The organism is Brevibacillus sp. SKDU10 (assembly GCF_001645205.1).
In the GTDB taxonomy this organism is placed as follows: Bacteria; Bacillota; Bacilli; order Brevibacillales; family Brevibacillaceae; genus Brevibacillus_B; species Brevibacillus_B halotolerans.
In genome coordinates, this window is sequence record NZ_LSSO01000024.1 from 1 (window position 1) to 57,671 (window position 57,671).

The window sequence follows — 57,671 nt, forward strand, 5'->3', positions numbered from 1 at the left end:
TCATTTCTGTCCCCTTCATCACGGCTTGACCATTCTTAGCATCCACCTTTAAAACGGTACCGGAGAAAGGAGCCACCACGCTGGATTGAGAGCTTTGCTTCGTTAGCTCCGCTTTTTTTACCTGTAGCTGGTTAATCTGTGCTTGAACGGAAGCAATATCTGTGCTTTTTGGGCCTTTTTTATTGAGGGCTAATTCGCTCTGGGACATTTTAAGAGATGATTGCGCTTGGGATAACGAGTCCTTAGCCTTGTCCAATTCAGTGGCAGCAAAAGCACCAGCCTCTACCAATTGTTTGGTACGGTTGTATTCCTTCTGGGCAGAGTCAACCTTTTCTTTCTCTTGACGAACGCGTTCTTCCTGTTGGGCAATCGTTTCAGGTTCTTTGCCTGATTTAACACGATTTAGTTGAGCCTGCTGCGAAGCGATTTGCGCATCAATGGATGCAATTTCGCTTGATAGATCGGTTACATCTATACGAGCAATGACTTGATTTGCTGTAACATTGTCACCTTCCTGTACGTTAAATTGCAGCAAGGTCCCATTATTTGGGGAGAAAAGCGTAACCTCTTGCTTCGCCTTAACCATTCCTGATGCCATTACTTTGTTTTCAATGCTTCCTTTTACAACAGGAGTGACGGAAACAGGAAAGCCCGTTGCGTCAACAGCGGTTAAATTCAAATAACCATAGGCGCCGGCGACTAGTACTCCAGCTGCGATAACACCCCACCAACGTTTCTTCATAATAGCCTCCTTACAAATATCTTTATAAAGGATTTACGCATAAATCTTACAATAGCCTATAGATTTTACTCATTTTTTCAAAAATCATCACCTCTCTACATCATTCATTTTTACATCATTTACTTGAACAACTTGTATTCTAAGATAAAGGGAAAATGTTTACTATTTAATTAGGTGACACTAGGATTACAAATTTGTAAGTTGAGGACTGTTTTGTGCTTACATCTTGTTTTTACATACATCTGATTTGTGCCTGTGCAGTTGAAAATGGACTGGTTTTTATATAGTAGGAAGCTCATTTGTTCAAAACATTCGAAATTATAGGTCGTTAGGATGGGATCGATTCGAGGGAATGCTAAAACGAAACAGCTGTCAGAGGGCTTGCTCTTTGCCGCTCTTGTTAGATAGTTATAACGTTCTACTGTCAACACCTGTAATCGAAGGAACATAAAAAAACTTACTTTGACATTATATTGAGGCTTATCCGTTTTACATAACGCAGTACTATTGACCATCCAATACAACGTTGTAGAGCTAGTTTTCCCTATCGCTATGCGCAAGTTGAACGAAAAGTGGAGCAGTTGCCGCGGCATGCTACTCCACTTACGTTCCGCTCTTGATAAGAAACTTGCTTTGAACTTGAAATCTAGCTCCCCTATCAGTAAACAAGTCAGCAAACGTACTACGTGGCGTCAATCATAACGTTCGTTTTTTTACCATTTACTTTTATTCAGCTATCCGTACTTTCGCTGCTTCAATCAAGCAGCAGCATTTTGCATAACCCTGTCTGATAAAGATACAGTCTGCCTGTTAATTACTGATCGTTTCGGCAACCAGCGAGGCGTATGCTTTTGCTCCTTCAGGTTGTAAATGAATGCCATCTTTAGTTAGCCAGCCCGATTGGTTCGCACTATAGGAATACCAATCGATTACCTTAACATTGGAACGCTCCTCACCTGCCCTGCTTAGCTCTTGGTTCACCTTATCCTGCCAATTCCGCGGAACTCGCGTATTAATGAGAATAATCTGTCGTTCTGCACCAAGGGTATCGAGTAGGTTCGTTAGCGTATCCGATGTAAAGGGACCATTCGTACCAAGCTCGATGATGACACACTTCCCAAGCCGTTTTTCAGATTCAAGCTGTTGTACAATAGCTTGTGCATCTTTCATTTGCCGGCTGACCTTCGCATCGATGATAATACCTGGTATACGCTTCTCTAGTTCTGGAGCAACACCGAGCAAGACCGAATCACCAATAGCAGTTACCCCATCGGATAGTGAAGCAGATGTCTGAACATCCTGCGACTGTATCAGCAATTCATGTAGCTCTGGTTCTTCCTTCCGTTCCTCCTTAACCTCGTCCGTAGTATCGCCTTGAGTCATTTCCTGTTTCACTTCTTCAGAAGATGCTCCTGAAGTCTCGCTCTCACGCTGGGCACAAGAGACGCATAAGAGAACAATCATGCCGATTGACAGTAATACAGATAATCTTCGACGTCGAATGAAGGCGTTCTGGCTTACGTTTTTCCGCAGTTCGAGTTTACTTCGTTTCCAGCCTTCGATTAAAGTAGATGACTCTATAAAAGGTGACTCTACGAATTTATAAGACAGCGCTGCCAGCCATATAATCACCACTAGTAAAACAAGCTGAAGGAAAAAGCTGACCTTCGTATTAGGATTTGCAGGAGCTGTTAAAACGATAATCGGATAATGCAATAGATAAATGCCATATGATCGCTGACCGACCCACCTAAGAGGTTTCCATGCAAGCAGTTTGCTCACAGTAGTGAACGGGCTTACAGCAGCGGCAATGACCAATGCCGCCGCGACTGAGAGAACAACCATGCCCCCCCTATACAGCCACTCGTCATATTCTCCGGTAAAGACAATCATATAAGCGACAATAGCTCCGCCGATAGCACCTACAATATCGAGTACAACGGCTCCCTTACGTGACAAGGGTGTGGCAAGAATACGACTTGGCCATGCAAGCGCCAGTGCAGCTCCGATCAAAAATCCGAATGCTCGCGTATCCGTACCATAATACACCCTGCTCGGGTCCGTATTAGGATCGTATAGCAGCACCATCGTACCAAAAGATACTGCTGCACCCACCAACAAATACAGCGCAAGCTTTCCACACGTAGGCTTTGTGAATCTGATGATGCCAAACAGTAACAACGGTAGCAGAAGATAGAATTGCTCCTCGACTGCCAGTGACCAGAGATGTCCGAAAGGAGAAGGTGGACCAAAGCTCTCGAAGTATGACACATCGTGATAAATAAAGTACCAGTTACTCATGTACATGATCGCAGCCCAAATATCTCCCCGAATAGAGACGAATCGACTGCTATCCAATATAACCAGAATTACGGAAACAACAAGTAGCATAAGTAGCAGGGCTGGAAGTAGTCTGCGTGCGCGACGGAACCAGAATCGTTTCAGATCGATCCGCCCTCTGCTCCGATACTCTTCCACCAATAAATCCATGATGAGATACCCGGACAGAACGAAGAACACATTAACTCCCAATAGTCCGCCTAAGACTCCACTCCACTTAAAATGATATGCCACCACAACAAGAACAGCTAGTGCCCTTATCCCGTCTAATCCCGGCATATATCGTCGTCTGCCATCCTCTATATTTACATACGGTTTATTCAATCGATACATCGCTTCCACTAAACTTGACCTCCCTCTAACATTTGTAACACACCATAACTTGGAGTATGCAATTAGTGTAGTACGGGATTATATGATAAGTGAGATGGACTTGTAATCAAGTTGTAAAATGTTGAGATTCAAGGTGCACAAAAAAAGACCAGCCACAACTAGCGGCCAGTCTTAGGATTATTATCGATAAGAGGTCGATCCTGAATAATAATTGAGCATTGCCATGATATCTTTGTTAAAGCCAATCACTTTCATTGTTCTTTGATTGATCATCACGTTATATTTCCACGTTTTGTTCGTCTTGCTCTTATAATAAACTTCCGTCTTGGTGCCAAACCGCACAGCATCCTGGTCCAATGTCAGATCGGACGCCAGCTCAGCACCTCCTTTTTCCTGGATAAACTGATCAGCCAGTTCAAACAGATTACGACCGGGAAATGTGTCACCAAAGAAATTCGCTCCGGTTACTTTCAAGATTTTAAGAACATCTCCGTCTCTGGCATTCAAGATGATATCGTAAATATCTTTGGTACCGGTCGAAACAGTTAGCGTCATATAGTACAGGCCACTGGGAATTTTGTTTAGCTCCTTTTCAACATGTTCACTTACTTCATGATTTCGTCCCATGAATACTTTCTCGACTAGATCCTTCAGCTTGTTCTGATCAATCACCGATAGCTCAAATTGGACATCATCTACAGTGAGCTTCTCATTAAAATATTTGTTAACAGCATTTACGCTAAGCATCCTCATGGCATCTTGCGAAAGTGCCCCTTCATATTTCACCTCGTTGCTCTTGTGCTCATTATTTATTTTTTTAACCATGACAGTGTCCTTCTCGATAGCATTGTAAAATCCAGTGCAACCTGTCGTCAATAATAAAAACGCCACGCTTACAATAGAAAATAGATATTTTTTCATTGTTGCACCCCAACCTTTTGACCCGTCCCCTTAAAAATGACCTGTATTGTCGTACCTTGATTGACTTCGCTAATCACTTTGATACTGGCTTTATGAATGTCTGCAATACTGTGACATATGGAGAGACCTAAGCCCGCTCCATTATTGCTTCTCGTTCTTGCTATATCCGTCATGAAGAACGGTTCAAATATTTTATCCTGATGCTCTTTGGCAATCCCTATGCCCTGATCAATTATTTCGAGGATGCAATGATTATCGCTCCAGTAGGTACGAAGTGTAATGCTCTGCTGTTTGGCGGAAGCTTTAAGCGCATTATCTACAAGATTGAAAATTAAGCTTTTCATTAAATCCTTATCCATAAGCAGAGGCCCTTCTTCGCAATCAATAACGACGGTAATCTCTTTCTCTCCCGCTTTCATTTTCAGCACAGGTTCCATTTCGGCAATGATGGCTTTAAGATCATGTTCCTTCATCTGAAAATGGTGCTCCTCGAGGAAAACCAAATCCATCAGCTTTAACGAAAAGGATTCTAGCCGCTTTCCTTCTGAATAAATGACATCAAGAGCATCTAAAAATATCTCTTCATTGTATTTAGTTGTTCTCAGAAAATTGGCGAATCCGATAATCGAGGTCAACGGTGTTTTTAATTCGTGAGTAAAGTTATTGATAAACCTTTGCTTCTGTTGGTTGTGTAGCTCCAAGTCATTGATTTTATCCTCGACCACCGAAGCCATTTCGTTAAAATTTTTGGCCAGCACGCCGATTTCATCCTTTGTTGTTACCTGAACTCGTTCTGAAAAATCCCCCTGTGCAATAACCTGAGCCGTTCGATTTAGACGGTCGATCGGCTTCGTCAGACCTTTGCTCACAACATACATAATGAGCATATAAAGGATGCAGGCGGCTACATCCACTCTGAGGAAAAAGCTGTACTGATCTACGCGCTCCTGATACACCGGCGTAAGATCCTTCATGTAGGTGAATACGTATCTTTTATGATTAATGTACGTTATATTCGTTGCAAACAATATCGTACGTTCATCAATATCTCGCAAGATATATTTGATTTCATCCGCATCTAGCTTGTCCAGCTCCTTACGCTCAAATGGCATCTTGAAATCGGTATTGCTGAAAATCGCCCGATCGCTATCATTTAAAATCTGCAAATAGATTCGTTGCTCGCTGTTCTTCTCGACAAATTCGTTAGCAATATTGGTTAATACTGTTTTTTCGTAATCGACGGAATCATAGATACGAAGGATTGGAAGGATTGCATTTACGCTAGAATGAATGCTGATGTACTGGCTTAATGCGCTATTGATTTCCTGTTCTAGCATTTTCGTGTGATTCCGCTCGATGACCATTATCGAAAAAATATTAAAGATGAGAACGAATGCAAGAATGGAAAACATGTATATTTTCTGCCAAAACTTCATCCATCAATCCTCCAGCCGGTACCCAATTTTATAAATCGTCTTGATATGGTCCTGTAGCTGGAGCTTTTTGCGTAGCGATTTGATGTGCATATCGACCGTTCTTGTTTCACCGTAGTAATCGCAGCCCCATACTTTGTCAAGGAACTGCTCTCTGGATAGTGCTATGTTCTTGTTTTTCAGCAATACGACCAGCAAATCGTATTCCTTTGGAGTCAGTTCTACCGGTTGGCCCTGGATGGTCACCTCTCGTTTGTCCAGAGCCACTTCAATGTTTTGAAACTTGATTATAGAGTCTTCTTTGCCGTATCTACGTAACACTGTTTCGATTCGAGCCAAGAGTTCAATCGCTTCGAAGGGCTTCACAATGTAATCATCCGCCCCTAGTTTAAGTCCGTTGACTTTATCATACACGGAGTTTTTCGCGCTCAGGAAAATAACTGGTATGTGGTAGGATTTAATTTTTTCCATCAGCGAAAAGCCGTCCAGCTTCGGAATCATAACGTCCAGCAGGATAAGATCAAACTTCTCTCGCTTCACCGCCTCCAGTGCCGAAAGACCGTCATGTACCTCGGTCGTTAAAAAGTTCACGATCGTAAGATTCATTTTAATAATTTTGGCTATATGAATATCGTCCTCGACAATCAATATCTTCTTTTGCATTTTCGTAATCACCTAACATTTCATGAATGGTTTATATTGTTTTGTTACTGATATTACATGAAAAAAGAATATTTTTATAGGGACAATATATGTCTTTATGAAAAATGCAACAAATGAAATAGGAATTTGATTGTTTCTAGAACGGCTCATTCCCCCCTTTTTCATATATCAACAGATGCAAAAGAGCAAACCTAACACTGCTCATGTAATTTATATAAATTCGACAATTTACAACTTCATTACAAGTCCATCTTATTTATCATATATTCGCAGACTACACTGATAGCATCCCCAGACGCGAATAACAATGTGAACATCAACGAAAAATGGATGAAATTATTGGAGGAGCAACATGTCATGGATTTTGGAAAAAAAGCAAAAGAATCATAAAAAGAAAACATGGAGGTTTGTGCTGATCAGCTTCAGAGTTTTGCTTTTGAGCATCATCATTTTTTTCGGCTATCAGCTCATTGGCACCTACAATGTACTTGAGAGTCTGGACAAATCAAAGGATACCATCCTAATCGAGGAGCAGGAGAATGAAGCACTGAAGCCTGCCATATGGGAAGGCACCGAACGCGTCAGCATTCTGCTTATGGGCGGCGACAATCGGGGGTTGAAGAAGAACCAAGCGCGTTCCGATTCCATGCTGGTAGTAACTATTGACCCCACCACAAAAAAAGCACATCTTATGTCTGTGCTTCGGGATACCTATGTCGAAATCGAAGGTCATGGCAAAGGACGAATCAACACCGCACTCGCGCTAGGGGGACCTACCCTTGCCATGAAAACGATAGGCGACTTGCTCGGTCTCGATATTCAATATTATGTATATACCGATTTCGAAGGATTCAAATCACTTATCGATGTAATCGGCGGCATTGATTTTTATGTCGAGAAAAACATGGACTACACCGATAAAACCGACGGTAACCAATACGACATCCACCTGCGAAAGGGACAACAAATGCTGGATGGAGACAAAGCGCTACAATACGTGCGTTTCCGCCATGACGCAATGAGCGATTTCACCCGGACTGAGCGACAACGCAACCTGTTGCTTGTCGTCGCTGAAAAGCTGAAATCAGACTGGAACCTATTGCGGATGAAGCAAATTTTGGAGAGTGTAGCACCTTACATCCAGACGAATCTGAATATCCCGGATATGCTAAAGTTGGCAAAGCTCGGTGTGGAAAGCCACATAGCCGGTTCCGCACAAGTACCGCCGATGGAATTGATTAAGGGGACGTCAGTTAAAGGGGCCTCTGTCCTGAGTGTGCAAGACAATGAGAAGCTTCGTGAATTCGTACAGGAATTAGTGGGTCAGGATAAGTAAAATAGAAAAATGACTTGAGTTCTGCTTTAGGAAACTCGGGTCATTTTTCTTTTGCGTTATTGGCAATCATCTTTTTCTTGTGATAGAGACATAACCAAAACGTAGATTCAAAAGTAAGATATATCGCTAACTATTGTAAAGCAGAACACTACTTGCAAAAGGGAACATACTTTATATTTAGAGCAATATGGTACGCTTCTTAATTTTAAAAAAGGAAGGGAAAAAGGAAATAGCCCCCAAAGGGAGTAAATAAGGATTTGAATATTTTTACTAAAATTCCAATTACTTAAAATGTTTCTTGGGGAGGACGCTCTGAGATATATGATATTTCTCCATAGGTTGCATGATAACCCTGATGTGGATACGCATAGGTCGTATTTTGGCATTGTTGTTGCATTTCCCCTTTGACATGACGTAAATCACAATTTTTAGGAGGGCCGATTACTACCGTGTTTTGAATTGGTGCAAGTGTATCTTTGACTTTAGCTTCGTTTAAACAATAGGTGTAGGAAAGTATGTTTGATGGGGTTAATCTTAATATGTCTGAACCAAAAATTGTTTCGGGAATGGGGGCATCAAAGATAGCTAATAAATGCGTGTTATCTTCAGATGCTATTTCGTAATGCCACCACCCCATAGGTACGTTAGCTACTTGATTAGGAGTGATAGAAAAGTTTAGAAGTTCATTGAAGTAAGTAATCTTACGGTAAGGTATGCTTTCGCCCACTTCAAGGTGAGTGCTTAGCTGCACACGATATTGAAGCTCTAAAGAGATAACATTACAGGATGTTATAAGAAAACGCAGCGTTTCCTTTATCTACTTCGTCTTTTTAAAATAAAGCAAGCTCCTTCTTGAACGATTGGATTCTACGAAAGAAGTCATTAACGATTACGGAATATATCGACATGAGGAAGAAGAGGTATAGCAGGTGATGGAAAATAACGTCAAGCCTGATGCACTAGATAATTGTTGATCAACCTCCTTTAGATGAAATTGTAAACCAAATCATTAGTAGACTGTAATAGCTCAAATGAATCCCAGAAAGGGCTCAAATTGTACGAGTAATGGCTAATAGATACAGAGTTGACGTTGGTCCTTGGATAGAATATTTCGGTATATTAAAAAAATAACAGTACATGGGGGGTAAAAATATTGTATGACGTGCTGGCTTGAGGAACAATTTGTGTAGCCATGCTGAATAGACCAGATTTCGTGAGATGCAGGATATTAGGAAAATACAGCCAGATTTGATGTTTGCTTTTTCTCTTGAATATTCTGTATGCTTTAGATCTAAAAAGTTGTCAATAAAACAGATATTTACACTAAAGGAGACAGACACAACATGAAGATGATAGGAAAAAAAGGGATGTTTTGCGGCGTATTAGCTACAGCACTGCTTGTATCAGGCATGACTTACGCTGCTCCAGCCATCAAAGTGATGGTCGATGGGAAAGAAGTGAAAACTGACGCGCAAGCTCAAATCATTAATGGTCGGGTACTCGTACCTGCACGGGGTTTGGCAGAATCTCTCGGAGGAGAAGTGCAGTGGGATCAAAAAAACAAGATCGTAAAGGTAAAAAGCAAAGCATCTAGCCAAAATGGAGCAATAACTGGCAAAGATGCATATGTGATTGAGGATCAAAAGGCTCTGATCAGTCTCCCTTCTGAATGGAAGGATAAGATCAAAGTAGAAAAAAAAGCAAATGAAGTTGTTTTTCAATATGTACCGAAAAATAAGGCAGTAAAACCTGAATTTTTCTTCAGAGTGCTCATCATTACTAAAACCGTATGGGATAAAGATGAGTATGCAGATACAGGACTCTTTACCATGTTAGGAATGCAGGACGGAAAGGTATATGCATTGCAAACACCGAGTGAAGCACCTTATTTGGAGAAACCAGAAAGCCCGGAATTTAAAGAAAGCGTGGACATGCTAAATCAGCTTAAGCAATCCATTCAGTTTATGTTCATTAAGTAATGAAATAATAAGAAAAAATCCTTGAAGCTTATCTTCAAGGATTTTTTGTCAGGATATAACAGAGATTGAACTAATATCTTTCCAAAATCAAAGCGGTTTTCAATGAGTCTTTTGGCAAAAACCATCCCTTTGCTTCTAGGAAAGCCTTTAGCTTCTTTTGTTCCTCTGACGCTTCTTTGCTTTTGGTAGTTTTAAAGGAAGCTTCTACAATATAATCCAAGTTGCCTCCAGAAGCAGATTTAATCGGCCAAATTTCCACATCAATCTTCAGCCCATTCCATGTTCCTGTGTATCGTTCTGCCAGAACAGGACCGTATATTCTTGCTTGTCCTACTTTTTCACTCCCCCATCCAGGGTACAGCCATTTATCCATCTTTCCAGGTATATTGGCCGTTAGTAGTTTAATGGAGTCTGAAAGAGAAGGCAATTGTGTTCCTTGAAAACCTGATTGTTTTATTTTTTTCTTTCTGGAAATACTTACTGTTTTTTGCTTGTAGCCCCATTCCACCTGCGCTTCATAATTCGTGTCTGTAGCATCAAAGCCTTCCTTATTAGCCTTTGTTAAGGCAGCATCAATGTTATTGTTTTCAATGGGGTATCTTTTTTTATAGGTGATTTCCAAATGCTCCTTACTGTCCGACTTGCGGATGCGACTAATCCAGCCTGCATGATTCAAATCCTGGTCTTCTGTATCCAGAAACTGTACATTCATTTTTATGGCGGAGTCAGGCAGATTGAACGCTTTAAGCACATCAGGCAACAGCTTATACTCAGAAGACAGCACCTTATTCGAATCCAGCAATAGCTTCACTTCATAATCCGGCTCTAAATTACCGGCCGCTTGTACGGATTCGGCAAGACCAAAAAGAGAAGAACAAAGGCCTAGACAGACAGCAAATGCCATAATTGCATGCTTGAGCGCAGGGGTCGTTTTCACTTAAAAACAGCTCCTTTGTATTAAAAGTACAAAAATTAGTTATCTTTCTTATACATCTATTCATACAAGCTGCACATTTTTTAGTCGTTAACAAGCTGTCTTTCTTTCACTCCGGTTACATGATGATTTATAACAGGCTAATTATACCATAATTGTAAATAAAAAGAACAAAAAATCATTTACAAAATTTACACCATTAGAATTCCTATGGCATTACGTACCTCCTGAAGAACCTTTTGAGCAGATAGCCGAGCTTTCTGAGCACCCTGTTGCAGGGTATCGAGTATTTGTTCTTCAGTAAGTTGCTGTTTGCGGGTACGGAATGGCTCCACAATTTGTTCGATTTCTTCAGCTAGTCGCTGTTTACAAGCTACACACCCGATTGATGCCGTTAAGCATTGCTCTCGAAGCTGCTGTTGACCCTGCTCATCCGTAAAATACGTGTGCAGATGATATACATTGCAGCCTTGTACACTTGGATGACCTGATTGCTGCAGATAGATACGAGTTGGATCAGAGTATGCCTTTTTTACTTTCTGAGCGATCTGGCTTTGCTCATCCTGTAAACTAATATACGTATCTACTCCGTCTGATTTACTCATTTTACCCTGACCATGTAGTGCAGGAATACGAACAGCATTCTCTGCCAACGGTTGCGGGTATGCAAAAACCTCACCATACATCTTATTGAAACGCCTAGCAATTTGCCGTGCCATCTCCAAATGCACTAATTGATCTTCACCAACAGGTACCACTTCACCTTTATGCAGCAGGATATCTGCTGTCATCAGCACAGGGTATCCCACTAAACCATAATTCACATTATCAGGATGCTTCTTCGCCTTTTCTTTAAATGTTGGACATCTCATCAGCTCACCTAAAGGCATGACCATTCCTAGATATAAGGATAATTCCGCAACCTCGGCTGACAGAGAAGATTGTGTATAAAACGTACAATGCTCAGAATTCAGGCCTGCAGCCAAATAACTGGCAGCAGCTTCTAGAGCATTTTTAGACATATGCTCGCGGCTAGGATGTGTGGTCAATGTATGCAAATCTGCTATAAAAAAATTAGCATCGTATGTGTTTACAAGCTTCTCAATGCCTTTCATTGCACCATAATAGTTACCCAAATGTAATTCACCAGTAGAACGGATACCTGATACCAGTTTTTGATTTTTCATAGATAATCAGCCTCTTTCGTTTTGAGAGCAGAGATCGTGGGGTATGAAAGGCATTGATCTCCCTCTGTTTATTTATCTCATTCAGTTGATAAAGCCACCACCAACCATCTTCCATCTCATCACGCTCCTTGTCCTGATTACCTCTATTTTGTTTACAAGAAATACAAAAAGGGCTTCCCGTCCTTATCTTTATAAAATAAGGACGAGAAACCCGTGGTGCCACCTTTATTCGCTGTCTGCACAGCGCGCTCAACTGTATCGGAGCAAGTGCTAGCTCTGCATGCCTTTGCTCGAATACCTGTCTCTTCTATCGGTGAGACGCTCCGCCAGAGCCTACCTGTGTGTTACCGTGTTCCGTTCACACTATCGGTCTGGACGCTCAAAAGTCCATTCTGCAAGCTTCCCGCACTGATTTTCACCAACCATCAGCTCTCTTAAGCATTCTTGCCTGCATACTCCTCTTCATCATTGCGCGTGTTATCATTATGATCATGTATAGCATTCCTGTAAACTTATCCATCAGTATACGTAACCTCACACTAGCTGTCAATCTCTACACGTGCCACCCCGTTTAAATTATGGACCATCTCATAAATGTCAGTAATGTAAATATGATCGTACACAACTAGACGTAGATCCATCTGTACCCTGTGCTTATCAACATCCTTTAACCAGACATTCTTAATCTTCATATCTTCTTCTTTGAATTTCTGGATGATCCCTGTCATATGGGAATGCTCATCTAAAAACAGGCGAATTTTCAACTCTTTTCCTTGTAATTTTCGAACCCCAATCATACTTACTAAATAAGGAAGCAACTGTACAGAGAACAAAATCATCGCAGCTCCTAACGCTGCCTCATAATAAAAGCCCGAGCCAACCGCAATTCCAATCCCTGCACTAGACCAAATAATTGCAGCTGTGGTTAGACCAGAAATAACATCATTATTTCGGCGCAAAATGACCCCTGCACCCAAAAAGCCGATTCCACTAACGATCTGTGCAGCCAAACGCATGGGATCTGTTCGATTGTTTATAGACGTTTCCGCATAAAATTGGGCAGATTCAATCGAAACAATCGTCAGTAAGCAGCTACTAACCGATATGATTACGCTAGTTTTTAATCCTAGTGGCTTCTGTTTTAATTCACGCTCAATTCCAATTACGATTCCAAGGAAAGCAGAAAGCATCAACTTTGCTAAAATAATTAATTCCATGTTATTCCACCTCTAACCTGGTTTGTCTGACGACTTTTAATACCTGTAGCTTATTATAAATCCTGATGAGCTATTCTTAAACCAACTGATACGTAGAGGATGATTTACGGAGCAAAGCCTTGTTAGCAAACCGGCTCTGCAAGTGTTGGCATTGGGAAATATCCATTTTCTACCGCATACCTCACCATCGCCTGGAAATATGCTTTCGTCGGTTTGGGGCATGTAATCTGAAGCTTTTGTAATAAGGCTGTTGTTTTAGGGCATGCAAATCGAACATTTGAGTTACGTGCGCCATCTCCCTCCAGTTGAGTAATAGCAAGTTCCATCCCTTCCCGATTTTTTTTCGTTCCATCAAATAGCCACTGCTCATATTCTTGTTGGGATACCAGACTCAATTGATAGCCAAAAGACTGAAAATGCTCCAATAGCTCCACATACGGAATCTGTTCTGGATTAACAATATGGAAAACGGCACCGACTGCTTCCTCTTGTAATGCAAGCCTAGTAATCGCCTTTCCCGCAAAATCAATAGGGGTGAAGTCTACTAGCCAATCAGCATGCGGGGCAACTCCCAGCAAAAACATCGCCCGACACATCCGATACATCGCATTTGTTTCCATGTTTCGTTGAAATGCACCAGATAACGAATGGCTACTCAAATTACCAGCACGATAGATCGTCACTGGTATGCCTTCCTGTTCAAAAGCTCTCATCACCAGCTTCTCTGATTCCCATTTGCTATTGATATAATGATTGTCTAGCACTATGGAATAGTCCACTTGGTCTGCATTGCACAATGCGTGCCATTTCCCTGCATAAGACAATTCTTCAGGAATACCGATCGTGGAAACATAGTGAAAATGAATACCTTGCTTTTCTCTGGCCAGATCAAGTAACGTCTCCGTGCTTTGTACATTTACCCGATAGAAATGCTGAGAGTCACCAAAGTGAGCTACGTCCGCTCCGCAGTGCATGATGGCATCAATATTTTGAACAAGCTCATGCCAATCCTCTTTTCCCAATCCTAAGCGCACTTCCTGCAAATCACCTATCATCACCCTCACACGTGAATGAAGCTGTCTGCTCAGCTGATCTCCAAAGTAAAAGGAATAGTTTTGATATAAACGTTCCGTAGCACTCTGAACATCTTCCCCACGTACCAAGCAATAAATCGTGCCCGATGCTGTTTGTAGCAATTCATTTAACAATTGAGAACCAAGATAACCTGTTGCCCCCGTTAGCAAAAATGTATGCTGATTGCGTCTTAGAACTTTTTTAGTCGTTTGTAAACGCTCTGGATATTCAGTAAGGACTTCCTCTGTTTGTAAATTACTATCAATCAGCCCAGAATCAGTGCGTTCTGTGTTCTGCTCTTCCTGATTCAGCTCTTCAATTCGATGCGCTAATGCTTGGACAGTTGGATGTGTGAAGAAGTCATTAATTTTTAGCAGTGGATATTTTGGCTTTAATTCAACTAATAACTCTATAATTTTAAGAGAATGTCCTCCTATTTCAAAAAAGTTATCATTTGCACCCACGCGCTCTACTCCTAATCCTATTTCCCATACTCGGGCAATCTCCTGCTCAACCTCCGTTTTGGGCTCGATATACATTTGTGTTCCTGTCACCGGTTTTAGCTCAATAGCGGCTAGTTTTTTCCGATCAATTTTACCGGTCGGTGCAATAGGCATAGACGATAGATAACCAAATTGTGCTGGAATCATGTAAGGAGGCAGCTTCTGCGAGCAAAAAGCTTGTAAAAGCGCCGGATCAATCTCCTGCTGTGTATTTGTTGTGTAAAAAGCGACCAATGTATTCTGATTGTCACGATCCTTTTTCACGATAACTGTTACGCTTTGTATCTCAGGATACGTAGCTAATCGCTCCTCAATCTCCCCTATTTCAATTCGATGCCCGCGAATTTTGACTTGAAAATCTTTACGTTCTAAATACTCTACCTCTCCATTTTCCAGCAAGCGTCCCAGGTCACCTGTTTTATAAAAGATTTTTCCTGATCCTGGTGTGAAGGGGTCTGAAATAAAGGCTTCTTTCGTTTTTTCAGGCATGTGCAGATAGCCGTGCGAGATTCCTACGCTGCTAATCAGAATTTCTCCTGGAACATTTATCGGGCACAGTTGATACGATTCGTTAACCAAATATATTTCATAGTTTGCAAGAGGCTTTCCAATCGGGATGCTGGTCGTATCAGCTTTCACTGGTTTGGTCACAGCATGATACGTAGACGTCACGGTGCATTCAGTCGGTCCGTACAAATTGTAAATGATTGTATCACTCGAAAATTTAGCCTGGAAGGAACGGACAACCTCGCCCGCTAGAAGCTCTCCGCCTACTCCTATGCTTTTTACTGTGGCGAAGCAATCTGCTTCTGTGCTTGGCAACGTTTTAACTAATTGGTTAAAGAAAGCAGCAGGTATGCCGGGAATGCACGTAACCCCTACACGCTTGACTGCTCTTGCAAACGAAATCGAATCCATTCTTTCTTCTTTCGTTAAAAAATGTAAGGTAACCCCGTTTAACAAGCCTCCAAATAGCTCATGAACGGACGCATCAAAGCTAAACGTGATGAATTGTGTGAAGATATCCTGCTCTGTTACGTTCATCATTTTTCTAACAGCAAGCCCGTAATTCACTACTCCCTGATGGTGCAAAATAACTCCCTTGGGTGTTCCTGTGGACCCCGAGGTAAAAATGACATAGGCTGGATGCAACGGCGTAATAGCCGGTTTTATCGCTGTATCAGAATATATTTCAATGTCTTCCATCCATAAGACCTGCGCTTTTGGAATAGCTTGTACCACTAAATCTCGATAGGCAAGACTAGAAAGAACTACATGAGAATTCGTTTCCTGAATAATATGGGCATTACGTTCTTGCGGATGATGTGGGTCTAATGGAACATAAGCTGCGCCCGCTTTTAATATCCCAAGTACAGCTATGGTAGCTTCGATACTTCGCTCCATAAATAAAGAAACATATTGCCCTGGCTTAATCCCATGCTGTTGTAGCATTGTAGCTACCCGATTAGACGCCGTATCTACTTGTTTATACGTATACGTAGTCTCATCAGTCTGTAAGGCAAGCCTCTCACTATGCGCTTCTACTACCTGTTGAAAGACATCCAGAATCGTCTTTTCTGCTGGAAATGCTTCTGTCGTCTGATTCATGGATTGATACAGTTTCTGTTCCATTTCAGATAGCATTGGATAAGCAGTAAAGGTTGTTTGCGGATGCAGCACAGCTTGTTCTGCTAAACATTCCATTTGTTCCATAAATCGATCAATTGTCTGCTGATGGAAGCTGTTGGAATCATAATGCATTTCCCAGCTAGCTTTTGTTTTATTTACGATGATCCCAGCATGTAGGGGAGCAGCCGTATGTGCTTCCATATGAATGAGTGAGCCTTGTTGCAGACAAAACGTACTTGGGAATTGATTGAACGAATAAGAAGCATCAGCATCTTCTGTCTTATCCTTCCAAACATGTTCAACCTGATCTAGAACATCATTATAGTTCATTCCTTGTTGAACATTAATAGCTACTGGTACCCATTTCTTCTGAATAAGAGTACCCAATGTAATCTGCTGGGTTCCACTGACACGGTGCAGCCACATGATGTACAAAGCCAATAGATGAATTTCCTGTCCCTTTTCCCATAACTTTGTCATATATGGAGTCAAATCATACGAGCTTCTTGTAGTCACAGTATCTGTGAACTGACTGAAGCGATTATTGTCTAGTGGGAACGTTATAGGTTCGTATCTTGGTGTATTGTGCATGATAAACTCCTGCCTCCTAATAAAATGTATGTTAAAAGTTAAAAAAGAAGAGAGACCAGCATCTGATCTCTCCTCTTTTGTACTCAATATTAGCATTCTGCTGACGACCCAACACTCTCTTAGAGATGAAAACCTACTCGTGTTCTTCTAATTTAAGTTGGGAAAGCGCCCTATCTAACTCCTGCGCTATTTTAGTTAATCCGTCAACAGAAACTAAAATTTCTTGGTAAGAAGCTAACTGATTATCTGACTTGACCTGGATGTTTTCTGCTGATTTTGTGTTTTTACGTGCATTCTCCGATACTTGTTTTACCACAGAGGTAACCTCTTCTGTTTCGGCTGCCATTTGTTGCGTGGAAGCAGATACCTCTTGCATACGGTCGGATACCTCTGTACTCGCCTGAACCATATGGCGGAATATCTCACCTGTTTCTTGCACGACTTTCACACCATCCAACACGTGCTCAGAACCTTGGCGAATAGAGATTACTGCTGTATTTGTACGTTCCTGAATCTCTCCGATTAGCTGGCTGATTTCTTCTGCCGATTGCTTAGATTGTTCAGCTAGTTTTCGTACCTCATCTGCAACAACTGAGAAGCCTCGACCGTGTTCACCTGCTCGTTGGGCTTCAATAGCTGCATTTAAAGCAAGTAAATTCGTCTGGTTTGCAATTTCAGAAATCATTTTGACAATCTCACCAATTTTACCTGACTGGGATTGTAGAACATTAATAATATTTTCAGATTCCTCTACAGAGTGCTGAATGAGCTGCATTTGATCCGCCACTTTGGTGACAGAGTATTGACCGGATTCAGCCTGATCTTTCATGTTCAAAGATGTATGATGAACCTCTGTTGAATTATTGGCGATGCTGTCAACACTAACCACCATCTCATCCAACGATTTCACACATTCTGTTGTAGCTATATTTTGCAGATTGGTGTGCTGGAACATTTCTTGGATGTTATCTGTAATGGTTGTGGCATGCTGATTATTTTCTTCCATAATCGTATGTAATTGCTGTGAGTTCTTCACTAGCTGGTTCGAGGATTCGCGAATTGTCATCATAATCGTACGCATATTTTCCGCCATTTGATTAAATTTGTTATTTACCTGACCCAGCTCGTCCTTACCTTCTCGCAAACGAACATCTAAATTTCCTCTGCTCATTTCATTAATGCCACGCATAAGCTCTTGAATTGGTTTAAAGGTACGATTCACAATCCAATATTGGAAAACTAAATTGATAAGTAGCAAAACGAGCAGCAATATGGAAGAGTTCAGCAATAACGCGTCCTGCCCATTGGTTACCATACTAGCATCAACATCCATACCAAAATAAGCAACAACGTTTCCACTGTCGTCCATGATTGGATGAAGAGCCGAAATCCAAGTACCTAACTCATCATCATAAATAGAAGTCATCGTATCTTGTTTGGAAGTGACAAGATGCTGAACCCCCTTCACAATGACATCTGGCTGAGGGAACATATCTCCCAATTTCATTCCTTCAGATTTCATAAACTCGAGAATTTGAGTTGGCTGAGCAATAATAGAGGTCTGATTTCCCTCTTTCAATTCCACTCCAAAAACATAAGCCTGTTTAATCTGAGGATGCTCTTTACTGATCTGGTCAAGCTCCTCTGTCAGTTTCTTCTGGATGGAAGCATTCAGATCAGGATTTCTAACAGCCTCATCTATGTCTTCAGCAGAAACATGTACAGATTGTGACTGTAACAAGGCTCTCGTATCTTTTTCTAGCATTTCAATAAGGACTTGCCCTTGAATGACGAAACTTGCTAGGATTAATACAGCACCAATCAACATAGTATTAAGAACTGTAAACAATAAATTCCTAGTAGATATTTTCATGTTGGAAAACAACTCTTTCCCCTCTCTTTCTTTTCCCTGCTTCTAGAAATATGTAAAATAGGGCGCTATCCCTAGTATCGGTATGGAATCAAAAAAGCTTTAATTTCTATATGTTAAAAAAATCAAGTCTTTTTTCACTTACATGTACCTTTTTTTTGTCATTGCATAAAAAATTCACAGGCAGAATGTATAGGACTAGCTATGGAGAAAAGAGCATAAAGGCTTATTTCATAACGATTTAGCTTGATGAAAAGCAAGTCAAATAGCACAAAGACAAAGTCAGTGTGCTTGGTTATTGAAGCTTTTCCCAAATGAAAAATTGATGACATTTCATAAAAATGACAAAATTTCACTGCACTTTTTTCGTTACAGGTTACGGTAAGGTGATCCTTTTTTGGATAGTTTTACATAAACCTTTCGTTCCTTTAATGCGTATTTTCATTTGATCAAAATATCATTTCTGCTTTCTCACGTTGTCGACTCCGGTAAGATGGAATTGTACCTGCTGGCTCCGCTGCCTTTATCGCTCTTACAACAGCTTCTGCCAGTACCTCTGCTGCTAATGCACCGATTAAATCCACAGAAGCCTGTACTTCTCCTGTTCCAATCGCAAATAACGTATCCCCGTCATGCATGGTGTGAATGGGATAAATTGTGCGGGCTAGTCCATCATGTGCCATTTGAGCAACCTTATTCGCTTCTGATTTGGTTAAGGCAGCATTACAAGCTACTACGCCAATCGTGGTGTTCGCTCCAGTTGGTATGAAATGAAAGCTAGCTTTTTCCATACAATCATAGATATCTAGTAACTCCTCGTTTTCCCCGCGCACACCTGCAAGTCTTTCTCCAGTTACAGGACACCGTACCTCTCCAACTGCATTCACAGCAACAATTGCTCCAATTACTAGCCCGTTACTCAGCTCACGGGACGCCGTGCCTAGCCCCCCTTTCATCGCGCGTTCAAAACCGGCCATTTTTCCAACAGTAGCTCTACAGCCCGCTCCAATATTTCCCTCAGCAAACTCCTGTTCACTCGCCTGCTTTGCCGCTTCATAGCCCATAGCCATGGTAGGTCGGATCGAAGCATCCCCGATAGCAAGATCAAATAATACTGCTGCTGGTACAATCGGCACTTTTGCAACTTTCACATCAAGTCCAATTCCCTGCTCCTCTAAATAACGCATTACCCCACTAGCTGCATCCAAGCCAAACGCGCTTCCCCCAGACAAGCATATCGCATGGACTTGATCAACTTTATTGATCGGGGAAAGCAAATCAGTCTCACGGGTACCTGGAGCTGAGCCACGAACGTCGACTCCGCATACTGCACCTTCCTCCATTAGAAGTACGGTACAGCCTGTCAGTGCTTCCTCATCTTGTTGATGACCTACCTTGATCCCTTTTATATCGACAATTGAACCTAATGTAGCAGTCATAGCTTACATCTTCTCCCTTTTATATATGAAATACCTCTTAACAGACGCGTAAAAAGCCCGTTTCTTGTAGAGCTTTCGTTTCCCTAATTATATAGACGTTATTTTATTACTTGTAATCTTTCCTTACAAACCGAATAAAACCAGACAATCCTTGTAAAAAATAAGGTAGAAATCTCTAAAGAGGATGCGAGAGTCATCAAGAAATACGTATTAGAGAGGATTGATTACGATTTCTCACTTACAAAACATTCCGCAACCAAAAACCTTTGGTCCCCTTGGAAATTTACCTTTAATCAATCCAGAGATGCCAATTCAATCCATCATGAAGCTAGCCAATGAACTTGGGCCTATCTTCCGACTGGAATACCCTGGAGGCCGCGTTAGCATCTATATTTCCAATCATAAGTTGGTAGCAGAGGCTTGTGATGAAACCCGTTTTGATAAGAATGTATGGCCTCCCTTGCAAAAAGTAAGAACATTTGCAGGCGATGGTCTTTTTACTAGCTCAACCGATGAGCCCAATTGGCAAAAAGCTCATAATATCCTGCTCCCAAGCTTCAGCCAAAGAGCAATGCAAGGTTACCATTCCATGATGGTAGACATTGCTGTACAGCTTATCCAGAAATGGGCCCGCCTTAACCCGGATGAAAGCATTGACGTACCCGAGGATATGACAAGGCTTACTTTGGATACCATTGGGTTGTGCGGCTTTAATTATCGGTTTAATAGCTTTTATCGAGAACAACCGCACCCCTTTATTACCAGCATGGTTCGTGCGCTGGATGAAGCAATGAGCCAGCTACAGCGCCTAGAAATTAAAGATAAATTGATGGTTATTACAAAACGTCAATTTAAACATGATATACAAGCCATGTTTACCCTTGTGGATAAAATAATAGCAGAACGTAAAGAGCACGAGAATCATGATACAAACGATTTACTTTCCCATATGCTAAAGGGGAAAGACCCCCAAACGGGCGAAGGCTTGGATGACGAAAATATTCGCTATCAGATTATTACTTTCTTAATTGCTGGTCATGAAACCACAAGCGGTCTATTATCCTTTGCTTTATACTTTCTATTAAAGAACCCGGATAAGCTTCAAAAGGCATATGAAGAGGTAGACCGTGTCTTAACTGGTTCTACTCCAACTTATTCTGAAGTGCGAAATCTTACGTACATATCGATGATTTTGAATGAGTCTCTTCGCCTGTGGCCAACAGCTCCTGCCTTCTCTCTTTACGCTAAGGAAGACACACTGCTGGATGGAAAATATCCTTTGAAAAAAGGCGAAAGTGTCAATGTACTCATTCCTACTCTTCATCGGGATACAAGCGTCTGGGGAGATGACGTCGAGGAGTTTCGTCCTGAGCGCTTTGAAGACCCAAGTCAAATCCCCTATGATGCGTATAAACCATTTGGAAACGGGCAGCGAGCCTGCATAGGACAGCAATTCGCGCTTCAAGAGGCAACCTTAGTACTTGGTATGATTTTAAAGTGCTTTGACATCATTGACCATAATCATTATCAGCTAAAAATTAAAGAAACACTAACCTTAAAACCTGAAGGCTTTACCATGCGTGTCCGTTTACGCACGAATGAACTCTCCTTTCAAATTACCGGAAAAGAGAAGGAACGCGAAAAAACACAAGTGCAGCCAACAGCCTCTACCATCGTTGACGCACATAATACTCCCTTGCTAGTGCTATATGGTTCCAATCTTGGCACGGCAGAGGGGATTGCAAGAGAACTTGCAGAGGATGCGCGTTTCCAAGGGTTCAAGAGCGAGGTTGCTCCTTTAAATGATTATTTAGGCAAGCTTCCCAAAGAAGGAGCCATATTTATTATCACTTCCTCTTATAACGGAAAACCACCGAGTAATGCCAAAGACTTTGTACAATGGCTGGAAGAAGCAGAGCCTGGAGAATTTACCGGAGTCAACTATGCTGTATTCGGATGTGGCGACCATAATTGGGCCAGCACATACCAGCAGGTTCCTCACCTGATTGATAAGCAGCTCGAAGCAAAAGGCGCGACACGGCTAACGAAGCAGGGAGAGGGTGACGCTAGCGGAGATTTTGAGAAACAACTTGAGGATTGGCGTCATCAATTGTGGCCTGATGTCATGAACGCTTTAGGGCTCAAGATCAACGAAAATCAGGAGCGAGAGCGCAGCACGCTTTCTGTTCAATATGTTAATGGAATTGCGGGAGTTCCTCTCGCTGAGTCCTATGATGCTCTTCGTTCGTACGTTACAGAGAATAGAGAGCTTCAGGGAGAAACTAGCGAACGTAGCACTCGTCATATCGAGATAGCTATTCCAGCAGGAGTCCATTACCACGAGGGGGATCATTTAGGTGTTCTGCCCAAAAACTCTCCTCAGCTAGTGGAACGTATTGTACATCGTTTTGGTTTGAATGGTAACGATTATCTAATTCTTAGTGGCAGTGGACGCAGCGCAGCGCATCTTCCGCTGGATCGTCCGGTAAGTGTATATGATCTGCTAAGTCATAGCGTAGAATTACAGGAAGCAGCAACCCGTGCTCAACTACGCGAACTTGCTGCTTATACAACCTGCCCACCTCATAAACGGGAATTGGAAGCCTTACTTGAAGAGGATACCTACAAAACCATTATAATGAACAAACGCATCTCCATGTTTAATCTTATGGAACAGTATCCCGCCTGTGAATTACCTTTCGAACGATTTTTAGAGCTTCTTCCACCTTTAAAAGCTCGTTACTATTCCATTTCCAGCTCCCCTCATCTCTTGCCAGAGCGAGCTAGCATAACAGTGAGCGTAGTGCGCGGTCCAGCCTGGAGTGGACATGGAGAGTATCGAGGTGTTGCTTCAAATTATCTAGCCGATCTAAAGCCAAATGATCCTGTTGTTATATTTGTGCGCACACCAGAATCTCACTTCACGCTGCCTACAAATACAGAAACACCTCTCATCATGATCGGACCAGGTACCGGGGTTGCACCATTCCGGGGATTTCTTCAAGCACGAAAGCACTATCAGCAACAAGGAAAACGGCTTGGTGAAGCCCATCTATACTTTGGTGCCCGCCATCCGCAACAGGATTACTTGTATCAGGAAGAGTTTGAGCAATATGAAAAAGAAGGTATCGTGACCATTCATACCGCTTTTTCACGTATAGAGGGACAGCCGAAAACCTATGTTCAGCATCTCATGAAACAAAATGAACAAGAGTTGATTCGTCTTCTAGATCAGGGAGCTCGACTTTATGTGTGTGGGGATGGGAGTCGAATGGCTCCTGATGTGGAAGCCACGCTGATTTCGTCCTATCAAACAATTCATTCGGTAAGCGAAGAAGAAGCCCGAGCTTGGCTCGATAAGCTTCAACGGGATGAACAATATGTAAAGGATGTTTGGACAGGTGCGTGATAAGGTGTCATTGGTGCTTGTCTTTGCAAGCCCATCTTAAGATATGATAAAGCCATCTAAAGATCAGATAAAAAAATAGACCATTACATCCATAAAAAGCACTCAGCAAATAATAGCTGGGTGCTTTTCACATGCTTAAATGTTCATTTTGGGACTGGTAGTAACTCAACTGAATAACACCTACTCTTTTCGACCAACCAGAATCAAACTCAAAATGGGATACGATCTATGGCAAGACAGTGACATTAAACCAAATTAATACATAGAGCCTCGGCGAACGTCATCACTACTGTATTTAGGTGAAGCACCCCGTTAATTCGTTTAGTCAGGACAGGGCATAGCGTCATTTACTATAAAGAACATATTACTTCCAAAATGGGGGGTAAAAACATGAAAAGAAAAAGTAGCAAGCCAATCATTCAACAAGTACATTATGACGGGTATGTGAATCCATACCATGATCCGTATTTCCAATTTGACCCATTCGTACCGCGGCGTCCTGACCGACGTGAGAGGTGTATCAGAGAATGGCGAAGATGCGAAAGACGCTGCCACCGCAGAATGGGATACGATAACGTCCGATGCAACAGAAGGTGCCATAGGGAATTTCGAGATTGTTTAGACTTCCATCACAGAAGATAACTTATCCAAGTTTTATTGTCTAACAATATGAAGATGAGGGCGGTCGTCAAGTAATTCCCGCCCTCTTTTCATCGTAAAATAGCGTGTAAGCGTCGTTACCTAACAGGCTATAGCTTCCCTTATCGACTTCGTTTTCCTCAAGATATGCTGGTAACATCACTATGGTCACAGTGGCATAGTCTTGTGGAATGCAGACGATTCTACTCTACCCTTTTCTACTATAGTAGTACGCACATTAAAATGATGGACGTGCACAGAGACGGTAAAGATGGACTAGCCCGCTTTCACCGGTAAACAGTTGTTACGTCTTCGTTAGTTAGAATGTTTATATCTTTTTGCTTCTTTCATACAAAACAGACAAAGAACCCTTTTCATTTTTCTTACATCCATTTTATGGAGAAAAAATGCCTCCAAGTTTGAACATTTAATAAGAGACCACTTGGTGCAACATTTGATAAAATTAAGCAGCAAGCATTAGAAATGGCTGATGCTTTTACGGAAGGGATTGTAAAACAGTTTCCATAGCTGTTTGCAAATTAACAGGTATTCTTCTATCCTGCCCTTTCTTGATATGGCTTAGGAAATGAACAAGAACTCTTTCCAGAAAATGATGAAGTACTAAAATACGCTAGTCCCTGAGGGCTAGCGTATTGATTATCTTTATTCATATCATAACAAAAAGTTTATCGGAATCTCCGTCAAATTTCCGCATAAATTTACGGGAACAGGACGCTTAGCTTAACGTGAAAACAGCGTAGGTATCGACTTTAACTAATCTTCGCCTCAATCCGCAGCTTATCCGCCACCATCGCGATAAACTCGCTGTTCGTAGGTTTTGCCTTGGTATTAGAAACCGTATATCCAAACAAGCTAGAAATGGAATCCAGATTACCTCTTGACCACGCCACTTCAATCGCATGACGGATTGCTCGTTCCACACGGCTGGCTGTTGTATTAAACTTTTTAGCAATATCCGGATATAGTACCTTTGTGATAGAACCCAATAGTTCGACATCGTTATAGACCATCGTAATCGCTTCTCGCAAATATAAATATCCTTTAATATGAGCCGGCACTCCGATCTCATGGATAATGCTGGTTATATTGGCATCTAAATTACGTCCTTTATTTTGTATCATAGAAGAGGTTTTCATTACGGGGATAAAAGAGGTCTTGCTACCGATCATCTGACGAATTCGCTGTGCAAGAATGTCCATGTCAAAAGGCTTTAATATATAGTAAGATGCCCCAAGTTCTACCGCGCGCTTTGTAATCTCTTCTTGGCCAAATGCTGTCAGCATGATGATTTTAGGTTGAGGTGTTAGTCTCATCGCTTGAATTTGCTCTAATACAGCCAAGCCATCCAGATGAGGCATGATAATGTCCAAAATGATAATATCTGGAACACGCTCTTGGACGATCTTTAATACATCATTTCCGTTATAAGCGACCCCACTTACGCTCATATCACTCTGAGTGTTAATATACTCTTCAAGAAGACCTACAAACTCACGATTGTCATCAGCTAATACCACGCTTATCTTACTCAAATTCGTTCCTCCTTACGCATTCGATCACAGAGCATGATCTAACACTTCTTTCCTGTGAAGAAGTACGTTTCTCTTGATTCCTTATGGTAAATTATTCGACAGGTCATTTTTAACTCCTGCCCATGACGAAAGATTGAATGATATCTCTGATGATTCGACAAATAAGAGTAAAAGAATGTAAAAAGGTCTCAAGCAAGCATTTAGCTCGCCTTGAGACCCATAGATTGTTGTTGCTTTATCGTCAAACCCGCATCCTGAAGCATCCATTCAATAAAACAACCATAGCCAGAAGTAGGATCATTGACGAATACATGCGTAACTGCTCCAACCACTTTACCATCTTGAATAATAGGGCTGCCGCTCATACCTTGTACAATTCCACCTGTTTTTTCTAATAATCGCTTGTCATTAACCTTAATGATCATCCCTTTAGTTGCAGGAAAATGCTGTTTTACAACGTTGACAATTTCAATCTCAAACTCTTCTACCTCTTGTCCATTCACGACTGTTAAAATTTTTGCTGGACCTTCTTTTACCTGCTCAGCTAATGCTACCGGCAATGGTTCATTTCGCTTTGCTCTTTTGGGTTTGTCATACATTTTTCCGAAAATGCCAAACGGGGTGTTTTTAGAAATGTTGCCTAACACTTCATTTTCATTGTAAAAGCGGGCGAATTTCTCACCTGGATTCCCACTCTGCCCTTTCTCAATGGAAGTAACACTAGCCTGCACGATTTGTCCATCTCCCACAACGATAGGCTGTCCTGTATCTACATCTGAAATGACGTGACCAAGAGCTCCATATGCCTTTGATTCTGGCTCATAAAAAGTTAACGTACCCACACCTGCTGCGGAATCACGAATATAAAGTCCCATGCGATACTGATTATCTTTTTTGTCTTGTGCCGGTTTAAGTGTCAAAACGATCTTTTCTTTTCCACGTACAACCATGAGTTGAATAGATTGGTTCTTTGCACCAGCTTCATTTACAATCTTTTTGACTTCACTCATGTCATTAATGTACAGATCATTCATTTTGACAATCATATCTCCAACATGAATGCCAGATTTTTCACCAGGTGAAACTTTTTCTTTACCTGTATCAACCAAATGATGGCCAACTACAAGGACGCCAGCAGTCTGTAGCTTAACACCAATTGATTGTCCGCCAGGTATGACTTTCAGATCGGGGAGCACATTAACCTTAACTTCTTTAATGGGAAGCTTGCCAACTCGCCATTGCAGACGAGCCTGCCCTACTTTTTTGGGTGCTACTTGCAATGGTTGGCTAAAATCGACGTGTACTTCACGGGCTTTTATTCCGTTTACTTGCAAAATTTCGGGGTTACTGTTTACTAGTGTTCCCATTACAGGTACGGAAAGCTTTAATTGGCTAAGGGAACCTTCAAACAACCGTAGTTCTTTGGGTAAAGAGGTTACATCATGAAAGGGGGTTGAAGTAACAATAAACGCAGTCAAGAGTAAGAGCAGAGATCCAATCCATTTTCTTTTGTGATTTCGTATCACCCAGCAATCACTCCTAGCTTCCCTACCTACACCTACAGCTACACCTCACTTACTAATATTTAATGTTACCTGCACGCCACCTGTTTATAACACCAAAAAGCTGTCAATTTCAATTGACAGCTTTCCGCTCTTCTCCAAGGAGAATCATTTCCTTAGCATGCTCTTTTGTTTTCTCTGTAACTTCAGCTCCGCCAAGCATACGAGCAAGCTCGTTCACACGCTCTTCCGAAGACATGAGGACAACCGTTGTGCTGGTCTCCTGTTCATCCATCTGCTTTTGAATATAAAAATGGGCATCTGCCATAGAAGCTACTTGTGGTAAATGCGTAATACATAGCACTTGACGATGTTTCGCTACTCGTGCCAATTTTTCCGCAATAGCTTGAGCAGCTCGACCGCTTACACCAGTATCTACTTCGTCGAAGATCAAAGTACCCACCTGCTCGGTAGTAGCTAGTATGCTTTTAATCGCGAGCATGACACGGGATAATTCCCCTCCAGACGCAATCTTAGTTAAGGGACGCAGAGGTTCACCTGGGTTCGGCGCAATCAAAAATTCTATCTCATCAATCCCGCGAGAACTCACCCTAACTCGATTACCCTCAACCTCAATGCCTCGCTCGTCTGGAATATGCTTAATCTCAATTGCAAAACGTGCTCGCTCCATATGCAATTCTTTTAGCTCATGCTCAATTAGATTTGCAAGCTCTATTGCTAACTCACGGCGGAGCGTACTTAATTCCAGAGCCTCAACAGCTACATCAGCTTCGGCTTCACGGAGTGTTTTCTCCATTTGTTGCAGACGATCATCATAATGCTGGATTTCATCTAGTTCATCCTGTATACCTGCTGCATATTCCAAAATCTCATCTACGGACTTACCATACTTGCGTTTTAATCCAGATAATTGGTCTAATCTGCCTTCTACTTCAGCTAGGATAGCAGGATCAAAATCCAAACGATCCTTTAAATGACGCAATTGTTGAACGGTATCCTCTACCTGATAATAGGCACTTTGAATCGTTTCTACGATCGGAACTAGCTGTTCATCATATTGTTGTACCCGCTCCAATTCTCCCATAGCGTGCCCTAGCCAATCTTGTCCCCTCTGATCTCCATAAAGGGACATGTAAGCATCCTGTACACCAGCAAATATTTTTTCAATATTAGCCCACTTTTTACGTTGCTGCATGAGCTTCTCATCTTCACCAGGGATTAATTTTGCCGCTTCAATTTCATTTAACTGATAGCTTAATAAGTCAATGCGTTGCATTAATTCGCGCTCGTTTTTAGCCATTCGTGATAAATCCTGCACGGCTTTGCGATATTTTTGATATAAATGATTAAATTCCTGTTTTGTTCCAGCCAAGCGAGATTCCCCATAAGCATCGAGCCAGCGAATATGCTTATCTGATTGCATAAGCGCCTGATGATCATGCTGACCGTGTACGTTTACCAGCCACGGGCCTAATTCTCGTAACATTGCTAACGTAATTAGCTGGCCATTAACGCGAATGATGCTTTTACCCGTAGAGGAAATATCCCGACGTACAACCAGGATACCATCAGGATCAACCTGAATGCCGAAGTTCTCACAGACGGCGTAAGCAGGGTGCCCTTGCTTGCATTCGAACAGACCTTCTATCTCTGCCCGTTTTTCTCCGTAACGGATAAGCTCTGCTGAACTGCGATCACCGAGCAATTGCCCCAGCGCATCGATAATAATGGATTTACCTGCCCCTGTCTCCCCTGTCAGGATATTAAGCCCGTGCCCAAAAGAGATAGTGGTGTGTTTGATAATCGCAAAATTGCGTATGGTTAGTTCGTGGATCATGCATACCCTTCCTTATAGCATGTCTAAGAAGCGTTGGGACACTTCTTTTGCATTCTCTTTGGTTCGACAAATGATTAAAATCGTATCATCACCGCAAACACAACCCATTATCTCATTCCAATGTAGATTGTCAATCAGAACAGCAACGGAATTGGCATTTCCTGGCATTGTTTTTAGTACGATCAGGCTTTCAGAAAAATCAATGCTCACAAAGGAATCCAATAGCACGCGCTTCATTTTTTGCAATGGATTAAACTTTTGGTCCGTTGGTACAGAATATTTGTAACGGCCGTCACTCATCGGGATTTTTATCAAATGCAGTTCTTTAATATCACGTGAAACAGTAGCCTGTGTTACACTGTACCCGTTTGAACGCAGGTATTCTACGAGCTCATCCTGTGTTTCTATATCATTATTCATGATGATCTCTTTGATTTTGATGTGTCGTTGGCCTTTATTCATACATTTACTCCCATTCACCTTGTAATTTAGTTCGAATTAATTCATAAAAATTGCCCTGTGTCCATTTGATCAGCGGTGTAACATGCTTGGATTGCTCAACAAAAATCTCATCTCCGCCCTCTAAACGAGAACCAAATTGACCATCGATCGAAAGTCCAATCTCATCATGCACAGCATCTACCTCAATTCGAAGGCGTTGATCTGATGCTAGCACGATAGGTCTCGCCGTTAAAGAATGAGAAGCAATTGGTGTAAGCAAAAGCATGGCAACATTTGGAGCTACAATTGGACCACCCGCTGCTAACGAATAGGCCGTAGAGCCAGTCGGGCTGGAGACGATAATCCCATCTCCACTAAAAGTTCCTACATAAAATCCATTTGAATAAACGGAACACTTAATGATCCGACAGAATGATCCTTTGGTGATCCCAATATCATTCATAGCTGTATAAGTGGCAAGTCGTTCACCTTGTCGGTACAACTCAGTGGTGAGCATACTTCGTTCTTCTGTATAGTATTGCCCGGATAATAGCTTCTCTACGGCATCGGTTAGATTATCTGGCTCTGCCTCTGACAAAAAGCCTAATGTACCAAGATTAATACCGAGCACTGGTAAATTATGACCAGCTAGCTGCCGAGCGATACCGAGTAAGGTGCCATCTCCCCCAAGCACGCAAAGAATCTCCACATATTTTGAAAAGTCATAAAGGGGTACAGCCACATCTTCTCGACCAATCACTCCTGCTAAATCTTGTTCCAAATAAACTTTTGCCCCACGCGCTTCCAACAAGTATAATAACTCACGGGCGACCACGCGTGCTTTAGGCTTACCCTTGTTTGCGATAATTCCAATGGACTTCACAGTGTCACCCCAGTATCTTTGATCATCTGCTTCTAGCAGGGATATAACGCGAATCTGATCCCAATGAATTCTTGCTGATCATCTCAGATGAGGGTTACTCGTTTGATTAATTTGAAACGAAGGATTCGCTTTAACATTTGTTCATCTTTATACAATTATACATATTTTTTTGCATAATGGATAGAGGGAGTAAGGCTTCCTTCTCATATCCAACAAGCTTAAGAACGCATAAAACCTGCTTCTTAATATGCAATTATAATCTTTCCACATATTCCTTTGCTTCTTTAAGGGACAGCCCCAGTACTAGTCTTGCTTCTTTGATCGCTTCTATTTGTTTTCCTTCAGAAAGTAATGTAATTAGCTTCGCATTTACCGGATGATTCAAAACGGCATTGTTATTTGGTTTTGTATGCTCAGAATAATCTGTGACTCCAACCTGAGCAGCAATTTGCTGTAGGATGACATCCATTTTTTTACATTGATTTTGCAGCCTATTAACCTTTTCAGCTAGCAGTAATACAATGCAAACTAAGACCATTATTATCGTAAGTTCCATGATCTCCTCTCCTATTTTCTTTTTTAGGGACAACACTTAGCATCCTTATAAACAATGTAACATGGACAAATCAAATTATCTTGTAAGAATCGTCTATCAAAATGATTTTATGGCTTCAGATAAAGAAAAAACCTCAAATTCATTAGAAAATGATTTGAGGTTCTGTTATTCATTTGCTTACATCTTACTCAATTGCTGATGTGCCTCGACGACAACTTCTTCAATACGTGGAAGCCACCACGGCTCATCCTGTTCTACAACACGCTCATCAGCCCGCGGTTTATAAAGATGGAGAAGAAACTCAATATTTCCCTCTCCTCCCGTGATTGGCGAATAGCTGACACCCTTTACTTGAAAGCCTAATGTCGTAGCAAATCCGGCGATCTCTTCTATGACTTGACGATGCACACTGGCATCCCGGACGATTCCATTTTTGCCCACTTTTTCTTTACCTGCTTCAAATTGTGGCTTTACCAATGCTAGTACATGTCCACCTTCTTGTAAAAACGTATACAGTACTGGCAAAATCAGCCTTAATGAAATAAATGATACATCTATCGAAGCCATGTTTGGCATTTCGTGTTCAAAAGTAGCCGGGTCCATATGGCGGAAGTTCGTACGTTCCATGACAACGACTCGTTCATCCTGACGTAATTTCCACGCTAGTTGATTGTAGCCTACATCAATGGCATAAACCTTTCGTGCCCCATTTTGCAGGGCACAGTCCGTAAAGCCTCCCGTGGACGAGCCAATATCCATCATAATCCGATCGGTTAAGTCAATTTGAAACTCTTTAATAGCCTTTTCCAGCTTAAGCCCACCCCGGCTTACATATGGATGAAGATCACCTTTTACTTGAATAGCAACATCCTCTGGAAATTTTGTACCTGGTTTATCGCATCTTTCACCCGCAACAATAACAAGCCCTGCCATAACGGCTCGTTTTGCCTTTTCTCGGGTCTCATAAAGACCTCGATCTGCAAGTAAGACATCTAATCGTTCTTTTTTCATAGTCGTTATTAAGCCCTCTGTTTATTTACTGGTAGCAAGGATCGTACACGTGCAGCGATCGCTTCCGCTGTTAAACTGATTTCTTGTCGTTGCTCCTTAACACTTCCATGCTCAACAAAATAATCGGGAATCCCCATCGGTTCCACTACCATATTATGATAGCCTTGTTCCGCATAAAATTCCATGACTGCACTGCCAAAGCCACCTTGTACACAGCCCTCTTCGACAGTAACAATATCCATATTTTCCTTGGCAAGACGCAAGAGCAATTCCTCGTCTAATGGTTTACAAAAACGTGCATTGACAAACATCGGCATGATGCCATCCATTTGCAAAAGATTAATGGCTTTTTCCGCGACGTCATAAATATGCCCAAATGAAAGAACAGCTACGCCTTTCCCCTCTCTAACTACTTCCATCTGACCGATTGGAAGGGCCTTGAGCTCTTCATCCATTTTGACACCAAGACCATTTCCGCGCGGATAGCGGAAGGAAATAGGACCATCATATTCTGCCGCTGTTTTCATCATATGCTGCATTTCATTCTCATCTTTTGGAGCCATAATGACCATATTGGGAATGGCACGCATAAAAGCAATATCATAAACACCTTGGTGCGTCTCTCCATCAGCTCCTACCAAACCAGCACGGTCTACCGCAAAAACAACTGGTAGCTTCATTCGAGCAACATCATGGATTAACTGGTCATAGGCACGTTGCAAAAAGGTGGAATAAATCGCCAGGAACGGCTTCATTCCTTGTGTCGCCAGCCCAGCGGCGAATGTACAAGCATGTTGTTCAGCAATCCCCACATCAAACATTCGCTCTGGATATACTGAAGCATACTTTAAGAGACCTGAACCATCTGGCATAGCCGGTGTAATCGCTACAATACGATCGTCTTGCTGTGTTAGCTTAATTAACGTATCAGCAAATACACTCTTGTAGGCAGGCGAAGCAGCAACGGCTTTAATCATTTCACCAGATTCAATCTTATAGGTATCTGTTCCGTGCCATTTCATTGCGTTTTGTTCCGCTGGCAGATAGCCTTTTCCTTTTTTGGTGATCACATGCAATAAGACCGGTCCACGTGTATTCGCAGCTGTACGCAGTGAATCAATCACAAGCTCTAGGTTATGTCCATCAATAGGACCAATGTACGTAAAGCCCAGCTCTTCGAATAAAATGCCGGATACAAGCATGTATTTCATGCTATCCTTGACCTTTTCAGCCAGTTGAGCCAATTTGCCCCCTACAGCGGGAATCGCCTTGAGTAGGCTTTCCACCTCATCCTTAGCTCTATTATAAATATGATCTGTACGTAATTTGCCCAGATAGTTATGCATAGCACCTACATTTGGTGCGATGGACATTTCATTATCATTTAAGACCACGATTACATTCTTCTTTTCATGACCAATGTGATTTAAGGCTTCAAAAGCCATACCGCCTGTCAATGCACCGTCTCCAATAACACCTATCACATGGTAATTTTCCTTCTTCAAATCGCGGGCGCTCGCCATGCCCATGGCACCTGACAACGAAGTGCTGCTATGCCCTGTTTCCCAAACATCATGAGCACTCTCCGCCATTTTTGGAAAACCGCACAATCCCTTATATTGACGCAGTGTCGGAAAATCATCTTTTCGTCCAGTTAAAATTTTATGTACATAGGCTTGATGGCCAACATCCCATAAAATTTTATCCTTTGGACTGTTAAAGCAATAGTGTAGTGCGATCGTTAGCTCCACAACTCCTAGGTTAGGAGCTAAATGCCCCCCTGTTTTAGAGAGGTTTTCTATCAGGAACCGACGAATTTCTTCGGACAACTGCTGTAATTGGGAGATTGTCAAATGCTTGAGATCATCTGGGCTCTTCATGTTTTCAAGCAACACTGTAACCCCTCGCTTTCACTAAGTCGCAAACCTTCCATACTAATCATACATAATGCTTCACAAAAAATTACACGTACACGCATTATATCCTTTTCTTATGTAAAAAACCATAAGAGAGTAATGATATCTCTCTTTAGGCAAAAATCCTTCATGCTAGCTTACACGCTCCATCACATACTCCGCTAGTGCAAAGAGAGCAGGATGATTAATCTCTACTGCTACAAGCTCAGCTTGAGCCTCCTTGACAAGCAAAGCTAGACGTCGTTTGGATTCAGCAAGTCCAAGTAACGCAGGATATGTAGCTTTCTCTTTACTCGCATCACTTCCTACAGCTTTACCAAGCAATGCCGCATCTCCCTCAACGTTTAAAATGTCATCTTTAATCTGGAAGGCTAGTCCGATCTTAACAGCATAATTGGTTAGGGCCTGCAATTGCTTTGGTGTTGCTTCTGCCAGATATCCTCCGCCTCGCAAAGCCGCAACCAGCAGATCGCCTGTTTTATGTAAGTGGATATACTCTAATTGCTCAAGGGAAAGCTGTTTGCCTTCTCCCATAATATCAGCCATCTGGCCACCTACCATCCCTCGTTCACCGGCACGCTGCCCAAGCTCAGCTATCAATTGGACAGTTGTTTCAGCTTTAACCTCGGGATGATGTAGATAAGAGCTAGCCACTAGACCAAACGCTCTTGTCAGTAGGGCATCTCCTGCTAAAATAGCAGTGGCTTCACCAAATACCTTATGATTAGTCGGTTTACCCCTACGTAAATCATCATCATCCATGGCAGGGAGATCGTCATGAATCAATGAGTAAGTGTGAATCATTTCTAAGGCTATCGCATATGGAAGGCCACGTTCAATTGGTTGATGAAACGCTTCCAGTACCGCTAGAACAAGAATGGGACGCAACCGCTTCCCACCAGCCATCAATGAGTAGTGCATTGATTCGTACAGTTCGGCAGGAACGCCTTCTGTAGATAGTGCTCTTGGTAATTCAGCTTCCAGTAATGCAATTTTTTCATTTAAATAATCCTTCAGACTAAAACTCATGCTAGTCCTCCTCCACATGGAACGGACGCTCGGATATGCTGCCGTCTTGGTCTAGAAGCTGAATCACCTTGGCTTCAATTGCATCTAGCTTTGTTGCACATTGACGAGATAATTGGATTCCTTCTTGATACAACTCAATCGCTCTCTCTAAAGGAACATCGCCTTCTTCTAGCTGACGCACCACTTCTTCCAGCCGTTGCATTGCTTCTTCAAATAAAAGCTCTGTTTCCTGCGCTGCTTTTTTACGAGCCATGGTTCTCTTCCTTTCGCTCTATGTCTGTTACCGTTGTCATGATCTTCCCATCTTGATATCGTATCATGAGCTGATCTCCCACTTCAATTCCTTCAACAGATTTGATTAATGCATCATCTTTATAGGATAGGCTAAAGCCACGTTGCATAACCCTTAACGGACTCAAGGCATCCAAATGCTGGACCAAAGACAGCCATGCTTGCCTTGATCGTTCCGTTTTTTGTTTCATATACTGTGTTAATTGGCTCTCCATTCGGTTGACTTGGTCTCGTCTTTCTGCCACCTGTCGCTCCAATCGAATTTGTTTTAGCCGTTTTTTCACATGGCTGACTTGCTCACGTTTACGGACTACTTTCATTTTCACCATAGCACTAAGACGTAGTGTTACTTCGTCAATTCGCTGTCGTCGCTCTTCTACTCGGCGCAACGGATTTTTTAGCCCATACGATTGCTGTAATCGTTGTAAATGGGTGCGCTTCTCTTGAAGCTGCGTTTGGAGAGCACGAGCCAGTCGATGATCTAGCTGTTTAATTCTCTCCAGCCACTCCAAATAATGAGGTACGGCTAACTCGGCTGCCGCCGTCGGTGTGGCCGCTCGGATATCAGCAACAAAGTCTGCAATTGTATAATCTGTCTCATGGCCAACTGCTGAGATTACTGGTACTTGAGAAGCTACGATAGCTCTGGCAACGGCCTCGTCATTAAATGCCCAAAGCTCTTCAATTGAACCCCCTCCTCGACCCACGATCATAACATCCACTTGATACTGATTAATGTGTCTGATGGCACGGATGATAGAAGCAGGGGCCTCAACACCTTGTACAATTGCTGGAGCAAGCATAATTTCTGCTTGAGGGTACCTGCGCTTAATTGTAGTAATAATATCTCGTATCGCTGCTCCTGTAGGTGAAGTAACCACTCCGATTGTTTTCGGAAACCTCGGTAAAGCCCGCTTTCTTTCAGAAGCAAACAGACCTTCCTGCTGCAGTTTTTCTTTTAATTGTTCAAAAGCAAGGAACAAAGCTCCTATCCCATCGGGTTGTAATTCTCTTGCATATAATTGATATGCTCCGTCCCTTTCAAATACAGAAATGGAACCACGCACAATTGCTTTGGTTCCATTCTTCGGTATAAATGTAAGGAAACGGTTATAGCTAGCAAACATCACGATTTTAAGCCGTGAATCCTTGTCTTTTAACGTGAAGTACATATGACCGCTGTGATGATGCGTAAAGTTGGATATCTCTCCACGAACCCAAACATCAGCTAGTCTAAGATCTCCCTCCATCATACGCTTCACATAGCGGTTTAACTCCGCGACAGACATGACCCCTGCTGGCTTCATAAACGATCCCTTCCTCTATCTACAATTATACAGTCAGTTTACGCCTTGCTGAGATGACCGTATTCTGCATGAGCATTGTAATTGTCATTGGACCAACGCCACCTGGAACTGGAGTGATATGACTCGCTACTTCCTTCACTTCATCAAACAAAACATCTCCAGTCAGCTTGCCATCTAGGCGATTCATTCCAACATCAATGACAATAGCGCCATCCTTTACATGCTCTTTCTTGATTAAGTGAGCGATTCCTACTGCAACCACCAATATGTCTGCCTGACGAGTATGTTCCTCTAGGTTTTTAGTACGAGAATGACACATAGTAACCGTAGCATTTTCATGTAACAGTAATAATGAAACGGGTTTCCCTACAATATTACTGCGGCCGACTACTACAGCATGCTTACCCTCCATACTAATTCCTGTACTTTTAATCAGCTCAATCACACCATGTGGCGTGCAAGGAAGAAACGTCTCTTTGCCAATACTTAAGTTCCCAACGCTGATCGGATGAAAGCCATCTACATCCTTTTCCGGGGAAATCGTATCAATAATTGCTTCCTCGTTCATATGCTTTGGTAAAGGTAATTGTACCAAAATCCCATGAATGTTCGGATCTTGATTTAATTCCTTTACTAAATCCACTACTTCCTGTTGTGTTACATTACTTTCAAGACGAAATGACTTAGAGTAAATCCCCGTTTCTTCACACGCTTTGATTTTACCGTTCACATACGTTTGAGAAGCAGGATCATCACCAACTAAAACAACAGCCAAACCAGGTTGAATCCCTTTATCAACTAGTTCTGCCACCTCTTGTTTGATTCGTTCACGATATGATTTTGCAAACTCTTTACCATTGATTACTTGGGCTGTCATATTTGTCACTCCTCCATATTCGTTCATCTGTATACAGTAAGTGTAGCGGAAAGAGGATACAGGTGTAAAGACGAATTTTTTTAACAAAAAAACTTTTAATGTTCGCCTTTAGCTTTCATCCACCCTAGCATAGCCACACCATAGGCATTATCACCTGTATAAGCAGGGTCACAGAAAAAGAGTTTGCCCTTAACCGCTGGATGTTCGAGTCGCTTAATCAAGCGTTCACGTATGTATAGGTTGGCAGCCACACCACCTACAATCAGAACTTCTCGACCGTGGCCAGCCTCCATCGCATTGCGCAAGGCTTTTTCTAAACTGTTAGCCACGCACTGCTCCGTTGCACGTGCAATCTGAGCTGGAGTTGCCAGTTTCTCTTTAATTGCTCGTAATAAAGCATTTTCTGGACCAGAGAAGCTAAAGGTAAGTCCTTTTACAGAAGAGGATACCCTGAACTCCTCTAGTGAGGTCTCTTCGCGATCTACTTCTTTTGCCAGTTCCTCCAGATAAGGGCCTGCAGGAAAAGGCAGTTTCAATGCTACTCCAATGCGATCTACCAGTTGTCCCGCATGCAGATCGATCGTTCCTCCAATGATATCTATCTGGTAGCCTGTTTCAATCCGTTGGCACGAAAGAATTTCACTGGTTCCTCCAGATAAATGGACAGCTAAAAATCGATCATTAGCTGGTCGGTCAATAGCAGTAAACTCGCCTGCCGCGATGTGACCTTCCTGATGCGTTGTCAGATAAAGAGGGACACGCAAAAATAAAGAAAGTGATTTACCTAGACCTTCACCCACTTTAAAAACAGGCATGTAGGACCCGTCTTTAGGACGAGGTTTTTCACTCACACATATCCCCTTTACTTGATACTCTTGTAATTTTAGTTGATCACAAAGTTCAGGAAGGTTCATCACATGCTGAAAGACGGCTTCCGATTGTTGCAAACCCCGTTCTCCCTCTTTCACACGCAAGAGTTTTTTGGCTTCTGCGACAATCTCACCGTCTTCTGTAGCAAGGCAAAGCGATGTCCGATAATTGCTGGTGTCAATTCCTACCATCACGTTTTTCATTCGCTTCACCTATCATTTATTCTTGAGTTTCTACTCTTTCATTGCTTTGCAGATAATTAGACAGCACGCCATTCACAAAACGATAAGACTGATTGTCGCTAAACAGCTTCGCTAGCTCAATCGCTTCATTCACTATTACGCGGGCAGGTACTCCCTCTTCAAACATCAATTCAAAAAAGGCAAGGCGTAAAATCGCTCGATCTACATTTGCAATACGATCCAATTGCCACCCACGCAGATATTGTTTTACTGCTTCATCAATGGAATCTAAATTATTTAATGTGCCTTCTACCAGGTACAAAAGGTATTTATTATCTTGTGAGCTGTCTTCCATTACCATCTGTAAAGCATGGTGTAGCTCAACCTCAGCCATGTCGATTTGAAAAAGGATTTGAACCGCTTTTTCGCGTGCAATTCTGCGTTTCATGTACTTAGTCACCTACTATTTAAATTTGCCAGGTAAAATCCGATCGAGAATTTCTCGCAGGTCTTCTTTTCGATCCAGTTTTTGTCCGATAAAGTAGCCTGTCCCAATAAACACGATGAAAACCAGCGTGTTCCAGAAGCCTACTATCAAATAAATGATACCAAAAAGAAAACCAGCCAGAACTCCTAACAGTTTCCCCTTATGTTCCCATAATAACTCCCAAAGCATCCTATTCACCCTCTAATCCAACTTTCTGTTTCGAACGGCGACATTATTTTCCTTTGAGACGACTTCCGTTACCACAACAGTCACCTCTGCGATGTCAACGCCAGCGATGCTTTCCACTTGCTGTTTTACTTCGGTTTGCAACGTTTGCGTCATTTCAGGAATTGGGGATTCACCATCTACAGTGATTTTCAAAATGATCGCATTCCCGTTTTCCATTGAGCGAATTGTGGTGGTAAGATCGCGAACACCACGAACCTTTCGCCCTGCGCGTTCTGCAATCGCTTTGATTGTTGCAAAGCTGATATTTACCATTCCATTCTCATTGCGTTGGTAAATCCCTTTTTCTTCTCGTACCCTTCGCTGTGGAAACGCACTGAAAATAAACCGAACACTAATCACCAAGAAGATGACAGCTACAATTAGATAGGGAATGTTAATCATATCCGCATTATACAATTCACGAAGCACCGCTTCTACATAGTACGGCTGAATTAGACGAGTAATGACACCAATCGCAATAATTGAGCCCGCAGTGAGCGCAATACTGTAAATTGTTAGGATAAACCGGTCAAAAAGATTCATGCGCGCCTCTCCTTTGTAGGAAACATCAACCAGCAAAGAACTCTGATCAGCATGCTCGACCAGTAGGAAAAATGCCCCCTAAGCTGGGGGCACTCCTAATAAGGTTTATCGAACCCGCTGATATTCTTCCGTTTGTGTAGCAGGTGGAGTTGCTGCTGGTTGTACTTTTTCCTCGGATTTTAATTCAACATCGATGATATGTACATTTACTTCCACCACTGATAGCCCAGTCATCGCTTCAATCGCGTTCCGCACGCTATCTTGAATGTTTCGAGCTACCTCAGGAATTCGATGGCCGTATTTTACGATAATGGAAACGTCAACTGCTGCTTCTTTGGAGCCTACTTCTACACGTACTCCTCGGGCTGCGTTTTTTTTCCCTAACTTTTCAACGAAATCTCCAACCAATCCACCGCTCATATGGGCAACTCCCTCAACTTCAGCAGATGCCATACCAGCAATAACTTCCAAGACTTCGGGAGCGATCTGGATTTTTCCAAGCTCTGATTTTGTCTCTTCTGCATCTATGAATTCCACGCTTCGCACCTCCCTTTTCAATTACACCTCATTATAACAGCGGGGTGTGATTTTTTGCAAACATCCTAGAGATCATTCAAATGAAGATCGTATGTCTCTAAAAATTTTGTATCAAATTGTCCACTGATAAAAACTTCATGCTCTAATAATTTTAAGTGGAAAGGAATTGTCGTATGAACGCCTTCGATCATTAATTCCTGCAAAGCGCGCTTCATGCGCTCGATAGCTTCCTCACGCGTTTTTCCCCAAACGATTACCTTTGCAATCATGGAATCATAGTAAGGCGGAATCGTATATCCAGGGTATGCAGCGCTATCAATCCGAACACCAAACCCACCCGGCGCTAGGTAGCCCTCAATTTTACCCGGTGATGGCATAAAGTTCTTTGCCGGATTTTCAGCATTGATACGGCACTCAATGGACCAGCCATTCAAGACAATATCGTCTTGTGTAAAGGACAAATGGTTGCCATATGCAACACTGATTTGCTCTTTAATAAGGTCTATCCCTGTAATCATTTCAGTTACCGGATGCTCTACTTGTATACGAGTATTCATTTCCATGAAGTAGAATTGGCCGTGTTTGTCCAATAGGAATTCTACCGTACCTGCACCATGATAATTTACAGCTTGAGCGGCAGCTACAGCAGCCTCTCCCATCTGTTTGCGCAGCTCTTGACTTAGCGCTGGAGATGGAGCTTCTTCGACTAATTTTTGGTGGCGTCGTTGAATGGAGCAGTCACGTTCTCCAAGGTAAACCACATTACCATGCTTATCGCCCATGATTTGAATCTCTACGTGACGAGGACCTTCAACGAATTTTTCTAAATAAACGCCAGCATTTCCAAATGCGGTTTTTGCTTCATTTTGTGCTTGACGAATTGCTTTCTCTAAATCCTCTTCATCTACAGCTACTCGCATGCCTCGACCGCCGCCGCCTGCCGTAGCCTTGACCATAACAGGATATCCAATCTCTTTTGCCGTATCCAAAGCTTCAGCAATGCTTTCGATCAGCCCGTCCGTACCAGGTACAGTAGGAACCCCTGCACGCTTCATGGTATCTTTAGCTGTGGATTTATCTCCCATACCAGTTATTGCTTCTGGATCTGGTCCGATAAAAGTGATGTTACAAGCCGAGCAAATCTCAGCAAAGTCAGCATTCTCTGCTAAAAATCCATATCCTGGATGAATCGCATCTGCTCCCACTTTGGTCGCAACGCTCATGATACTTGCCATATTTAAATAGCTGTCTTTCGAAGCAGTAGGTCCTATACAGTAAGCCTCATCCGTGAGCTTTACATGCAAGGCTTCTCGATCTGCCTCAGAGTATACAGCAACCGTTTGGATACCTAATTCGCGGCATGCACGGATAACGCGCACGGCAATTTCACCGCGGTTGGCAATGAGAATCTTTTGAAACATCGCGTTTCTCCTCCAATTATTGTGCCTTTACCAAGAATAAAGGTTGACCGTATTCTACTAGTTGTCCATCTTCTGCTAGGACTTTAACGATTTCGCCAGTCACTTCTGCTTCGATTTCATTGAATAATTTCATTGCTTCTACAATACATACAACCTTATTTGGCGTAACTCGATCACCCGGATTTACATAGACTGGTGCTCCTGGTTCTGGAGATGTGTAGAATGTCCCTACCATTGGTGAAACAATTTTATGCAAATTAGCCTCATTTTCTACTGGTGGAGCCGCAACAGCTGGTGCTGCCGTAGCTTGTTGTGGTGCAACAGCAGCTTCCATTTTCGGTGTGTGTTGCTCGGCTGGAGCTGATGTATAAGCAACAGGCTCAGAGCGTACAACAACTTGTTGAGCTGCTTCTACTCCGCCGCTTTTTTTAATAGAGAGCTTAGAGCCATCCGCCTCAAGCTCAAATTCTTTAATGGAGGATTGGTCCAGCAATTTGATAATTTCACGGATCTCATGCAGTTTAAACACTACCTAGCACCCCTTTGTTCATTCAATAATTTAGCTCTTTTGTCGATTAGAATGACGATTATGATTGCATGTTATGAGCTGGTCATAAAATTTATGGTAACTTTTTGTCACGCGAACGTCAAGAAAGGATTTCTTTCTCATTCTTAACTAAATTCGAGAAAGAAATCCTTTTTTCCCCCTTAGGGTTGAAAACTAACTGTAATATTTTTACCTGGAACATTTAAATGTTGTTTGGCAAGAGCAATCAATTTAATTGCTTCCTTCGAATCGACCTTTTCCTTCTGCACAATAATGCTGACGCTGTCCTTTTGGGTATTTACTACGCAATCCTTATAGCCCTTTGTTTTGATTAGCTCTTCTAACGCTAGTGTTTGTTGCTCAAGCGTGGATAACTCCTCTAAACGTGCATTTGCTTCTGCTATCGCTTGGGGAGTCGAATTGGAGTTGGTCATAATAGCTGTTTGCTCATCCTTTTGTAATTGGGTCATCGCTTCTCGTTTCAGCTTATATCCTTGGAAAACATCGGCTGCTTCTGGTGCGGGCAATGTCGTCGTATCGGGTACTGTGGCTGTATCTGGAGTTTTATTGGCGGCTTTTTGATTCGCCTTCTCAGCATCTTTGCCAGAAGACTGTGCTGTAGCTTTATCTACTGCACCTTTGCTTTCAACAGCTTTTGCATCTGGCATTGGCTGGTCTAATTGCTTGGTATCTACTTCAATTCCTGTGATCGATTGATTTTCCTTTTGTGCTTCTTTATGATCAGTGGTTGCCGGCACCTGATCGTTTGGACCTTTAACCATATAATATCCGGACAGCACGACCATTACCGCAAGCATTGTTAACAACCAGACTGTTTGTTTACGTAAAATCATTTGAAATCCCTCCTACTATTTTTTGGGCAAAATAGAAATTTTATAAGCAGGTACTTCTAATGTTTTCTGCACGGCTTCTGTAATCCAAGCTTTCACCTGAATGTTTTCGGCTCCTTTTGCTACAACCAGCACTCCTCTCACTTTAGGTTTTAAGGTTTTCACTACGACAGGCTGTTCTTGTTTGGAACCATTCATGATTACTACCTGTTCGTTGCGGGATTGGTCACTTTGAGCGCGAGTCGCTTTTTCTTTGTCGGTTTCGTTTGTAGTGGCTTGTCGTTGTTCTCGATTTTTCTCTACCACCACTTCTGGAGTCGAATCGAGATTCACCATCACTTCTACAGAGCCCACTCCTGTTACCTTTTCTAAAATATCCTTGAGCTGGGTCTCAAAACGATTCTCGTATTCTCGAATTAAATCGCCACCTGTTGCATGAGAAGAGAAAGCGGGAGCGCTTTTAACCGGATCATCAGGAGGCTGTACAGAACTATAGGTACCTTCTTGCTCTCGTGCTATATCTGGAGTGAACGACAAAAAATCTGTAAAGATCATGAATGCCGCGCCTAAGCAAAGCAGGATAATAAAATAATGTAGCGGCTTCATCTTTTTTGGCTCATCCTTGGATTGAATCAGTTTCTTTAATGAATTCAGCATAATGGGTCCCCCCTTTCAGATACCGCCCAATCAGCGCTTTTCCGCTTCCTGTTTGGGAGCAATTATTTGGACCTGCTTTATTTCCACACCGCATTCCTTGGCTAGATACGCCGCAATCTCTCCATGAAGCGGGTCTTGTTTTGCCACCGAAGCAGAAGCTACTACGGCTTCATCCTTTCTCTCACTTCTCTCTTGTTGATTATTTAGATTTATCTCTACAGATTGGATCGGCTTAATTTTTTCAATAGGTGGATTTATCCCTTCCTTCCGTTCTTGCCGGGCTTTATTTGTAGGAGGTTGATCTGGCCCAATCGTTGCCGTGATTTCTTTTATTGCTTGTTCCCTGGTGCCATGCGATGCAAACCGAATCGCTACATCTGAGAGCGTCACCCCAAAAGTCAGCTTTACCTTTTCAGCAAGCAGATTGCTTAATTGCGAGGAGACATATTGGTTCATTTGATCATCTTTGGCTTGAATTAATTTCTGGGTTAATTGCTCCCACTGTGACTGTTTCTCTTGCTTTTTCTTGTTCTGCTCGTTTTGGTAAATGCCAATTTTTGTGGCTATTTCATCTGGAGTAATTTGAAATATAGAGAAGACTGGCGACATGATCGTTAGCAAAATAATAAGCCCCATCACCATTTTCACGTATTGCTGTATTTTCGTATTGGGCAGAATAAGATCCAGAAAGGCGGCTAACAACACTAGCAGAACAACCTTTCGCAACCAGAGATTCAACCATTCCATTTCATTTCACCTACCGAACCATCAAGGATATGTTTCCAGCTGCAATAATGATGGTAATGGCTAAAAAGAACATCAATCCAACTGTGGCTAGGGCTGCAAAAACATACAGCAGACTTTTACCGATAGTACCTAGTGCTTTGATAATCGGGCTATTTCCCAACGGTTGCAGTATCGCTGAGGAAAAATTATAGATAAGGGCCAATATCAGAATTTTCATAGCTGGAAAAGCACATAAGAGGAGCAGAATGATCACACCAGCCAGTCCCACTGCATTTTTAACAAGAACAGAAGCACTTACGACGGTATCTGCTGCATCCGTGAACATTCGCCCAACCACAGGTACAAAATTACCTGTGATATACTTTGCTGTGCGAATCGTGACCCCATCTGCCATTGCTGTGGTAGCTCCCTGAATGCTCAAGATGGCAAGAAAGATTGTTAAAAAGGAACCCATCACTCCCATAGCTACATTTCGAAGCAAGATCGCGAGCTGTGTTACTTTATATCTTTCTGAAAATAGACTCACAATAGACAGCATGGCTGAGAGAAATAAAAGCGGAAAAATGATCGTGGAAATGAGAAACCCGCTTATATTGATCATGAAGACAATAATAGGATGGAACATAGCTGCTGAGGCCATGTTACCCATGGAAGCAAGCAAGGCAAGTACAAGCGGTATCATGGCAAGCATAAAGTCTGACATCCCTTGAATGGCACCCTTGGCATAGGTAATCGCCACATGAAAGCTATTCATCGCAAGCACCATCAGAACCAGATAAGCAATAGCGTAAGCTACGACGGATACTGTATTTTTTTCAAAAGCATTTTGCATGGATTCTAGTAGCATCGCGAATACCGTAATGATGATGATCGAGCTGAGTAGCTTCCCATTCATCAGAATTTCATGAAAGAAGAATTTTAAAATACCTTTAAGCATCCCTGATGGTGACAAACTGCCATCCTCCATCAGCAATTGCATGAAGCCTTTTTGTTTCAGATCTGGCAGGTACCCCTCATACTGATCCAATGTCTTTTTCCAAAAGGTCTCAATTTGTTGTAGATTTAAATGCTCCGTCTGCTGCTTGACCATTTTTTCCACTGGAGAAAAATTCTCGGGATTTGATGATGCTGCGATGGCACCATTTGCAAAGAATAGCAGAAGAAACAGGAGCAGGAGGGTACATCTGTGTGCCATCGTTCATCCTCACCTCCCTTTAAGCAGGCAGTAAATTGACGACTGTTTCAATAATGATTTGAATAATGGGAACAGCCATGACAAGAATAAGCACTTTGCCAGCTAATTCAATTTTGGAGGCGATTGCCCCTTGTCCAGCATCTCTTGTCACCTGCGCTCCAAATTCGGCAATGTAAGCAATCCCGATAATCTTTAGAATCGTGCTAAGAAACACAAGGTTGAGGTCTGCATGGACAGCTAACTTTTCCAAAACACGAATAACATCAGATATCTTGCCAATTAAAAAGGTAAAAATGATGACACCGCTTACGATAGCCAGCAAAAAGGCGAATAAGGGTTTTTGTTCTTTGATAACAAGGGCGAGAAGCGTTGCTACTAAGCCCAGACCGACAATTTGTACAATGTCCAACGGCTCCTCACCCCCTAATTAAAAAGGAAGACTCGTTTGACCTCGGTAAATAAATCACCTAGATAATGCGCTACCATAAACAACACAATGATAAATCCGACCAACGTCGCCCATTGAGCAATGTCTTCCTTTCCTGAGGCTTTTAGCACCGTCTGAATTATCGCAACGATAAATCCAACGCCGGCAATTTGAAACACTGGAGTCAAATCAAAGCCCACGCCCCACACCTCGCTCTTACATCATTAATATGACAATGAGAAGTCCGCCTAAAAATCCTAAATTTTTGTACATTTTTTCATACTTGAGCTGTTCTTCCTTGGCCTCTTCTTCTAAACCTCGTAAATGAAAGACTGTTAGTTGCAGATGTTTCTTTTGGTCCTCTCGATCAGAATTTCCCATCACATAGCCTAGGTTCTTTAAAATTTCCTTCTCCTCTTTTCGCAGCGCAGTTAAGCTCCACGTCTGCTCTAATGCGGTTTGCCAGACTATTTGAGTGGATTCGCCTGCTTTTGTCTGTAATAGCTCACTAGCCCGCTTGTACAGATTCCCAATGCTGTGGGTCACTCGAACAGAAATTTTTTCAAAGGCTAGCGAGAGGGGGGTGGCTCCATACACGATCTCCGTCTCTAGCATTTGCAAGGAGTGAAGCAAAGCTCTTAATTCTTTCACTCGGTCGCTATAACGCTTTCCAAGCTGGATACCAATCAGAGAGGCTGACACTAGCACTACGATGGCTGCTCCTATCTTAAGCATATGACCTTCTCCTTTTGAATCGATCGCAAGTGTTCATCGTATAGTCCATCAATTGTGCCGGCTCCGTGCTTGCGGCTAAGAATCACGTACCGTTTAAAGACTCTTTCCTTGATTAAACGAGAAATCGTAGGCCGCTTCGCGATATCTTCAAGCGAAATTCCGTGAGCGCTGCATAACACTCCCACCCCTGCATGCAACGCCTCCCATATCGCTTCGCTGTCCTCCTGTCTTCCGATTTCGTCCACCACAATCAGGTCAGGTGACATGGAACGAATCATCATCATCATTCCAATCGCTTTCGGACAAGCGTCCAACACATCGGTGCGCGGCCCTACGTCTCGTTGAGGAATTCCATTGTAGCATCCAGCTATTTCGGAGCGTTCGTCCACAATCCCTACTTTTTTGCTAGAAGACCACTCATTCCCGTAACTAATGCTTCTTGCCAAATCACGAAGTAATGTTGTTTTGCCACATTGAGGAGGCGAGATCACCAATGTTGATTGGAATTGCCCCTGATCAAATAAATAGGCTAGAATGTCCCTGGCAACTCCCTTTTTCTCGCGGGCAATCCTTATATTAAAACTGGTAATATCTCGAATTCCTTTAACATCTCCATGCTCTAACACAACCCTGCCGGCGATACCGATACGATGTCCTCCGACAACCGTAATGTAGCCACGTCTTAATTCTTCCTCCAGCGCATAAAGCGAGTGCTGACTAATCTGATTAAGCAATTTCACGCTAGAATCCTCACGAAACATCCACCCTTGGCGAAAATTGGCTGTTAGCTGACCTGTAGGTGTTACATAACTAGCCTGATGTCCGTAACGAATCTCGATCGGTAAGTTTTGTCTTAGTCGAATCTCTTCTACATGTTCTTGCACTTTTACAGGCAGAGCGGCTATCACGGCGCGAATCTCTGTCGGCAACAAAGACAAGATATGTTTCATAAAGTCTCCCCTTTGTCCACTCAGACTTATCTCATCCTATGCAGGAAGGGACAACATTTATGACTATCAAGCCAAGGAAAACTAGTACAACTTTTTCCATTACTAGAGTGACCTAATCTTATGCATGTAGAAATGAACTAGGAAGGGTTATGAACATCATGATGAGAGCGATTGGTTATTTCATAGGAATGATAGCCCTCAGGATCAACCTCTTCTTTCACCATTAAAACCTCTCTACATTGAGGACATTCTAATTCGTGGACATGTGAAACGGTCCCTTTCCTATCTGTATCGTGCAGCGCTTCGTAATAATACGCTTCGTCCGAGTCATCCAAATCGGAGAATCGCTCTCTGTAATTCATCGCTTCTTGATAGTCTTCGTATACCGTTTCATAAAATTCATCATCATCGTATAACAGGTACTCCAGATCGGTTAAATCTTCGTCTACAGCCTCAACATATTGTTCACATTCTTCTACACGTACATGGATCGTTCTCATTTCCGCTACCAAATCATCACAAAGCTGTACAAGTCTGTACAAGGCTTTTTCTTCCAACCCTGCTAGTTCTGGGTCCAGTCCCTCCAGTAATCCTTGTAAATAAGCCAAATGCTGTTCCACATGTTCCATAAGAATACCTCCTCACTTATGCTAGTGGGTAGTATTCCCCAGAACCATCAAGCACTATTTACTTTTTACGCCAATCAAAATGCAAGTTACCCCAATAAAAATCCATAGTATTTTCGCAAGAGATAATTTGTCAGAAATACCTACCATTCCAATCGTAGTTGTTGTGAGCAAGATTAAGGGACCAACCAACGCTAAGCCGGTATTATAGATCAATGCTTTTTCAACTTGGTTTACCTTAAGGATGAGCAAAGCTACAATAATTTCCAAACTGCCGGACAACAATCGTAGGGACGCCATCCCAATAATTGCCTTTTCCCACATGCACGTCTCTCCCTTCTCTTACCCACTCTATGCAACTTGTCCGCTGTTATGTCCTTTTCGCAATCAAAAATAGATAGGCTTATACCCCTTCGACCATGTAGACACAGACTGCATATGGTAAAACAAATGCCTATGGATTGGAGAGAGCTTACGAATGGAAAAAGAGACTGCGTTCTGGCCGACTCAATGGGTAGATCCATCCTGTACCCGAGAATGTAAGCCACGTCGTACCGGTATTACCATGGTAATAGACAAAGGATTAGGCTTGCACGCCATGAAAGACTTGCTACACACTGCTTCCTCCTACATTGATATTTATAAACTAGGCTTCGGAACCTCTGTTCTCTATCCTTTTTCTGTGCTAGAAGAAAAGCTAACATTAGCTCTCTCTCTAGATATTGCGGTTATGCCGGGCGGAACCTTTTTTGAAATAGCCTATACACAGGATGGGATTAAGACATATCTGGAACGTATTCGCGATGCTGGATTTAACGCAGTAGAAATTTCAGATGGAAGTTTGCCTATTTCCACTCAAGAAAGGCATGACGCGATTTCGATGGCTAGAGAAATGGGCTTTCGCGTATTTTCAGAATATGGTCAAAAGGCGAGTACCTTCCGTGCTGATCAGGAAATGCTCCTGTCAACACTCGTGGGAGACGTGAATGCTGGTGCCGACTATGTCATTGTGGAAGCACGTGAAAGCGGTAATGTGGGGATTTATAACAAACAAGGCGAAATTGATTCAGAATTCGTACGTCAAGTCATACAACAAGCCTCTACGCTAGCAACTAGGCTAATCTGGGAAGCTCCGCAGAAACCCCAACAGGTCGGCTTGCTAAAGACAATCGGACTTGACGCTAATCTAGGAAACATTGCTCCTGCAGACCTCTTATCTCTTGAAACCCTGCGTCGTGGGTTGCGTGGTGATACCGCCTATCAGGTATTAGAAGACAGGAGAAGATTGGTATGCGAATAGAGCTGGTCCCCACCGTTGAAGAAATACGAGTGGAACAGATCATACATCGAACCGTCATCGTTATTGATGTACTCCGCTCCACTAGCACGATTGTCAGCGCTCTGGCTCACGGTTGTCGGGGCGTTAGTGCTACTGAGACAATTAGGCAAGCACTGGCTCTACGAACATCTGAATCTGTTCTAGCTGGGGAACGCCACTGCAAAAAAATCACCTCGTTTGATGAAAATAATTCTCCTATTGCTATGAAAAAGGTAAATTGGGAACAGACTCCTCATCTAGTGTTAACCACTACAAATGGTACCCGTGCCATGCAAAAGGCCGAGAAGGCTGAGAATTTGTATATCGCTTCTTTTCTAAATGCATCAGCTTGTATAGCTCAAGCCCTTCAATTAAAGCGCGATATCACCTTGTATTGCTCTGGGACCCGAATGGAATTCGCTTTAGAGGATGGTCTGTGTGCTGGCTACTTAGCGGAGGAGGCGAAGCGTTTTCTCCCCTCCATCGAGGTATGTGATTTAGCGGAAGCAATGCGAGCGGCCTATCAGACATTTGCCCCTTCACTCTTACAAGTGATGATGAATAGCAAGACAGGAAAACGTCTACAGCAGCATCATTATCAGGAAGATATCGAAATGGCTAGTCAGCTCAATCTTTATAAAATCGTTCCTGTATGTAAGGAAAAATGCATACTCCCCCTGCTTGGCTCATAAGTTTGAGAGGAAGACACAGGACAGGGGTTCGATGAAGCATGCATGTCACAAGCGGTGAAATTATGTTGGTAGTACTCATCATTATTGGCCTGATTGGTCGTTCTCCTATCATTGCTACCGCAGCTAGCTTATTGTTGGTTCTAAAATTAACTTCGTTAGAACGCCTATTTCCGACTGTGGAGAGACGTGGTCTGGAATTGGGCCTTCTCTTTTTAACCGTATCCGTTCTCGTACCGTTTGCCAGTGAAAAGGTATCGCTTAAGGATGTAACTCCACTGTTTACCACCGTTGTCGGGATTATGGCATTGATAGGAGGTGTATTAGCTACCCATCTAAACGGAAAAGGGCTGGATATGCTGCGTGCTGACCCTCAGTTAATTGTAGGTTTAGTGATTGGTTCTATTATTGGGATTGTATTTTTTAGAGGAGTGCCTGTAGGTCCTTTAATGGCTGCTGGTATAACAGCTTTTTTCATGAAACTATTGGACTGGATAGGCAAAGCAATGTGAGGGTTAGGTATGACAAGAAGAAGGTAAAAATACACCCGCTTATCTAACATTGGTTCTTAGGAGCTCTGTTTGTCTCTTCTAAGCTTTCCAATGCTATAGGATCGGGTGTATTTTTGTATGTGATCAGCCCATTTTTCTATGAATTTATCGCACTTCTACTTTTCCTGTAATAGCGTTCAGATAAATATGTTTATCAGCATTCTCTTTCGCACTTAATGAAACGTAGATTAATTTTGGCTCTGACAATTTCTCTCTATCTACTCCCTTTAGGGTATATGCTAATTGCAGCGGCATAACTTTGAGGTATTCCTGTACAGCCTCCTTTACTGGTACGGCTTGACTCTTATCAGGCAGAACAATATTGTCCTTCCATTGTGTAAGATTTTCGAACCCATTAACCTTACCTGTAGACGGGTCAACGGATACTTCATAAGCCTGATCGGGATATTGTTCGATAACCGGTACACCGTCCTGACTCTTAAAGAATGAAAAATGCCAGTCACCTGAATTTACGGGGTTAGCCTCTTGCGGCTCCAGGATTCGGCTAATTTGTACCTCGGTAACCCCTGGATCTACGTATTTTTCCAGAGCAGCGACTGCTTCCTTTAAGGCGTCTTGTTGGGAAACGGTTATTTTCCCATCAACTCTCGGTATATTTATTTCCTCCACCTGACCTGTTTTGGCATTCACAACCACCTCAAGGCGCTTCTCATTTTTTGTTTGCCATTGGAATACATGCTGTTTTGCTCCAAACCTGGATTCCCCTTCCCTCTCACTAAATGGAAGGCCAGTTACCTTTACTCCAAAATGATCTGTCAATAGACGAGCCGCCTCTTCCTTTGTTTTGATCATCGGTGGTTTTGAGACTTTGAGTCTGATTGGCTCATGTGTCGTACGACGATCATAATCAATTCCATTATTCCCCAGACCATACTCTACTTTTCCAGTACCTGCATCTATATACCAGTTGAGTGAGCGAATTTCACCCATTTGTAGATGTGAAACGGTTGGAGTATAGTCAAGCAACGGGCGTTCTTCAATTACCTGATGTGTTTCTGGATCACGCTTGACTACTGAACGCTCGATGTAGCGTAGTTTCATATTTTGCGTTAATGCTTCTTCAGCTTTTTTCGGAGAAATTGCTTTAGACCGATCAGGCAAACTAGCTAGGTCGTACAAGCCTGTTGCTCTGGAGTAATAAGTGATACGTCCCCCTTTATCTACCACAACGGTAAGATTATCCTCTAGCACAGGCAATCCGTTGTAAAAGCGCATGTAGCTAGCTCGGTTCGTTGTTCCTGTCTCTTGATAATTGCTAAAATCGTCTCCTAGCATATGCTGCAAAAACCGATTCGCTTTTTCATTCATCAACGACTTTTGCGCCCATTCAACATTCTCATTTCGTGGGCTTTCCAGTCTGTAGCTTTTTAATAAATCACCTTTTCCCTCCGTACTGATCATTAGTGAATTACCGTCTTTATCAGCATTTGCTAATGAAAAATGGTATCCAGAGGACTCTACCTCTTTATTTGTCAAAGTTGCTTCGGTATGTAACTCAGGAATGGCTTCCTTCAGCTTGATAAGCATCGCTTGCTCTGATTTGTTAAGCTCCCCATAGGAAACAATTCTCCCGGAACCATCCACCCATACAGTCAGCTTAGCGAAAGGAACGGGTTCTCCTTTCTTCATTTGCTGATAGGAAATATTCATTCCTTTCACATCCAACTCCAGGTATCCATTTTGTGGTCGCTTTATCTCATTTATCGCAATCTGCTGATATTCTTCACTATGATCACCAAGCAGGGATTTCAAAAATAAATCCGCCTTTTCTTTAGCGATTTTTTCGGATGGAATTTGCTCAGTGGAATCTCCAGTAAACCACTTAAATACTTCTACACTCCCAGTTTCCCGGTTGATAGCCACCTTCGCAAGCTTACCGTCCTTTGCACGTAGCTGAACCTTAATTCTGTTATCCGCTGTTTCCCTAATGTCAACCTGATAGCTGCTTAAATCGGGGATTGCTTTTTGAAGGGACTGTAGGGCTTTCTCAACGATGGCATTCGTCTTTTTCTTTGTCAAAGCAGTTGCCGACTGGTTCAAAATCTCTTGTAATCCTGAAGGTGTTATTTTCCATACGGTTATCGCCAAAGCAAGGCAGGCTACTGCTGTGGCCACTGTATAAAGTCTGCGATGACGTTTTCGCACACTCTTGCCGACCTTTTCTTTAATCCTTTTTTCCAAATCAGCGGTAAAACGCACATCCTTACTTGCATTGCGGCTAACAGTCTGAACAGATTCACGAAACTCTTTTTCTACATCCATTCCAATCCCTCCTTTTCTAACAATGACTTAAAGCTCATTCGTGCCCGATGTAGCTTCGTACGAACGGCCTCTGCGGATATTTCAAGCACCTGTGCGATTTCCTTGACCGTAAAATCCTCATAGTAATGAAGCAAAATAATCTGCCGGTACTGAGGAGACAATGACATAACTCTCTCTGCCATTTCTGCCTTCGTCAGTTTGCCAATAACCGTCTCCTCTACTCGTTGTTCGGTTTGTTCGTACTTATTATGAATAACATCTTCTTTTTTGAAGGTAGAAAAAATTCGCCGAAAAGACCATGAACGCAAGTATTTTTTTGCTTCGTTAATAGCAATTCGATACAGCCACGTTTTTACATTACTTTCTCCTCGAAATGAATGCAGCCCACGAAAGGCCTTCAGAAATACCTCCTGAGTGATATCCTCCGCCATATTACGGTCTTTTACGATGAGATACACCAATTGAATAATTCTCTCTCCGTACTCAGCCATCAGGAATTCCAGGTATGCCTCTCTCGTCATAGCAAGATCCTGATCCACCTGCTTTATATCCTCATACACAATGAAATGCCTCCCCCTTTCGTTTTGTATGTCTATTTGATCCAGCTAAACGAAAAACATAACAGTTTCTTCTAAATTTATTTGAACAAGAGAAACAAATTGCTATAATTCATGATGGAAGTAACCATTTAAAGTCACAAAAATAGGAGAAAAGAATAATGAATCTTTTTAACAAATGGATAAATGAAGCAGACATAACTACGAAGGATAACCTTGTCCAGCTTTCTGCCCCTTCAAAATCTGACTTTTTTATCAATCCAGCTAATGGAGAACGGCAGTTAAACGCCCCTTTTCTCTATACAGATATTCAGGGGGATTTTGTTCTGCGTTCTAAAGTAAGCCATCAATTTCTGTCAACGTATGATGCAGCCGTTCTCATGGTCATGGAAAGCGAGACGATTTGGGCGAAGCTTTGTTTGGAATTAACGGACTACCATACATACTCGATTGTAAGTGTAGTAACTAATGGTGTATCTGATGATGCTAACGGACCATCTATTCCGAATAAAAGTGCATGGCTGCAAATGGCTAGAAAAGGGGATACCTTCGCCTTGCATTATTCCTTGGATGGGGAAACATTTCAAATGGTTAGATATTTCAGTTTACCAGTTAGCGATACCGTCAAAGTAGGGATCGTTTCTCAATCCCCAACAGGTGAAGGCTTAACCAGTGATTTTGCTTTTCTCCAGCTTGAACGAATGACATTACATGACATTCGAGCAGGGAAATAATAAAAAAACAAGCCCTAGATTCACTTCAGACTAGAGGCTTGTTTTCATGTATACCTTAATGACGCTAGCATCAGATAGCAAAAAAACTACCGAAAATCGGCAGTTTTTCTTTGCTATTCTGTGTAATTATTTTACTTATGCACGAGACACGTACGCTTGAGTACGAGTATCAATGATCAACTTGTCACCTTGGTTAACGAACAATGGTACGTTTACGATAAAGCCAGTTTCCAACGTTGCTTTTTTAGAAGCACCTGTAGCTGTATCACCTTTAATACCTGGTTCTGTTTCTGTAACTTCCAATTCAACTGTGTTTGGAAGCTGGATACCGATCGTCTCGCCATTATATTGCATGATTTGAACATTCATGTTTTCTTTAAGGAATTTCAACTCATGCTCAATTTGTTGTTTGGTAAAAGTGATTTGCTCATACGTTTCTGTATTCATGAACGTATAATCATCACCGCTTGCATACAGGTATTGCATTGTGCTTGATTCAATACGAGCAGGGTTTACTTTTTCTCCACCACGGAAGGTCATTTCCGTTACGTTACCATTGCGCAGGTTACGCAGTTTGGAACGAACGAATGCCGCACCTTTTCCTGGTTTTACGTGTTGGAATTCAAGTACTGAATAAATATTACCGTCAACTTCAATAGTTAAACCAGTGCGAAAATCGTTTACAGAAATCATGCTTTTCCTCCTAAATATAACTCAACCTTACATAGTATAATTTATACCGGCAAAATCAGCAACTCTTTTGGAGTTTTGTTCAGAATCTCGATTCCCTTTTCAGTTAATACCACATCATCTTCAATACGCACTCCACCAAGGCCCTCTACATAAATGCCCGGCTCAATTGTTATCACCATACCCGGCTCAAGTACCGTTTCTGAAAGCATCGAGACCGCAGGCGCCTCATGGACGTCCATTCCTAAGCCATGACCAGCAGCGTGACCGTAGTAATCCCCATATCCTGCTTCTTTAATGATATCACGCGTCAATGCATCTACTTCTTTACCGGTCATCCCAACCTTTACCCGATTCACACCTTCCAGCTCTGCCCGTAAAACAATCTCGTAGATTTCCTTCATTTTCGGGTCAGGTTCGCCAACAGCAAAGGTACGTGTCATGTCAGAGTGATAGCCCTTATAATGTGCTCCAAAATCAATCGTTACCATATCTCCCGCTTCAATTACTTTTTCACTAGCACGACCATGCGGTAAGGCCCCGCGTTTGCCTGAAGCTACAATAATGTCAAAGCCGGAGCCTTTTGCCCCGCGCTTACGCAGATAGTATTCCAGCTCACTGGCTACGTCTATTTCACGAATTCCCGGTTTAATCATTTTGATCACATGAGCAAAAGCAGCATCAGATAATTGGGCTGCCTGTCTCATAATAGCTATTTCCGCTTCGTCTTTGTACAAACGCAATTTCTCCACAAGACCCTTCGTAGCCACTAACTCTACATTGTCTAACGTCTGCTTCCAAGCTTCAAAAGTCGCATAGCTTGTATGTTCCGCCTCAAATCCAACCTTTGCTACCTTCATATCTTGGAGCACTTGTTTTATCGTCGGCAATGCTTGACGTTTATTATTTATGACTTCAAAACCTGTACATTCGTTCGTGGCTTGTTCGATATAGCGGAAATCTGTTACAAATTTAGCTTGGTCCAAAGATACGATTGCCCATCCTGTGGAACCACTAAAATTACTAATATACTGACGATTTACTTCGCTCTCAATAATGAGTGCATCTACATTTTGTTCCTTCAATACAGCTCTTAGTTTTTCCAAACGATGTGACATCATGATCTCTCCCATTCTGGTTGACTTCTATGTACTTCTGTTGTGCTGCAAATGGCGAACCATGGCCCGTAATGCCCATTCGTACCCATCGTTACCCAGCCCGACAATCTGTCCCAACGCTACAGGAGCAATGACAGACGTATGACGGAACTCTTCACGCTTGTGAACATTGGAGATGTGAACCTCGATCAGAGGCAATGACACACTGGCTACTGCGTCACGAATCGCATAGCTATAGTGAGTAAACGCCCCAGGGTTCATAATAATCCCATCGTATACATCTCGTGCATCATGAATAGCATCGATTAGTACACCTTCATGATTGGATTGAAGATGTCCAATTGAGACATGCAGTTCATTTGCTACCTCTTGCAAATGCGCTACAATATCTTCTAACGTATCCTGGCCGTAAATAGTAGGCTCACGTTTCCCTAGTGCATGTAAATTGGGTCCATTTAATACCAAGACAGAGATCATAGTTGGTCATCTCCCTTCCCCCTTAATCTCTGTCTATCTTACCATATTCTTTTCATTGCTACATTATTGGTCTCTTTCATTTTTGCTTGTTTCCTCGGTATCAAATCTTTCCGATACAATACTCATCCCAATAAACATCCCTAGTGACATAAACCAGAAAAATTCTGTACTCCAGACACCCCACCCCCAGCGATGCATCTGAAAAAAATACCCAAATAAATAAAAAAACGCAATTCCATACAATGCCCCAAGCCACCAATTGTACAGGTTTCCAAGAACAAAGCTATACACCAAGCATCCGACAAAAATAATAAGAAATAACATAACCACTCCTAAAGCTAGACCTGCGTAGGAATTCTCTCTAGCTTTGCCAAGGAATGGACGAGCAAAGACATAGACCCCATAAGGAGTAAATTGAAAGAAGTGCATAAAGATACGAAGAATACTCCAGATCAACGTTCCACATATCGAAATTTGTAAAATTGTCTTCGCCTCGATCGGTTTTGCCTTTATTTTTTTATCAGACGAGGATCGATTCTTGGGTTGCTGCTCTTCAGATTCCTCTGTTTTTAGCCGTTGTTGTTTCGAGATAGTTGCACTCACTTAAATCACCTCGGTACTAGTATGGCTATGTCTAGGAAAAACATGAAATAATTCATAGCGAAAAGCACCTTGGAACATTAGGTGGCAGAAGGATATAACTTTCGGTTACAATAGGAATAAGGATGGTGATTAAATTTGAAGCAGCAAAATGTGCCAGCATATGGCGGGCAGGCCGTAATAGAAGG

54 protein-coding genes, 1 pseudogene and 1 other annotated feature (1 of these 56 running past the window's edge) are annotated in these 57,671 nt (G+C 42.3%); of the genes and pseudogenes, 8 read left to right on the forward strand and 47 right to left on the reverse strand.

Translation table 11 applies throughout. From position 1 onward, the window contains the following. The 5 genes from AYJ08_RS02965 to AYJ08_RS02985 form a co-directional block, all read right to left on the reverse strand. A partial coding sequence (locus AYJ08_RS02965) for an HlyD family secretion protein (RefSeq protein WP_157452773.1) occupies positions 1-742 on the reverse strand: 742 nt, incomplete at its 3' end. Positions 743-1,552: 810 nt separating this feature from the next. Further along, the gene (locus AYJ08_RS02970; protein ID WP_231928978.1) at positions 1,553-3,415 is read right to left on the reverse strand and encodes an acyltransferase family protein; all 1,863 of its coding nucleotides are present in this window, start codon (positions 3,413-3,415) and stop codon (positions 1,553-1,555) included. A 180-nt stretch (positions 3,416-3,595) separates the two neighbouring features. Next, the gene (locus AYJ08_RS02975) at positions 3,596-4,336 is read right to left on the reverse strand and encodes a hypothetical protein (RefSeq protein WP_064016529.1); all 741 of its coding nucleotides are present in this window, start codon (positions 4,334-4,336) and stop codon (positions 3,596-3,598) included. Beyond that, positions 4,333-5,772 carry a sensor histidine kinase gene (locus AYJ08_RS02980; protein ID WP_064016530.1) on the reverse strand — a complete coding sequence of 480 codons (1,440 nt, stop codon included), beginning with the start codon at positions 5,770-5,772 and terminating at the stop codon, positions 4,333-4,335. Before AYJ08_RS02980 ends, AYJ08_RS02975 begins: the two co-directional genes overlap by 4 nt. Positions 5,773-5,775: 3 nt before the next feature. Then, positions 5,776-6,432 carry a response regulator transcription factor gene (locus AYJ08_RS02985; protein WP_031414352.1) on the reverse strand — a complete coding sequence of 219 codons (657 nt, stop codon included), beginning with the start codon at positions 6,430-6,432 and terminating at the stop codon, positions 5,776-5,778. A gap of 352 nt (positions 6,433-6,784) precedes the next feature. On the opposite strand from AYJ08_RS02985, the gene AYJ08_RS02990 reads away from it, so the two are divergent. Further along, positions 6,785-7,768 carry an LCP family protein gene (locus tag AYJ08_RS02990; RefSeq protein ID WP_064016531.1) on the forward strand — a complete coding sequence of 328 codons (984 nt, stop codon included), beginning with the start codon at positions 6,785-6,787 and terminating at the stop codon, positions 7,766-7,768. A gap of 286 nt (positions 7,769-8,054) precedes the next feature. On the opposite strand, the pseudogene AYJ08_RS02995 reads toward AYJ08_RS02990, so the two are convergent. Next, a pseudogene (locus AYJ08_RS02995) lies at positions 8,055-8,456 on the reverse strand (cupin domain-containing protein); the annotation flags it as partial. A gap of 655 nt (positions 8,457-9,111) precedes the next feature. Here AYJ08_RS02995 and AYJ08_RS03000 point away from each other — a divergent pair. After that, positions 9,112-9,747, forward strand: coding sequence for a stalk domain-containing protein (locus tag AYJ08_RS03000; protein ID WP_064016532.1), 636 nt, complete (start codon positions 9,112-9,114; stop codon positions 9,745-9,747). 70 nt (positions 9,748-9,817) lie between these two features. Here AYJ08_RS03000 and AYJ08_RS03005 read toward each other — a convergent pair whose 3' ends face one another. The 6 genes from AYJ08_RS03005 to AYJ08_RS03030 form a co-directional block, all read right to left on the reverse strand. After that, on the reverse strand, positions 9,818-10,684 hold the full coding sequence (locus tag AYJ08_RS03005) for a hypothetical protein (protein ID WP_064016533.1): 867 nt from the start codon (positions 10,682-10,684) through the stop codon (positions 9,818-9,820). Between the two features lie 188 nt (positions 10,685-10,872). Further along, a complete protein-coding gene (gene trpS, locus AYJ08_RS03010; protein WP_064016534.1) occupies positions 10,873-11,868 on the reverse strand; it encodes a tryptophan--tRNA ligase in 996 nt (331 codons plus the stop codon). Positions 11,869-12,063: 195 nt separating this feature from the next. Beyond that, positions 12,064-12,346, reverse strand: a binding site (T-box leader). Positions 12,347-12,407: 61 nt separating this feature from the next. Further along, positions 12,408-13,085 (reverse strand): MgtC/SapB family protein, encoded by a 678-nt coding sequence (locus AYJ08_RS03015; protein WP_064016535.1) that lies wholly within the window; start codon positions 13,083-13,085, stop codon positions 12,408-12,410. Between the two features lie 122 nt (positions 13,086-13,207). Beyond that, positions 13,208-16,882 (reverse strand): non-ribosomal peptide synthetase family protein, encoded by a 3,675-nt coding sequence (locus tag AYJ08_RS03020; protein ID WP_064016536.1) that lies wholly within the window; start codon positions 16,880-16,882, stop codon positions 13,208-13,210. A 133-nt stretch (positions 16,883-17,015) separates the two neighbouring features. After that, the gene (locus tag AYJ08_RS03025) at positions 17,016-18,755 is read right to left on the reverse strand and encodes a methyl-accepting chemotaxis protein (RefSeq protein ID WP_231928977.1); all 1,740 of its coding nucleotides are present in this window, start codon (positions 18,753-18,755) and stop codon (positions 17,016-17,018) included. 446 nt (positions 18,756-19,201) lie between these two features. Beyond that, positions 19,202-20,191, reverse strand: coding sequence for a P1 family peptidase (locus AYJ08_RS03030; protein WP_064016538.1), 990 nt, complete (start codon positions 20,189-20,191; stop codon positions 19,202-19,204). A gap of 220 nt (positions 20,192-20,411) precedes the next feature. On the opposite strand from AYJ08_RS03030, the gene AYJ08_RS03035 reads away from it, so the two are divergent. Continuing rightward, the gene (locus AYJ08_RS03035) at positions 20,412-23,600 is read left to right on the forward strand and encodes a bifunctional cytochrome P450/NADPH--P450 reductase (RefSeq protein WP_082890842.1); all 3,189 of its coding nucleotides are present in this window, start codon (positions 20,412-20,414) and stop codon (positions 23,598-23,600) included. A gap of 1,409 nt (positions 23,601-25,009) precedes the next feature. On the opposite strand, the gene spo0A is transcribed toward AYJ08_RS03035, so the two are convergent. From spo0A to AYJ08_RS03180, 29 genes are all read right to left on the reverse strand, one after another. Continuing rightward, on the reverse strand, positions 25,010-25,792 hold the full coding sequence (gene spo0A, locus AYJ08_RS03040) for a sporulation transcription factor Spo0A (protein ID WP_003337874.1): 783 nt from the start codon (positions 25,790-25,792) through the stop codon (positions 25,010-25,012). 200 nt (positions 25,793-25,992) lie between these two features. Continuing rightward, a complete protein-coding gene (gene spoIVB / locus AYJ08_RS03045) occupies positions 25,993-27,318 on the reverse strand; it encodes a SpoIVB peptidase (RefSeq protein ID WP_064016539.1) in 1,326 nt (441 codons plus the stop codon). A gap of 109 nt (positions 27,319-27,427) precedes the next feature. Next, complete coding sequence (recN, locus tag AYJ08_RS03050; protein ID WP_064016540.1) at positions 27,428-29,152, reverse strand: DNA repair protein RecN; 1,725 nt, start codon at positions 29,150-29,152, stop codon at positions 27,428-27,430. A 12-nt stretch (positions 29,153-29,164) separates the two neighbouring features. Continuing rightward, complete coding sequence (gene ahrC / locus AYJ08_RS03055) at positions 29,165-29,614, reverse strand: transcriptional regulator AhrC/ArgR (RefSeq protein ID WP_064016541.1); 450 nt, start codon at positions 29,612-29,614, stop codon at positions 29,165-29,167. A gap of 4 nt (positions 29,615-29,618) precedes the next feature. Then, positions 29,619-30,476 carry an NAD(+)/NADH kinase gene (locus AYJ08_RS03060; protein WP_031414337.1) on the reverse strand — a complete coding sequence of 286 codons (858 nt, stop codon included), beginning with the start codon at positions 30,474-30,476 and terminating at the stop codon, positions 29,619-29,621. A gap of 253 nt (positions 30,477-30,729) precedes the next feature. Next, positions 30,730-31,032, reverse strand: coding sequence for a hypothetical protein (locus AYJ08_RS03065; protein ID WP_064016542.1), 303 nt, complete (start codon positions 31,030-31,032; stop codon positions 30,730-30,732). A 177-nt stretch (positions 31,033-31,209) separates the two neighbouring features. Further along, positions 31,210-32,043, reverse strand: a complete 834-nt coding sequence (locus AYJ08_RS03070; protein WP_064016543.1) for a TlyA family RNA methyltransferase — start codon at positions 32,041-32,043, stop codon at positions 31,210-31,212. Positions 32,044-32,051: 8 nt separating this feature from the next. Next, positions 32,052-33,938: a 1-deoxy-D-xylulose-5-phosphate synthase gene (dxs, locus tag AYJ08_RS03075; RefSeq protein WP_064016544.1), complete on the reverse strand. Its 1,887-nt coding sequence runs from the start codon at positions 33,936-33,938 to the stop codon at positions 32,052-32,054. A 153-nt stretch (positions 33,939-34,091) separates the two neighbouring features. After that, entirely contained in the window at positions 34,092-34,988 is an 897-nt protein-coding gene (locus AYJ08_RS03080) for a polyprenyl synthetase family protein (protein WP_064016545.1), read from the reverse strand. 1 nt (position 34,989) lies between these two features. Further along, a complete protein-coding gene (xseB, locus tag AYJ08_RS03085; RefSeq protein WP_003337884.1) occupies positions 34,990-35,241 on the reverse strand; it encodes an exodeoxyribonuclease VII small subunit in 252 nt (83 codons plus the stop codon). Beyond that, positions 35,231-36,586: an exodeoxyribonuclease VII large subunit gene (xseA, locus tag AYJ08_RS03090; protein WP_064016546.1), complete on the reverse strand. Its 1,356-nt coding sequence runs from the start codon at positions 36,584-36,586 to the stop codon at positions 35,231-35,233. The genes xseB and xseA overlap by 11 nt, the downstream gene beginning before the upstream one ends. A gap of 25 nt (positions 36,587-36,611) precedes the next feature. Further along, positions 36,612-37,463 carry a bifunctional methylenetetrahydrofolate dehydrogenase/methenyltetrahydrofolate cyclohydrolase FolD gene (gene folD / locus AYJ08_RS03095; RefSeq protein WP_064016547.1) on the reverse strand — a complete coding sequence of 284 codons (852 nt, stop codon included), beginning with the start codon at positions 37,461-37,463 and terminating at the stop codon, positions 36,612-36,614. Positions 37,464-37,558: 95 nt separating this feature from the next. Further along, on the reverse strand, positions 37,559-38,536 hold the full coding sequence (locus AYJ08_RS03100; protein WP_064016548.1) for a tRNA (adenosine(37)-N6)-threonylcarbamoyltransferase complex transferase subunit TsaD: 978 nt from the start codon (positions 38,534-38,536) through the stop codon (positions 37,559-37,561). Between the two features lie 16 nt (positions 38,537-38,552). After that, a complete protein-coding gene (gene nusB / locus AYJ08_RS03105) occupies positions 38,553-38,963 on the reverse strand; it encodes a transcription antitermination factor NusB (protein ID WP_064016549.1) in 411 nt (136 codons plus the stop codon). A 15-nt stretch (positions 38,964-38,978) separates the two neighbouring features. Beyond that, the gene (locus AYJ08_RS03110; RefSeq protein ID WP_003337889.1) at positions 38,979-39,191 is read right to left on the reverse strand and encodes a DUF2273 domain-containing protein; all 213 of its coding nucleotides are present in this window, start codon (positions 39,189-39,191) and stop codon (positions 38,979-38,981) included. A 12-nt stretch (positions 39,192-39,203) separates the two neighbouring features. Further along, positions 39,204-39,773 (reverse strand): alkaline shock response membrane anchor protein AmaP, encoded by a 570-nt coding sequence (amaP, locus tag AYJ08_RS03115; RefSeq protein ID WP_003337890.1) that lies wholly within the window; start codon positions 39,771-39,773, stop codon positions 39,204-39,206. Positions 39,774-39,878: 105 nt separating this feature from the next. Then, positions 39,879-40,310 (reverse strand): Asp23/Gls24 family envelope stress response protein, encoded by a 432-nt coding sequence (locus tag AYJ08_RS03120; RefSeq protein ID WP_003337891.1) that lies wholly within the window; start codon positions 40,308-40,310, stop codon positions 39,879-39,881. A 65-nt stretch (positions 40,311-40,375) separates the two neighbouring features. Beyond that, complete coding sequence (accC, locus tag AYJ08_RS03125) at positions 40,376-41,731, reverse strand: acetyl-CoA carboxylase biotin carboxylase subunit (protein ID WP_064016550.1); 1,356 nt, start codon at positions 41,729-41,731, stop codon at positions 40,376-40,378. A 16-nt stretch (positions 41,732-41,747) separates the two neighbouring features. After that, complete coding sequence (accB, locus tag AYJ08_RS03130; protein ID WP_064016551.1) at positions 41,748-42,260, reverse strand: acetyl-CoA carboxylase biotin carboxyl carrier protein; 513 nt, start codon at positions 42,258-42,260, stop codon at positions 41,748-41,750. Between the two features lie 179 nt (positions 42,261-42,439). Continuing rightward, positions 42,440-43,132 (reverse strand): SpoIIIAH-like family protein, encoded by a 693-nt coding sequence (locus AYJ08_RS03135; RefSeq protein WP_064016552.1) that lies wholly within the window; start codon positions 43,130-43,132, stop codon positions 42,440-42,442. A gap of 15 nt (positions 43,133-43,147) precedes the next feature. After that, positions 43,148-43,786: a stage III sporulation protein AG gene (gene spoIIIAG / locus AYJ08_RS03140; protein ID WP_003337895.1), complete on the reverse strand. Its 639-nt coding sequence runs from the start codon at positions 43,784-43,786 to the stop codon at positions 43,148-43,150. A gap of 30 nt (positions 43,787-43,816) precedes the next feature. Then, positions 43,817-44,533 (reverse strand): stage III sporulation protein AF, encoded by a 717-nt coding sequence (spoIIIAF, locus tag AYJ08_RS03145; protein WP_064016553.1) that lies wholly within the window; start codon positions 44,531-44,533, stop codon positions 43,817-43,819. A gap of 10 nt (positions 44,534-44,543) precedes the next feature. After that, positions 44,544-45,728: a stage III sporulation protein AE gene (spoIIIAE, locus tag AYJ08_RS03150; protein ID WP_064016554.1), complete on the reverse strand. Its 1,185-nt coding sequence runs from the start codon at positions 45,726-45,728 to the stop codon at positions 44,544-44,546. A 19-nt stretch (positions 45,729-45,747) separates the two neighbouring features. After that, the gene (gene spoIIIAD, locus AYJ08_RS03155; protein WP_003337898.1) at positions 45,748-46,137 is read right to left on the reverse strand and encodes a stage III sporulation protein AD; all 390 of its coding nucleotides are present in this window, start codon (positions 46,135-46,137) and stop codon (positions 45,748-45,750) included. 14 nt (positions 46,138-46,151) lie between these two features. Beyond that, a complete protein-coding gene (gene spoIIIAC, locus AYJ08_RS03160; RefSeq protein WP_003337900.1) occupies positions 46,152-46,355 on the reverse strand; it encodes a stage III sporulation protein AC in 204 nt (67 codons plus the stop codon). 16 nt (positions 46,356-46,371) lie between these two features. Further along, positions 46,372-46,890 (reverse strand): stage III sporulation protein SpoIIIAB, encoded by a 519-nt coding sequence (spoIIIAB, locus tag AYJ08_RS03165; RefSeq protein WP_031414317.1) that lies wholly within the window; start codon positions 46,888-46,890, stop codon positions 46,372-46,374. After that, complete coding sequence (gene spoIIIAA, locus AYJ08_RS03170) at positions 46,878-47,840, reverse strand: stage III sporulation protein AA (RefSeq protein ID WP_031414316.1); 963 nt, start codon at positions 47,838-47,840, stop codon at positions 46,878-46,880. Before spoIIIAA ends, spoIIIAB begins: the two co-directional genes overlap by 13 nt. Positions 47,841-47,977: 137 nt before the next feature. Next, positions 47,978-48,469 (reverse strand): CD1247 N-terminal domain-containing protein, encoded by a 492-nt coding sequence (locus AYJ08_RS03175; RefSeq protein ID WP_064016555.1) that lies wholly within the window; start codon positions 48,467-48,469, stop codon positions 47,978-47,980. Between the two features lie 54 nt (positions 48,470-48,523). Further along, positions 48,524-48,790, reverse strand: coding sequence for a YqhV family protein (locus AYJ08_RS03180; RefSeq protein ID WP_064016556.1), 267 nt, complete (start codon positions 48,788-48,790; stop codon positions 48,524-48,526). A gap of 154 nt (positions 48,791-48,944) precedes the next feature. On the opposite strand from AYJ08_RS03180, the gene comA reads away from it, so the two are divergent. Genes comA through AYJ08_RS03195 form a run of 3 tightly spaced genes read left to right on the forward strand, consistent with a single transcriptional unit; the run spans position 48,945 to position 50,985 of the window. After that, the gene (gene comA / locus AYJ08_RS03185) at positions 48,945-49,766 is read left to right on the forward strand and encodes a phosphosulfolactate synthase (protein WP_031414313.1); all 822 of its coding nucleotides are present in this window, start codon (positions 48,945-48,947) and stop codon (positions 49,764-49,766) included. After that, entirely contained in the window at positions 49,757-50,476 is a 720-nt protein-coding gene (locus AYJ08_RS03190; protein WP_064016557.1) for a 2-phosphosulfolactate phosphatase, read from the forward strand. Before comA ends, AYJ08_RS03190 begins: the two co-directional genes overlap by 10 nt. Positions 50,477-50,514: 38 nt before the next feature. Further along, positions 50,515-50,985, forward strand: coding sequence for a DUF441 domain-containing protein (locus AYJ08_RS03195; protein ID WP_031414310.1), 471 nt, complete (start codon positions 50,515-50,517; stop codon positions 50,983-50,985). A gap of 144 nt (positions 50,986-51,129) precedes the next feature. Here the strand turns inward: AYJ08_RS03195 and AYJ08_RS03200 are convergent, their stop codons facing one another. Continuing rightward, on the reverse strand, positions 51,130-53,307 hold the full coding sequence (locus tag AYJ08_RS03200) for a YcdB/YcdC domain-containing protein (protein WP_064016558.1): 2,178 nt from the start codon (positions 53,305-53,307) through the stop codon (positions 51,130-51,132). Beyond that, on the reverse strand, positions 53,298-53,867 hold the full coding sequence (locus AYJ08_RS03205) for a sigma-70 family RNA polymerase sigma factor (protein WP_064016559.1): 570 nt from the start codon (positions 53,865-53,867) through the stop codon (positions 53,298-53,300). The genes AYJ08_RS03200 and AYJ08_RS03205 overlap by 10 nt, the downstream gene beginning before the upstream one ends. A 158-nt stretch (positions 53,868-54,025) precedes the next feature. Between AYJ08_RS03205 and AYJ08_RS03210 the strand changes: the two genes are divergently transcribed. Further along, positions 54,026-54,598 (forward strand): DUF1349 domain-containing protein, encoded by a 573-nt coding sequence (locus AYJ08_RS03210; RefSeq protein ID WP_064016560.1) that lies wholly within the window; start codon positions 54,026-54,028, stop codon positions 54,596-54,598. A 135-nt stretch (positions 54,599-54,733) separates the two neighbouring features. Here the strand turns inward: AYJ08_RS03210 and efp are convergent, their stop codons facing one another. The 4 genes from efp to AYJ08_RS03230 form a co-directional block, all read right to left on the reverse strand. Beyond that, positions 54,734-55,291 carry an elongation factor P gene (gene efp / locus AYJ08_RS03215; protein WP_031414306.1) on the reverse strand — a complete coding sequence of 186 codons (558 nt, stop codon included), beginning with the start codon at positions 55,289-55,291 and terminating at the stop codon, positions 54,734-54,736. A gap of 41 nt (positions 55,292-55,332) precedes the next feature. Then, positions 55,333-56,406, reverse strand: a complete 1,074-nt coding sequence (locus AYJ08_RS03220; protein ID WP_064016561.1) for a M24 family metallopeptidase — start codon at positions 56,404-56,406, stop codon at positions 55,333-55,335. A gap of 27 nt (positions 56,407-56,433) precedes the next feature. After that, a complete protein-coding gene (aroQ, locus tag AYJ08_RS03225) occupies positions 56,434-56,883 on the reverse strand; it encodes a type II 3-dehydroquinate dehydratase (protein ID WP_003337914.1) in 450 nt (149 codons plus the stop codon). Positions 56,884-56,946: 63 nt separating this feature from the next. Beyond that, positions 56,947-57,486, reverse strand: a complete 540-nt coding sequence (locus tag AYJ08_RS03230) for a YqhR family membrane protein (protein ID WP_064016562.1) — start codon at positions 57,484-57,486, stop codon at positions 56,947-56,949. Between the two features lie 135 nt (positions 57,487-57,621). Between AYJ08_RS03230 and AYJ08_RS03235 the strand changes: the two genes are divergently transcribed. Beyond that, a protein-coding gene (locus AYJ08_RS03235) for a DUF1385 domain-containing protein (RefSeq protein ID WP_064016563.1) crosses the window boundary here: on the forward strand, positions 57,622-57,671 show its beginning. The gene runs 895 nt beyond the window's last position; the window shows 50 of its 945 coding nt (coding positions 1-50); it begins with the start codon at positions 57,622-57,624; its stop codon lies off the right edge, out of view.

Excerpts from the sequence above, each read along its gene's own strand:
- AYJ08_RS03020 (WP_064016536.1), bottom strand. The coding sequence starts at position 16,882 with ATGCACAATACACCAAGATACGAACCTATAACGTTCCCACTAGACAAT.
- xseA (WP_064016546.1), bottom strand. The coding sequence starts at position 36,586 with ATGAAGCCAGCAGGGGTCATGTCTGTCGCGGAGTTAAACCGCTATGTG.
- spoIIIAA (WP_031414316.1), bottom strand. The coding sequence starts at position 47,840 with ATGAAACATATCTTGTCTTTGTTGCCGACAGAGATTCGCGCCGTGATA.
- efp (WP_031414306.1), bottom strand. The coding sequence starts at position 55,291 with ATGATTTCTGTAAACGATTTTCGCACTGGTTTAACTATTGAAGTTGAC.
- AYJ08_RS02990 (WP_064016531.1), top strand. The coding sequence starts at position 6,785 with ATGTCATGGATTTTGGAAAAAAAGCAAAAGAATCATAAAAAGAAAACA.
- comA (WP_031414313.1), top strand. The coding sequence starts at position 48,945 with ATGGAAAAAGAGACTGCGTTCTGGCCGACTCAATGGGTAGATCCATCC.
- xseB (WP_003337884.1), bottom strand. The coding sequence starts at position 35,241 with ATGGCTCGTAAAAAAGCAGCGCAGGAAACAGAGCTTTTATTTGAAGAA.
- spoIIIAB (WP_031414317.1), bottom strand. The coding sequence starts at position 46,890 with ATGCTTAAGATAGGAGCAGCCATCGTAGTGCTAGTGTCAGCCTCTCTG.
- AYJ08_RS03195 (WP_031414310.1), top strand. The coding sequence starts at position 50,515 with ATGCATGTCACAAGCGGTGAAATTATGTTGGTAGTACTCATCATTATT.
- AYJ08_RS03220 (WP_064016561.1), bottom strand. The coding sequence starts at position 56,406 with ATGTCACATCGTTTGGAAAAACTAAGAGCTGTATTGAAGGAACAAAAT.
- ahrC (WP_064016541.1), bottom strand. The coding sequence starts at position 29,614 with ATGAATAAAGGCCAACGACACATCAAAATCAAAGAGATCATCATGAAT.
- AYJ08_RS02980 (WP_064016530.1), bottom strand. The coding sequence starts at position 5,772 with ATGAAGTTTTGGCAGAAAATATACATGTTTTCCATTCTTGCATTCGTT.
- AYJ08_RS03080 (WP_064016545.1), bottom strand. The coding sequence starts at position 34,988 with ATGAGTTTTAGTCTGAAGGATTATTTAAATGAAAAAATTGCATTACTG.
- spoIIIAE (WP_064016554.1), bottom strand. The coding sequence starts at position 45,728 with ATGGCACACAGATGTACCCTCCTGCTCCTGTTTCTTCTGCTATTCTTT.
- aroQ (WP_003337914.1), bottom strand. The coding sequence starts at position 56,883 with ATGATCTCTGTCTTGGTATTAAATGGACCCAATTTACATGCACTAGGG.
- AYJ08_RS03210 (WP_064016560.1), top strand. The coding sequence starts at position 54,026 with ATGAATCTTTTTAACAAATGGATAAATGAAGCAGACATAACTACGAAG.
- accC (WP_064016550.1), bottom strand. The coding sequence starts at position 41,731 with ATGTTTCAAAAGATTCTCATTGCCAACCGCGGTGAAATTGCCGTGCGC.
- AYJ08_RS03100 (WP_064016548.1), bottom strand. The coding sequence starts at position 38,536 with ATGAAAAACGTGATGGTAGGAATTGACACCAGCAATTATCGGACATCG.
- AYJ08_RS03025 (WP_231928977.1), bottom strand. The coding sequence starts at position 18,755 with ATGAAAATATCTACTAGGAATTTATTGTTTACAGTTCTTAATACTATG.
- AYJ08_RS03135 (WP_064016552.1), bottom strand. The coding sequence starts at position 43,132 with ATGATTTTACGTAAACAAACAGTCTGGTTGTTAACAATGCTTGCGGTA.
- trpS (WP_064016534.1), bottom strand. The coding sequence starts at position 11,868 with ATGAAAAATCAAAAACTGGTATCAGGTATCCGTTCTACTGGTGAATTA.
- folD (WP_064016547.1), bottom strand. The coding sequence starts at position 37,463 with ATGACAGCCCAAGTAATCAATGGTAAAGAGTTTGCAAAATCATATCGT.
- amaP (WP_003337890.1), bottom strand. The coding sequence starts at position 39,773 with ATGAATCTTTTTGACCGGTTTATCCTAACAATTTACAGTATTGCGCTC.
- AYJ08_RS03000 (WP_064016532.1), top strand. The coding sequence starts at position 9,112 with ATGAAGATGATAGGAAAAAAAGGGATGTTTTGCGGCGTATTAGCTACA.
- spoIIIAF (WP_064016553.1), bottom strand. The coding sequence starts at position 44,533 with ATGGAATGGTTGAATCTCTGGTTGCGAAAGGTTGTTCTGCTAGTGTTG.
- AYJ08_RS03200 (WP_064016558.1), bottom strand. The coding sequence starts at position 53,307 with ATGGATGTAGAAAAAGAGTTTCGTGAATCTGTTCAGACTGTTAGCCGC.
- spoIIIAG (WP_003337895.1), bottom strand. The coding sequence starts at position 43,786 with ATGCTGAATTCATTAAAGAAACTGATTCAATCCAAGGATGAGCCAAAA.
- AYJ08_RS03065 (WP_064016542.1), bottom strand. The coding sequence starts at position 31,032 with ATGGAACTTACGATAATAATGGTCTTAGTTTGCATTGTATTACTGCTA.
- AYJ08_RS02970 (WP_231928978.1), bottom strand. The coding sequence starts at position 3,415 with ATGTATCGATTGAATAAACCGTATGTAAATATAGAGGATGGCAGACGA.
- AYJ08_RS03015 (WP_064016535.1), bottom strand. The coding sequence starts at position 13,085 with ATGGAATTAATTATTTTAGCAAAGTTGATGCTTTCTGCTTTCCTTGGA.
- AYJ08_RS02975 (WP_064016529.1), bottom strand. The coding sequence starts at position 4,336 with ATGAAAAAATATCTATTTTCTATTGTAAGCGTGGCGTTTTTATTATTG.
- AYJ08_RS03175 (WP_064016555.1), bottom strand. The coding sequence starts at position 48,469 with ATGGAACATGTGGAACAGCATTTGGCTTATTTACAAGGATTACTGGAG.
- recN (WP_064016540.1), bottom strand. The coding sequence starts at position 29,152 with ATGATCCACGAACTAACCATACGCAATTTTGCGATTATCAAACACACC.
- AYJ08_RS03110 (WP_003337889.1), bottom strand. The coding sequence starts at position 39,191 with ATGCTTTGGGAGTTATTATGGGAACATAAGGGGAAACTGTTAGGAGTT.
- AYJ08_RS03190 (WP_064016557.1), top strand. The coding sequence starts at position 49,757 with ATGCGAATAGAGCTGGTCCCCACCGTTGAAGAAATACGAGTGGAACAG.
- AYJ08_RS03070 (WP_064016543.1), bottom strand. The coding sequence starts at position 32,043 with ATGAAAAAAGAACGATTAGATGTCTTACTTGCAGATCGAGGTCTTTAT.
- AYJ08_RS03030 (WP_064016538.1), bottom strand. The coding sequence starts at position 20,191 with ATGACTGCTACATTAGGTTCAATTGTCGATATAAAAGGGATCAAGGTA.
- AYJ08_RS02985 (WP_031414352.1), bottom strand. The coding sequence starts at position 6,432 with ATGCAAAAGAAGATATTGATTGTCGAGGACGATATTCATATAGCCAAA.
- nusB (WP_064016549.1), bottom strand. The coding sequence starts at position 38,963 with ATGAAACGCAGAATTGCACGCGAAAAAGCGGTTCAAATCCTTTTTCAA.
- AYJ08_RS03180 (WP_064016556.1), bottom strand. The coding sequence starts at position 48,790 with ATGTGGGAAAAGGCAATTATTGGGATGGCGTCCCTACGATTGTTGTCC.